Annotated in this window: 41 protein-coding genes (1 of these 41 running past the window's edge); 15 read left to right on the forward strand and 26 right to left on the reverse strand. The window is 71.0% G+C overall.

Annotated elements, in window-relative coordinates:
• Positions 1-104 precede the first annotated feature (104 nt).
• The 3 genes from ACFVWW_RS32900 to ACFVWW_RS32910 all read right to left on the reverse strand — a co-directional run bounded on the left by ACFVWW_RS32900 (position 105) and on the right by ACFVWW_RS32910 (position 14,812).
• Positions 105-7,346 (reverse strand): amino acid adenylation domain-containing protein, encoded by a 7,242-nt coding sequence (locus tag ACFVWW_RS32900; RefSeq protein ID WP_386879471.1) that lies wholly within the window; start codon positions 7,344-7,346, stop codon positions 105-107.
• Positions 7,343-13,786, reverse strand: a complete 6,444-nt coding sequence (locus ACFVWW_RS32905) for an amino acid adenylation domain-containing protein (RefSeq protein WP_386879470.1) — start codon at positions 13,784-13,786, stop codon at positions 7,343-7,345. Before ACFVWW_RS32905 ends, ACFVWW_RS32900 begins: the two co-directional genes overlap by 4 nt.
• Before the next feature lie 99 nt (positions 13,787-13,885).
• Positions 13,886-14,812, reverse strand: a complete 927-nt coding sequence (locus ACFVWW_RS32910) for a TauD/TfdA family dioxygenase (RefSeq protein ID WP_384193395.1) — start codon at positions 14,810-14,812, stop codon at positions 13,886-13,888.
• 301 nt (positions 14,813-15,113) lie between these two features.
• On the opposite strand from ACFVWW_RS32910, the gene ACFVWW_RS32915 reads away from it, so the two are divergent.
• The 5 genes from ACFVWW_RS32915 to ACFVWW_RS32935 all read left to right on the forward strand — a co-directional run bounded on the left by ACFVWW_RS32915 (position 15,114) and on the right by ACFVWW_RS32935 (position 19,894).
• On the forward strand, positions 15,114-15,332 hold the full coding sequence (locus ACFVWW_RS32915) for an MbtH family protein (RefSeq protein ID WP_384193381.1): 219 nt from the start codon (positions 15,114-15,116) through the stop codon (positions 15,330-15,332).
• Between the two features lie 331 nt (positions 15,333-15,663).
• Complete coding sequence (locus ACFVWW_RS32920; RefSeq protein WP_386879469.1) at positions 15,664-16,917, forward strand: MFS transporter; 1,254 nt, start codon at positions 15,664-15,666, stop codon at positions 16,915-16,917.
• Between the two features lie 89 nt (positions 16,918-17,006).
• Positions 17,007-18,026 carry a 2,3-diaminopropionate biosynthesis protein SbnA gene (gene sbnA, locus ACFVWW_RS32925; RefSeq protein ID WP_384193386.1) on the forward strand — a complete coding sequence of 340 codons (1,020 nt, stop codon included), beginning with the start codon at positions 17,007-17,009 and terminating at the stop codon, positions 18,024-18,026.
• On the forward strand, positions 18,020-19,018 hold the full coding sequence (gene sbnB / locus ACFVWW_RS32930; protein ID WP_386879468.1) for a 2,3-diaminopropionate biosynthesis protein SbnB: 999 nt from the start codon (positions 18,020-18,022) through the stop codon (positions 19,016-19,018). Before sbnA ends, sbnB begins: the two co-directional genes overlap by 7 nt.
• Before the next feature lie 99 nt (positions 19,019-19,117).
• Positions 19,118-19,894, forward strand: coding sequence for a hypothetical protein (locus ACFVWW_RS32935; RefSeq protein ID WP_384193392.1), 777 nt, complete (start codon positions 19,118-19,120; stop codon positions 19,892-19,894).
• A gap of 108 nt (positions 19,895-20,002) precedes the next feature.
• Here the strand turns inward: ACFVWW_RS32935 and ACFVWW_RS32940 are convergent, their stop codons facing one another.
• Positions 20,003-22,222 carry an NADP-dependent isocitrate dehydrogenase gene (locus tag ACFVWW_RS32940; RefSeq protein WP_386879467.1) on the reverse strand — a complete coding sequence of 740 codons (2,220 nt, stop codon included), beginning with the start codon at positions 22,220-22,222 and terminating at the stop codon, positions 20,003-20,005.
• A gap of 676 nt (positions 22,223-22,898) precedes the next feature.
• Between ACFVWW_RS32940 and ACFVWW_RS32945 the strand changes: the two genes are divergently transcribed.
• From ACFVWW_RS32945 to ACFVWW_RS32960, 4 genes are all read left to right on the forward strand, one after another.
• On the forward strand, positions 22,899-23,108 hold the full coding sequence (locus ACFVWW_RS32945) for a type A2 lantipeptide (RefSeq protein WP_384190946.1): 210 nt from the start codon (positions 22,899-22,901) through the stop codon (positions 23,106-23,108).
• Between the two features lie 145 nt (positions 23,109-23,253).
• On the forward strand, positions 23,254-24,060 hold the full coding sequence (locus ACFVWW_RS32950) for an HlyD family efflux transporter periplasmic adaptor subunit (protein ID WP_384190943.1): 807 nt from the start codon (positions 23,254-23,256) through the stop codon (positions 24,058-24,060).
• Positions 24,057-26,330, forward strand: coding sequence for an NHLP family bacteriocin export ABC transporter peptidase/permease/ATPase subunit (locus ACFVWW_RS32955; protein WP_386879466.1), 2,274 nt, complete (start codon positions 24,057-24,059; stop codon positions 26,328-26,330). The genes ACFVWW_RS32950 and ACFVWW_RS32955 overlap by 4 nt, the downstream gene beginning before the upstream one ends.
• 1 nt (position 26,331) lies before the next feature.
• Positions 26,332-29,241, forward strand: coding sequence for an NHLP bacteriocin export ABC transporter permease/ATPase subunit (locus ACFVWW_RS32960; protein ID WP_386879465.1), 2,910 nt, complete (start codon positions 26,332-26,334; stop codon positions 29,239-29,241).
• A 15-nt stretch (positions 29,242-29,256) separates the two neighbouring features.
• Here the strand turns inward: ACFVWW_RS32960 and ACFVWW_RS32965 are convergent, their stop codons facing one another.
• From ACFVWW_RS32965 to ACFVWW_RS32975, 3 genes are all read right to left on the reverse strand, one after another.
• Positions 29,257-29,973, reverse strand: a complete 717-nt coding sequence (locus ACFVWW_RS32965) for an HAD family hydrolase (RefSeq protein WP_386879464.1) — start codon at positions 29,971-29,973, stop codon at positions 29,257-29,259.
• Between the two features lie 25 nt (positions 29,974-29,998).
• Complete coding sequence (locus ACFVWW_RS32970; protein WP_384337054.1) at positions 29,999-30,367, reverse strand: winged helix-turn-helix transcriptional regulator; 369 nt, start codon at positions 30,365-30,367, stop codon at positions 29,999-30,001.
• Positions 30,368-30,606: 239 nt separating this feature from the next.
• A complete protein-coding gene (locus ACFVWW_RS32975; RefSeq protein ID WP_386877985.1) occupies positions 30,607-31,374 on the reverse strand; it encodes an SDR family NAD(P)-dependent oxidoreductase in 768 nt (255 codons plus the stop codon).
• A 323-nt stretch (positions 31,375-31,697) separates the two neighbouring features.
• On the opposite strand from ACFVWW_RS32975, the gene ACFVWW_RS32980 reads away from it, so the two are divergent.
• The 3 genes from ACFVWW_RS32980 (at position 31,698) to ACFVWW_RS32990 (ending at position 34,885) form a co-directional block, all read left to right on the forward strand.
• A complete protein-coding gene (locus tag ACFVWW_RS32980) occupies positions 31,698-32,537 on the forward strand; it encodes a S1 family peptidase (RefSeq protein ID WP_384337074.1) in 840 nt (279 codons plus the stop codon).
• Between the two features lie 250 nt (positions 32,538-32,787).
• Positions 32,788-33,633 (forward strand): S1 family peptidase, encoded by an 846-nt coding sequence (locus ACFVWW_RS32985; RefSeq protein ID WP_386878149.1) that lies wholly within the window; start codon positions 32,788-32,790, stop codon positions 33,631-33,633.
• 193 nt (positions 33,634-33,826) lie between these two features.
• On the forward strand, positions 33,827-34,885 hold the full coding sequence (locus ACFVWW_RS32990) for a lactonase family protein (protein WP_386877986.1): 1,059 nt from the start codon (positions 33,827-33,829) through the stop codon (positions 34,883-34,885).
• A gap of 145 nt (positions 34,886-35,030) precedes the next feature.
• Here the strand turns inward: ACFVWW_RS32990 and ACFVWW_RS32995 are convergent, their stop codons facing one another.
• The 9 genes from ACFVWW_RS32995 to ACFVWW_RS33035 form a co-directional block, all read right to left on the reverse strand.
• Positions 35,031-35,951, reverse strand: coding sequence for a sirohydrochlorin chelatase (locus tag ACFVWW_RS32995; protein ID WP_384190924.1), 921 nt, complete (start codon positions 35,949-35,951; stop codon positions 35,031-35,033).
• A gap of 95 nt (positions 35,952-36,046) precedes the next feature.
• Complete coding sequence (locus ACFVWW_RS33000) at positions 36,047-37,033, reverse strand: N-acetylglucosamine kinase (RefSeq protein ID WP_386877987.1); 987 nt, start codon at positions 37,031-37,033, stop codon at positions 36,047-36,049.
• Positions 37,030-37,707, reverse strand: a complete 678-nt coding sequence (locus tag ACFVWW_RS33005; RefSeq protein WP_384337047.1) for a uracil-DNA glycosylase — start codon at positions 37,705-37,707, stop codon at positions 37,030-37,032. Before ACFVWW_RS33005 ends, ACFVWW_RS33000 begins: the two co-directional genes overlap by 4 nt.
• 130 nt (positions 37,708-37,837) lie before the next feature.
• Positions 37,838-38,752: a carbohydrate ABC transporter permease gene (locus tag ACFVWW_RS33010; protein WP_386877988.1), complete on the reverse strand. Its 915-nt coding sequence runs from the start codon at positions 38,750-38,752 to the stop codon at positions 37,838-37,840.
• Complete coding sequence (locus ACFVWW_RS33015) at positions 38,749-39,681, reverse strand: carbohydrate ABC transporter permease (RefSeq protein ID WP_384190914.1); 933 nt, start codon at positions 39,679-39,681, stop codon at positions 38,749-38,751. The genes ACFVWW_RS33010 and ACFVWW_RS33015 overlap by 4 nt, the downstream gene beginning before the upstream one ends.
• The gene (locus tag ACFVWW_RS33020; protein WP_386877989.1) at positions 39,678-41,063 is read right to left on the reverse strand and encodes an ABC transporter substrate-binding protein; all 1,386 of its coding nucleotides are present in this window, start codon (positions 41,061-41,063) and stop codon (positions 39,678-39,680) included. Before ACFVWW_RS33020 ends, ACFVWW_RS33015 begins: the two co-directional genes overlap by 4 nt.
• A 100-nt stretch (positions 41,064-41,163) precedes the next feature.
• Positions 41,164-42,261, reverse strand: a complete 1,098-nt coding sequence (locus tag ACFVWW_RS33025) for an enolase C-terminal domain-like protein (protein WP_384190909.1) — start codon at positions 42,259-42,261, stop codon at positions 41,164-41,166.
• A 55-nt stretch (positions 42,262-42,316) separates the two neighbouring features.
• The gene (locus ACFVWW_RS33030) at positions 42,317-45,580 is read right to left on the reverse strand and encodes a discoidin domain-containing protein (RefSeq protein ID WP_386877990.1); all 3,264 of its coding nucleotides are present in this window, start codon (positions 45,578-45,580) and stop codon (positions 42,317-42,319) included.
• A gap of 142 nt (positions 45,581-45,722) precedes the next feature.
• Entirely contained in the window at positions 45,723-46,571 is an 849-nt protein-coding gene (locus ACFVWW_RS33035; RefSeq protein WP_384190903.1) for a FadR/GntR family transcriptional regulator, read from the reverse strand.
• A 368-nt stretch (positions 46,572-46,939) separates the two neighbouring features.
• Between ACFVWW_RS33035 and ACFVWW_RS33040 the strand changes: the two genes are divergently transcribed.
• The 3 genes from ACFVWW_RS33040 to ACFVWW_RS33050 all read left to right on the forward strand — a co-directional run bounded on the left by ACFVWW_RS33040 (position 46,940) and on the right by ACFVWW_RS33050 (position 49,181).
• Positions 46,940-47,263, forward strand: a complete 324-nt coding sequence (locus ACFVWW_RS33040) for an L-rhamnose mutarotase (protein WP_384190899.1) — start codon at positions 46,940-46,942, stop codon at positions 47,261-47,263.
• A 113-nt stretch (positions 47,264-47,376) separates the two neighbouring features.
• Positions 47,377-48,210: an amidohydrolase family protein gene (locus ACFVWW_RS33045; RefSeq protein WP_386877991.1), complete on the forward strand. Its 834-nt coding sequence runs from the start codon at positions 47,377-47,379 to the stop codon at positions 48,208-48,210.
• Positions 48,207-49,181: an aldo/keto reductase gene (locus ACFVWW_RS33050; protein ID WP_384337038.1), complete on the forward strand. Its 975-nt coding sequence runs from the start codon at positions 48,207-48,209 to the stop codon at positions 49,179-49,181. Before ACFVWW_RS33045 ends, ACFVWW_RS33050 begins: the two co-directional genes overlap by 4 nt.
• Before the next feature lie 75 nt (positions 49,182-49,256).
• On the opposite strand, the gene ACFVWW_RS33055 is transcribed toward ACFVWW_RS33050, so the two are convergent.
• From ACFVWW_RS33055 to ACFVWW_RS33100, 10 genes are all read right to left on the reverse strand, one after another.
• Positions 49,257-50,345: a WD40/YVTN/BNR-like repeat-containing protein gene (locus ACFVWW_RS33055; protein WP_384190892.1), complete on the reverse strand. Its 1,089-nt coding sequence runs from the start codon at positions 50,343-50,345 to the stop codon at positions 49,257-49,259.
• A gap of 189 nt (positions 50,346-50,534) precedes the next feature.
• Entirely contained in the window at positions 50,535-51,665 is a 1,131-nt protein-coding gene (locus tag ACFVWW_RS33060; RefSeq protein WP_386877992.1) for an LLM class flavin-dependent oxidoreductase, read from the reverse strand.
• A 14-nt stretch (positions 51,666-51,679) separates the two neighbouring features.
• Entirely contained in the window at positions 51,680-52,750 is a 1,071-nt protein-coding gene (locus ACFVWW_RS33065) for an LLM class flavin-dependent oxidoreductase (RefSeq protein ID WP_386877993.1), read from the reverse strand.
• On the reverse strand, positions 52,747-54,132 hold the full coding sequence (locus ACFVWW_RS33070; RefSeq protein WP_386877994.1) for an NtaA/DmoA family FMN-dependent monooxygenase: 1,386 nt from the start codon (positions 54,130-54,132) through the stop codon (positions 52,747-52,749). Before ACFVWW_RS33070 ends, ACFVWW_RS33065 begins: the two co-directional genes overlap by 4 nt.
• Positions 54,133-54,152: 20 nt before the next feature.
• Positions 54,153-55,361 carry an LLM class flavin-dependent oxidoreductase gene (locus ACFVWW_RS33075; RefSeq protein WP_386877995.1) on the reverse strand — a complete coding sequence of 403 codons (1,209 nt, stop codon included), beginning with the start codon at positions 55,359-55,361 and terminating at the stop codon, positions 54,153-54,155.
• Positions 55,362-55,496: 135 nt separating this feature from the next.
• The gene (locus tag ACFVWW_RS33080) at positions 55,497-55,628 is read right to left on the reverse strand and encodes a putative leader peptide (RefSeq protein WP_384190880.1); all 132 of its coding nucleotides are present in this window, start codon (positions 55,626-55,628) and stop codon (positions 55,497-55,499) included.
• A gap of 55 nt (positions 55,629-55,683) precedes the next feature.
• Positions 55,684-56,460 carry a glutathione S-transferase C-terminal domain-containing protein gene (locus tag ACFVWW_RS33085; RefSeq protein ID WP_386877996.1) on the reverse strand — a complete coding sequence of 259 codons (777 nt, stop codon included), beginning with the start codon at positions 56,458-56,460 and terminating at the stop codon, positions 55,684-55,686.
• Positions 56,461-56,592: 132 nt separating this feature from the next.
• Positions 56,593-56,730, reverse strand: a complete 138-nt coding sequence (locus ACFVWW_RS33090) for a hypothetical protein (protein WP_384190874.1) — start codon at positions 56,728-56,730, stop codon at positions 56,593-56,595.
• Between the two features lie 147 nt (positions 56,731-56,877).
• Positions 56,878-57,441: a rhodanese-like domain-containing protein gene (locus ACFVWW_RS33095; protein WP_384190872.1), complete on the reverse strand. Its 564-nt coding sequence runs from the start codon at positions 57,439-57,441 to the stop codon at positions 56,878-56,880.
• Between the two features lie 171 nt (positions 57,442-57,612).
• Positions 57,613-57,671: the 3' end of an FAD-dependent oxidoreductase gene (locus tag ACFVWW_RS33100; protein WP_386877997.1), read on the reverse strand. 1,315 nt of this gene lie beyond the right edge of the window; 59 of the gene's 1,374 nt are visible here — the last part of the coding sequence; its start codon lies beyond the right edge, outside the window — the gene reads right to left on this strand; it ends in the stop codon at positions 57,613-57,615.

The raw sequence follows: 57,671 nt of genomic DNA on the forward strand, positions 1-57,671 counted from the left end.
GCCCCGCGGGGGGGGGGGGGGGGGGGCCGCCGGCCCCCTCCGGGGGGGGGCCCCCGCCGGGCGCCCCCCCGCCCCACCGCTCTGTCCTGCCGCGCCCCGCAGGGTCAGCCGGCCGCCCCCTCATGGCCGGGGATCAGCCCGTTGACGACCTCCGCCAGGCGCGACACATGGGGAGGCTTCATGACGCCGAAGTGGTCGCCCGGTACCCGGTGGACCTCCACGCCCTCGGTGAGCAGCTCGCGCCAGCGGCTCACATAGTCGGCGAACGTCTGGCCGAACGCCACCTCGTGCTCCCCCTGGGCGAGTTCGTCGCTGACGATCAGATGGAGCCGGCCGGGGAACGGCCGGTGCCGGTAGGCGAGGTCCATCTCCATCACCTCGCGCCAGATCCGGGCGGCGCGCGGCCACGCGTCGCCGACGCCGTCCTCGGGCAGGGTGATGCCGGTCTCCTCGTCGACATCGTCGACCAGGTGGTCCAGCAGATCGAGGATCTCCTGCCGGCGCTCCGGGGTGTTCGCCGCCGTGCCGCCCTGGTCCACCTCGTTGACCAGCCGTTCCAGTCGGCGGATGAGCGCCAGCTCCCGCCAGCCCTCGGCCCGCTCATGGGCGTCGAGGCCGGGGTCGAGGAGCATGAAGGTGACCTCCTCGCCCTCGCTCACCAGCTGTCGTGCCATCTCCGAGGCGATGCCGCTGCCACCGCACCAGCTGAACAGCACGTACGGCCCGCGGGCCTGGGCGCCGCGCAGCTCGGTGAGATAGCGCTCGGCCATCTCCTCGGCGGTCGGCGGGGCCGCCGACGCGTGCGGGCCCGGCCACTCGAACGCGGCCACCGGCCGGTCGGCCGGCAGATGCGGGGCGAGCCGCAGATACCAGTGCGCGCTGCCGCCGCCCGGGTGCACGAAGAACAGCGGTGTACGGCTGCCCTCCTTGCGGATCCACAGCATCGCGCCGGTCGCCCGCTCGGCCTCCGCGCGCCGCTCGCCCCGGGCCGCCTCGATGCTCGACGCCAGCCCGGCGACCGTACGGTGCTCGATGAAGGACCGGAACCGCAGCTCCAGATCGTGCCGGGAGCGCAGCGTCGCCACGATCCGCATCAGCGCCAGCGAGTGCCCGCCGAGTTCGAAGAAGTCGTCGTGCGCCCCGACCCGTTCGATCTCCAGCGCTTCTCTCCACGCGGTGGCGATGGCCACTTCCAGCTCGCCGGAGGGCGCCACGTACTCCGACGTGAGCGCGGGCCTGGCGCCGTCCGGAACGGGCAGCGCCGCGCGGTCGATCTTCCCCGCGGGCGTGAGCGGGAAGCCGTCGAGGGCGAAGTAGTGCGTCGGCAGCAGCCCCCGCGGGACCTTGCCCCGCAGGTGCTCGCGCAGCTCGGCAGGCTCCACGCTGTGCCCTTCCACGGTCTCGGAGTACGCCACCAGGGTCGCGTCCGGGGTACCGGCGCGATGCACGGTGACCACGGCGGCGGCCACCGCGGGATGGCTGAGCAGCAGGTTCTCGATCTCGCCGGGCTCGGCGCGCAGGCCGCGCACCTTCACCTGGTGGTCCCGGCGGCCGCGGTACTGCAAGGTGCCGTCGGCGTTCCGGGAGACGAGGTCCCCGGTGCGGTAGAGCCGCGCCCCCGGCTGCTCGCCGTACGGGTCGGGGACGAAGTGTCCCGCCGTGAGACCCGGGCGGTTGAGATACCCCCGGGCCAGTCCGGCGCCGCCGACGTACAGCTCTCCCTCGACTCCGTCCGGCACCGGGCGCAGGTCCGCGTCGAGGACGTACGTCTGGAAGTTGGCGATCGGCCGGCCCATCGACGGCTGCCGTCCGGTCGCCGCGGCCGGTACCGGAGCGAGGGTGGCGCAGACCGAGGTCTCCGTCGGCCCGTAGGCGTTGATGAAGGTCACCCGGCCGGACCAGCGGGCCGCCTGCTCGGCGGAGCAGGCCTCGCCGGCCGACACCAGGACGCGCAGCTCCGGGAAGTCCGTGGGGGACAGCCGGTCGAGCAGCGACGGCGGCAGCGTCATGTGCGTGACCAGAGCGGACTGCTGCCGCAGATCCCCCACGTCCGTGTCCGGTGGCGGAAGCACCAGCTCGGCGCCGTTGGTGAGCGCCATGAGCACTTCCCAGACGAAGGCGTCGAAGCTCGGTGAGGCGAATTGCAGCACCCGGTCGCCGGGCCGCAGGTCCAGGTGCTCGCGCTGCGCGTACCGCAAGTTGAGGGCGCCCCGGTGCGGTACCCCGACGCCCTTGGGCAGCCCGGTGGAACCGGAGGTGTAGATGACATAGGCGAGAGCGTCAGGACCGGGCCTGACATCGGGCGCCTGCGGCACAAACTCCTCGTCCGGCAGGTCGTCGATGGTCTCCACCGCGCACGTCAGGCCGGACGGCAGCGTGGATCGCAGCGCGCGGGTGCTGAGGGTGACCGTGACCTCGGCGTCGGTCAGCATGTGCCGCAGCCGATCGGCCGGATACTCCGGGTCGAGCGGCAGGAACGCGCCGCCGGCCTTGAGGGTCGCCAGCAGCGCGACGATCAGGTCAGGGGTACGGGGAAGATGCAGGCCGACGATGGTGTCGGGCCCGACGCCCAGGGCGCGCAGCCGGTGCGCGAGCCGGTCGGCGCGCTCGTCGAGCGCGCCGTAGCCGACGGTCTCGTCCCCGTACCGCAGGGCCACCGCGCCGGGCGCCGACCGGGCGTGCTCGGCGGTCAGCTCGTGCATGAGCAGATCGCGGGGCACCGGCCGCGCGGTGTCGTTCCCGGTCCGCAGCGCCCGCGCGTGATCGGCGGGCGGCAGCGTCAGCCCGTACGCGTCACCGTCGGGATCGGCGGCCATCGCCTCCAGCACATGGCGGTAGACGCGGCCCAGCAGTTCGAGCTGCGCGACCCCCACCAGGCTCGGCCGGCCGCCGATGCGCAGCACCCCGGGGAAGGTCCATACCTCCAGGGCGAGTTCGCTCGGGCTGAAGTCGTCGACCATGCCGACGTCGCTGGACTGCCAGTCGAGCACATGGAAGTCCAGATAGCCGAAGGCCACATCGATGAGCGTCGGGGAAGTGCCCCACTCCCGCTGCATGGCCGGCATCGGGAAGCGGCGGTGCGGCCACAGCGCGGCCTCGCCCGCGAAGACCTCACGGACCAGCTCACGCCAGGTCGGGGCCGACAGGTCGGCGGCGAACGGCACCGTGTTGAGATACAGCCCGCGCACCTCGTCGCCGCGCGCCAGCTCCGGCCTGCCGTTGCAGACCAGCCCGGTGAAGAAGCGACGGCGGCCGCTGACGATGCCCAGCGCCCTCAGATGGGCGGCGTGCAGCACGCTCTTCATGGAGCCGCCAGCCGCCGCCGCCAGCCGCTTCAGACCCGGCGTCAGATCCCGGTACGGCACATCGATGATGGTGGCCTTCTCGTCGTGGTCCGCGCCGCCCCAGGCCGCGGGGAGCTCGAACTTCTCGCTGCCCCGGATCCGGCCGGCCCAGAAGGCGCGGTCCTCGTCCGAGGCGAGCGCCGCGCGCTCCTGGGCGATGAAGTCGGCGAACCGTACGTCCGGCGGTGGCGGCAGATCCGGCGTGCGCCCCTGCCGTACGGTCCGGTAGAGGGAGATCAGCTCGGCGACCACCGAGGTGTGGCTCCAGCCGTCCAGAATGGCGTGGCACTCGATGTGGGTCAGCCACCACTCCTCGTCGGAGACCTGATGGACGTGGTAGCGCAGCAGCGGGGGACGGCCGAGGTCGAAGGGCTTGCGCCGCTCGCCCACCAGGAAGCCGTCCACGATGGCCCGCTGGTCGGCCGACGGGATCGAACGCAAGTCATCGAATCCCAGGGGGAGTTCGGCCTCGCGGTGCACGAGCTGCATGGCCTCGGAGTAACCGGACAGGTCGAACGAGGTCCGCAGGATCTCGTTGCGGCCGACGAGCAGCCGGGCCGCCTCGGTCAGCGCCGTCAGGTCGAACGGCAGAGCGTCGCTGACCCGGTAGCAGGAGACGTTCTGGTAGACCGCCCGGTCGGTGGCGGCCAGCATCTCGTAGACCATCCCGGCCTGCGTCTGCGCCATGGGGTAGGCGTCGTCCAGACCGTCGGGCAGCCGGGCCCGGTCCTCGTCGGCCACCAGCGCGAAGCGCTCCACGAAGGAGTCGGCGGCCAGCGCGCCGGCCGTCTCGCCGGCGGTCTTCGAGCGCAGCAGCGCGGCCAGTTCGGCCACCCGCTGGTGGGTGAACATGTCGTGCACGGACAGCCCGAAGCCCTGCTCGCGAAGTCGGCCGACCACCCGGATGGCGCGCAGTGAGTCGCCGCCGAGCTGGAAGAAGCTGTCGTGCACGCCCACCTTGTCGACGGCCAGGGCCGCGGCGAACGCGTCCGCGAGCGTCTGCTCCAGCGTGTCGCGCGGCGCGGTGTACTCCCCGGCCAGCAGCGACCTGCCCGCGTCGGGCGTGGGCAGCGCCTTACGGTCGACCTTGCCGCTGGGCGTCAGCGGCAGGGAGTCCAGCAGCATCCACTGCGCCGGGCACATGTGCTCGGGCAGCCGCCCGCGCAGCTCCTGGCGCACCGCGGCGACGTCCGCCGTGGCGGGTGCCAGATGGGCGACGAGCCGCTCGTCGTGGAGGGTGACCGCGGCCGCGTCCACGCCGGCGCACTCGGCCAGCACCGCCTCGATCTCACCGAGTTCGACGCGCTGACCGCGGATCTTGACCTGGTGGTCGATCCGGCCGAGGTACTCGATGGCGCCGTCGGCCCGGTGACGGGCGAGGTCGCCGGTGCGGTACAGCCGCTCGCCGGGACCGGTGCCGAACGGGCTGGGGACGAACCGGTCCGCGGTCAGTCCCGGCCGGTTCAGATAGCCGCGGGCCAGCTGTACGCCGCCCAGCAGCAGTTCTCCCGGCACCCCGACGGGGACCGGCCGCAGCTCGTCGTCGACGATGTACGTACGTGTGTTGGCGATGGGCCGGCCGATGGTGACGGGCAGGCCGGGCACGCACCGTACGGCGGTGACATCGACCGCGGCCTCGGTGGGCCCGTACAGGTTGTGCAGCTCGCAGCCGATCCGCTCGTGCACGGCCGTGACCAGGTCCGCGGGCAGCGCCTCGCCGCTGCAGATCATCCGCCGCAGCGAAGGCAGCGCGGGCAGCGGCCCGGCCAGGAACGCGCGCAGCATCGACGGCACGAAGTGCAGGGTGGTGATCTCCTCCGCGGCGACGACCTCGGCCAGATAGGAGGGATCGCGGTGACCGCCGGGCCGGGCGAGGACCAGCGTGGCGCCGGTCGTCAGCGGCCAGAAGAACTCCCACACCGATACGTCGAAGCTGTACGGGGTCTTCTGCAGCACCCGGTCGGCCGCGGTGAGCCCGTACGCCTCCTGCATCCAGTGCAGGCGGTTGACGATGGCGCGGTGCTCGACCACCACCCCCTTCGGGCGGCCCGTCGACCCCGAGGTGTAGATGACGTACGCGGGGTGTTCCGGGGCGGGGCCCGGCAGGGGGGCGGGTGCGGGGCGTGCGGACCGGTCGGCGTCGATGTCCACGACCTGCCGGGCGCTGCCGGACACCAGCGACCCCAGGCCGGCGTCGCTGACGACGACCCGGGCGCCCGAGTCGTCCAGCATGAAGTGGAGGCGCTCCGGCGGGTACTCCGGATCCAGCGGCAGATACGCGCCCCCGGCCTTGACGACCGCCAGCAGCGCGACGACCAGTCCGGTGCCCCGGGGAAGACACACTCCGACGACGGACTCCGGGCCCACCCCGTGGGACCGCAGCTCCTCCGCGAGCCGGTCGGCTTCGGCGCCGAGCCGGGCGTAGGACACCGTGGCGCCCTCGGAACGCAGAGCGGGGGCGTCAGGAGTCAGGGCGGCCTGCGCCTCGAACAGCGCGGGCAGCGTCCCGGACGGGTAGGGCCTGGCGGTGTCGTTCCACTCCTCCAGCAGCAGGCTCCGTTCGGCGGCGGGAAGGATCTCCAGCTCGTCGACCGGCAGCCCGGGGGCGGCCGTGGCACTGTCCAGGAGCCGGGCGAAGTGCGCGGCGAACCGTTCGACGGTGTCCCGGTCGAACAGCGCCGACGCGTAGTTCACGGCGCCGGCCAGCGAACTGTCGGCCCGCTCGGACACCCCGAGCGTCAGATCGAACTTGGCGGTGCTCTCACCGACCGGCAGCCGGCCGAGCGTCAGTCCGCCCATCGTCCTCGGACCCGCCGCCGCGGCCGATTCGTCCTCCCACAGCAGCATCGCGGAGAACAGCGGGGTGCGTGACGGGTCGCGCTCCGGCGCCAGTTCGTCCACCAGCTGCTCGAACGGCACCTCCTGATGGGCGTACGCGTCCAGCGCCGTTTCCCGTACCCGTCGCAGCACGTCCACGAAGGACGGCGACCCGGACAGATCGGTCCGCAGGACCAGGGTGTTGAGGAACAGCCCGGCCATGCCCTGGACTTCGGGCCGGTCGCGTCCGGCCACGGGGGTGCCGACGGCCACGTCCCGCCGTCCGCTCCAGCGGCCGAGCAGGACCGCGTACGCGGCGAGCAGCGCCATGAACGGCGTGGCGCCGTGCTCGCGGGCCAGCGCGGTCAGCCGCCGGGCCACATCCGCCGGGACGGCCAGCGGCACCTGGGCGCCGGCGCTGTCGCGCACCGCGGGGCGCGGCCGGTCCGTGGGCAGCTCCAGCGGCGCCAGCCCGGTCAGACGCTCCCGCCAGTGGCCCAACTGCCGCTCCAGCAGCTCCCCGGACAACCGCTCACGCTGCCAGACCGCGAAGTCGGCGTACTGCAAGGGCTGTTGCGAGTCGGCCGTCGGGCGGCCCGCCACGGCGTCGGAGTAGCGGGTCGCCAGCTCACGTACCAGCAGATCCTCGGACCAGCCGTCCGAGGCGATGTGATGCACGGTCAGCAGCAGTGCGTGCTCGGCGTCCGCGAGCCGGGCCAGCGTCGCCGAGAACACCGGACCGCGGGCCAGGTCGACGGGGCGCCGCTCGGAGGTGACGAGCGCGGCGAGCCGGGCGTCCGCCCGCTCGCGGTCCAGGGCGCCGAGGTCCAGCTCGGTCAGCGGCACCCGGCCCGGCTCGTCGATCACCTGCACCGGATCGTCGTCCACCACCGGATACCGGGTCCGTAGCACCTCGTGCCGCGCCAGGAGCCCGTCCAGGGCGGTGCGCAGCGCCGCCCGGTCCAGCTCGCCCCGTACCCGCAGGGCGGCGGTCATCAGATACTCCGTGCCACCGGGCGCCAACTGGTCGAGGATCCACAGCCGGCGCTGCGCGAAGGACAGCGGCAGCGGGCCGCCGCGCGGCGCCCTGCCGATGGCGTCGTTCCGCCGGGGCGTCACCCCGCCGCGCAGGCGCTGCCGCAGCAGCTCCTGCCGCAACGCCACTCGGTCGCTGATCTCGGTCATCGCACACCTTCCCGGGACAGCAGCCCCGCCACTTCGTCGTCCGACAACTGGGCGATATCGGCCTCGACGGCCTCGGACACCGCTTCGGCGAGTCCGGCCACCGTGGTGGCCTCGAACAGCCGGCGCAGCGGCAGCTCGATCGCGAACTCCTCCCTGAGCCGGGCGAGGACCCGGGTGGCCAGCAGGGAGTGACCGCCCGACGCGAAGAAGTCGTCCATGGCACCGATCCGCGCCAGACCCAGCACGTCGCACCAGATCCGGGCGACGGCCTCCTCCGCGGGATCGCGCGGCGCGACATACTCCCGCCCGCCGTCCGTGCGCAGGAGCACCGGATCGGGCAGCGCCTTGCGGTCGACCTTCTTGCTCGCGGTCAGCGGCAGGGCGTCCAGCGTCACCCACAGGGACGGGATCATGTACTCCGGCAGCAACTCACCCAGATGGGAGCGGAGTTCGCTCACCGCGGGGACGGCGCTGTCCGGCTGAGCCACCAGATAGGCGGCCAGCCGCTTGTCGCCCGGCGCCACGTCCACCGCCACGACGACGGCCTCCTGGACCGCGGGGTGCCGCACGAGGGCCGCCTCGATCTCGCCCAGCTCGATCCGCAGCCCGCGGATCTTGACCTGGTGGTCGATCCGGCCGAGGAACTCGATGGTGCCGTCGGGCCGGTGGCGTACGAGATCTCCCGTCCGGTACAGCCGTTGCCCCGGCTCGGTGGCCAGCGGATCGGGTACGAACCGGTCGGCGGTCAGCTCCGGGCGGCCGTGGTAGCCACGGGCCAGCCGCACCCCGCCGAGGCAGAGCTCGCCCGGCACGCCGACCGGGACCGGCCGCAGATCGGAGTCCAGCACATAGGCCCTCGTTCCGGAGACCGGCCGCCCGATGGGCAGCGCGGAGGCTCCCTGCTCCTCGGCGGGTTCCGTACCCACCGGGTGGAGCAGACAGGTGACGGTCGCCTCGGTCGGCCCGTAGTTGCACAGGAAGCGCCCGGGCAGCCCGGCCGCCGCCCAGCGCCGCGCGTCGGCCACGGTGACCACGTCACTGCCGACGTTCATCAGCTTCAGACCGGTCAGCCGGCCCAGGGAGCCGGACTCCGTCATGGCCCGGTAGTAGGCCGGGGTGATCTCCACGATCGTCACGTCGTGCTCGGCGAGGCGGTCCGGCAGCTCGGCGGGCGTCCAGAAGACCGGATCCCCCACCACGATCGTGGCGCCGGCCGTCAGGGTGGCCGCGATCTGGTCCATCGCCACGTCGAAGGTGAGCGCGGACAGCAGCACCACCCGTTCGCCGGGCCCGACGCCGTACGCGTCGGCGATCACCCGGCAGTGCTGGGCGTACGACCGGTGCTCGATCATCACCCCCTTGGGGCGGCCCGTGGAGCCGGAGGTGTAGATGATGTACGCCAGGTTGCCCGGCGCCACCGTCACCGGCGGGTTCGCCGTCCGCGCCGGTCCGCCGGCGTCCTCCCACTCCCCGTCGACCGTCACCACCCGGTACGGTCCGGCGCCGAGCCGTTCCGCGAACTCCGCGGTGGTCACCACGGTCTTCGCCCCGACGTCGGCCAGCATGAAGTCCAGCCGCTCCGCCGGATGCCGGGGGTCGAACGGGGCGTACACCCCGCCGGACTTGAGCACGCCGAGCAGCACCACGACGGCGTCGGCGCTGCGCTCCAGGCAGGAGGCGACGACCGTCTCGGGTCCGACGCCGAGCGACCGCAGATGGTGGGCGAACCGGTTCGCCCGGGTGTTCAGCTCCGCGTAGCTGATCCGCTGTTCGCCGCTCACCACCGCGACCGCGTCCGGTGTCCGCTCGGCCTGCCGCTCGAACAGCTCGGGTACGCACAGCGCGTGCTCCGCCACGGGGTCGAGCACACCGAGCCGGTCCCCGTCCGGGTCCGGCCAGCTGGAGAGAATGCTGTGGCGCTCGGCGTCGGTGAGCATGTCGAGGTCGGCGATCCGCGCCGCGGGATCGGCGGCGATGCTGCTCAGCAAGGACAGATAGTGATCCGCCATCCGCTCGATCGTGCCCCGCTCGAACAGCCCCGTGGCGTACTCGAACCAGCAGTTCAGCCGCCCGTCGGCGCGCTGCTTCACCGTCATCGTGAGGTCGAACTTGGCCACGGCGGGGCCGGTACGGAGCGGCTCGATGACCGACTCGCCCAGCGTCGCGGGAACCCCTTCCATGTGCTGGAGCTCGAACATCACCTGGAACAGCGGGTTGCGGGAGAGGTCGCGGTCCGGCCGCAGCGCGTCCACCAGATGCTCGAACGGCACATCCTGGTGGGCGAGCGCCTCCAGGGACACCGTGCGCACCTGGTCCAGGAAGTCCGTGAAGACGGGATTGCCGGCCAGGTCGTTACGGATCACCAGATTGTTGGTGAAGAAGCCGACCAGCTCCTCCGTCTCCTGCCGGGTCCTTCCGGCGACCGGGGTGCCGACCGCGACATCGGTCCGCCCGGTGTAGCGGCCCAGCATCAGCTGGAACGCCGCCAGCAGCATCATGAACGGGGTCACGCCCCGCTGCGCCGCGAGACCCGTGACGGCCCGGCCGGTCTCCGCCGGCACCTCCACGATCACCGTGTCGCCGCGGGCGTCGCGCACCGCGGACCGGAGCCGGTCGGCGGGCAGCTCGACGGGGCTGAGACCGTCCAGCCGGTCGCGCCAGTAGGCGAGTTGCCCGGCGGACTCCTCCGACGACTCCTGCTCCCGCTGCCACACCGCGAAGTCCGCGTACTGCACCGGCTGCGGGCGCAGCGGCGAGTCCTCACCGGCCTCGAACGCCCGGTACGCGCTGTCCAGATCGCGCAGGAAGAACCCCATCGACCAGGCGTCGAAAGCGATGTGATGCAGCGTCAGTGCGACCAGATGGTCGTCGGGCGCCGTGCGGATCACCGTGACCCGCAGCGGGGTCTCCGTCTCCAGGTCGAACGGCCGGCCGGAGGCCCGGTCCAGCAGCTCCCTGGCTCCGGTGTCCGCGTCCGGGACACCGGTCAGATCGTGCAGCGTGAACGGGACAGCGGCCGGAGGGTCGATGACCTGCACCGGATCGCCGCCGCGCGAGAGATAGCGGGTACGCAGCACCTCGTGCTGGGCGGCGGTCGCGTCCACCGCCCGCCGGAACGCCTCGACGTCCAGCGGGCCGCGCAGCCGCAGCGCCAGCGGGACGACGTACTCGTCGCTGCCCGGTTCCAGCTGGTCCAGGAACCACATGCGCTGCTGGCCGAACGAGAGCGGAAGCTCCCCGCCGCGCGGTACGGGGCGGATGACGGCCTCGTCGGTGTCCGCCGCGACCGAATCGATCCGGGCGGCCAGCGCCGCGACCGTCGGGGCGTGGAACAGCTCGCCGACCGTCAGCTCGATTGAGAAGGCACGCCGCAGCCGCAGCACCAGACGGATCGCCAGCAGTGAGTGACCGCCGAGGGCGAAGAAGCCGTCGTCGGCGCCCACCCGCTCCACCCCGAGGACCTCGCCCATCAGCTCGGCGACGGACCGCTCGGTGGCGGTGCGCGGAGCCACCCAGCGCACCCCGCCCGGCCGGTCCCGGCCCTCGGGCGACGGCAGCCGCTTGCGGTCCACCTTGCCATTCGGGGTCAGCGGCAGCGCGTCGAGGCCGACCGTGACCGACGGGATCATGGATTCCGGCAGCCGGGCCGCGAGAAGCTCACGCAGTTCCTCGGCGTCCGGGAGGGACGCGCCGTCCGCCGGCACGAGATAGGCGACCAGCTCGGTGTCCCCGGACTCCGGCCGGTGCGCGGTGACCACCGCGGCGGCGACCGACGGATGCCCGGTGAGGGCCGCCTCGATCTCGCCCGGCTCGATCCGCACACCGCGTACCTTCACCTGCTCGTCGATCCGCCCGACGAAGTCCAGGGCGCCGTCCTCGCGGCGGCGCACCAGGTCCCCGGTGCGGTACCAGCGCTCACCGGGCACGGCCGGGAACGGATGCGGCGTGAAGCGGTCCGCCGTCAGGTCCGCCCGGCCGGCGTACCCGCGGGCGACGCCGACCCCGCTGACGCACAGCTCGCCGGGGACACCCACCGGCACCAACTGGTCCTCGGTGTCCACCACGAACGTACGGACATGAGGCAGCGGGCGTCCGATCGGGACGATCTCGGCGCGCTCGGTCCCGTCGTAGCGCCACGCGGTGGAGTCGATCGCGCACTCGGTCGGGCCATAGGTGTTGAACACCTCGACGTCGACGCTCTCCCGCAGGCGCGCGCACAGCTCGGCGGGCAGCGGCTCGCCCGCCGAGCACACCAGGCGCAGCGCGGCGCAGTCGCCCAGGCCGGTCTCGGCCAGCAGCAGCCGCAGCACCGACGGGACGAGCTGAAGCACCGTCACCCCGTGTTCCGCCATCGCCCGGATCATCACGGACGGGTCGCGGTGGGCGTCCTCGGGCGCCATGACCACCGTGCCCCCCGACACCAGCGGCGAGAGGAACTCCCACACCGCGGCGTCGAAGCCGATCGTGGTCTTCTGGAGCACCCGGTCGCCCGGACCGATCCCGTACCGGTCGACCGACCACAGCACCCGGTTGCGGATGCCGGCATGGGTGACCACCACGCCCTTGGGCCGACCGGTCGAACCGGACGTGTACATGATGTACGCGGCGTCCGTGTCCCCGACGGAGGGCGGCGCGGGAGAGCCGGCGGCCGGCCGGGCGATCTCCTGCCAGGCGCTGTCGACCGCCACCACACACGGGTGCGCGGGCAGCCGGTCACGCAGTGACTCCTGGGTGAGCAGCACCTCCGCCCCGGCGTCGGTGACCATGAACGCCAGCCGCTCGGCCGGATGGTCGGGTGCCAGCGGTACGTACACGGCGTCCGCGGCCAGCACCGCGAGGAGCGCCGTGACGAGATCGGTGCCGCGGTGCATCGCGACCCCGACGGGGGTGCCGCGGACGACTCCGAGGGCGCGCAGGTGCCCGGCGAGCGCGGTCACCCGCTCCGCGAGCTCCGCGTAGGGCGTTTCCTGGCCCCCGGACACCACGGCCACCGCGTCGGGAGTGGCCCGCGCCCGGTCGAGGAACAGCTCGGGCAGGGACCGGTCGGGGGTCACGGCGTCCGTGCGGTTCCACTCGGCCAGCCGCCGCTGCTCGGACTCGGTGACGATCTCCAGCCGGTGTACGGGCACGCCGGGCCGGTCGGCGATGTCGGTGAGCAGCCGCAGCAGGCCGGCCGCCATCCGCTCGATCCGCGCACGGTCGAACAGGGCGGTCGGGTAGAGGAACTTCGCCTCGAACGAGCCGTCGGCCAGCTCGGCCAGGTGCAGCGACAGGTCGAACGCGGAACTCGCCGTGGCCGAGTCGTACCTGCTGACCTCCAGGCCGGGCAGCCGCAGCGGCCGCCGCCGGGCGTTGTGCAGCGCGAAGCCCACCTGGAACACCGGGTTGCGGGACAGGTCCCGGTCCGGGGCCAGATCGGTGACCACCCGCTCGAACGGCACCTCCTGGCATCCGAAGTCGTCCAGGTTCGCTTCACGGACCCGCGTCAGCAGCTCCGTGAAGGAGGGATCCCCGGACAGATCGGTGCGCAGCACGACGGTGTTGAGGAACATGCCGATCATCGGTTCCAGCTCGGCCTGCTCGCGGCCCGCGATGGACACGCCGACCGCCACATCACGCTGCCCCGTGTAGCGGGAGAGCAGCAGCTGGAACGCCGCGAGATGCACCATGAACGGGGTCGCGCCGGCGTGCTGCCCGATCTCCGTCACCCGCGCCGCCAGTTCGGCCGGCACGTGGAAGTAGTGGCTGTCGCCGGCGGACTCCCACTGCGCAGGGCGCGGCCGGTCGGTGGGCAGCTCCAGCGGACCGAGATCCGCCAGCCGCTCACGCCAGTAGGCGCGCTGGCGGTCCATCGACTCGGCGGACGCCTCCCAGCTCTCGCGCTGCCACTGGGCGTAGTCCAGGTACTGGACCTCCAGCGGCTCCAGCGGCGAAGGCTCACCCCGGCCGAACGCGCCGTACAGCGCGCCGAGTTCCTCCGCGAGCACCCCCCACGACCAGCCGTCGAAGGCGATGTGGTGCACCGTGATCAGCAGCGCCGCGTCATCCGGCCCGAGGCGCACCAGCGTCACGCGCCACGGCGGACGCTCCCGCAGATCGATCGGCGTCCGCAGCTCCGCGGCGCTGAGTTCACGCAGCCGCGCCTCCCGTTCGGCGTCGGGCAGCCCGCCGAGGTCCACCCGGGCGGGCTCCACCGGCTCCGGGTCGTCCACGATCTGCACGCCCGCGTCGTCCACGGCGTCGTACCGCGTCCGCAGCACCTCGTGCCGTACCGCGATCTCGGACAGCGCGGCCGTCAGCGCTCCCACGTCCAGCGGTCCCCGCAGCCGGAACGCCTCATGCAGCAGATACTCGGTCGCGGCTCCGGACCGGAGCTGATCGAGAAACCACAGCTGTTCCTGTGCGAATGACAGCGGGTATGCGCCATCACCGGTTGCCATCGGTCGCCTCCCAGAGCGAGATGTAGGGGTTCACGGGGCCGGAATGAGGACACCCGGCGGCGCGGAGCAGGACACTCCGCGGTAGGGGGTTCGCGGCGCTCACGCCGGACCGGCCACCGTGGCGTCCGACGGCTCGGCCATGGCCACGGCGATCTTCCGCGGTCCGGTGAACGGCTCACGGCCGTGCGAGGCCAGCATGTTGTCCACCAGCAGCACATCGTCGAGCTGCCAGTCGAAGCGCCGCTGCTCCGCGCGGTAGCAGCCGCGCAGATGTGCCACCACGTCGTCGGGGATGCGCTCACCGTCGCCGTAGAAGGTGTTGGTCGGCAGTTCGTCCTCGCCGAACATCTCCCTCAGACCCGTGCAGACCTCCTCGGCCAGCGTGGTCACATGGAAGAACGAGAGGTGGTTGAACCAGACCTGTTCGCCGGTGACGGGATGCCGGTGCACGGCCTCGCGACGGGCGCGGGTGCGCAGCCCGTTCGCACCGGTCCACTCGGCCTCGACGCCGTTGCGCGCGCAGTACCGCGCCACCTCGTCACGGTCGTCGGTGTTGAACGCCTGCTGCCAGGGCACCCCGAAGCCGTCGATGAAGTTGCGCACCACCATCCAGCCACGGGCCGCGAACTCCTCCCGTACCGCCGGATCGATCGCGCGCAGGACCCGCCGCGTGTCGGCGAGCGGGGTGGACCCCAGGGTCTCCGGGGGCCGCACGCAGTAGAAGAACAGCGTCAGCGGCCAGGTGGCCTGGTAGGAGTTCTCGTTGTGCAGGAAGATCTCCTCGCTCGGCGGGTAGTCCGTCGAGGTGTAGACCTGTCCCTGGATGGTGCTGCGGGGCGACGAACGCTCCGCGTAGGCGAGGGGTGCGCCGGAGACCGCGCGCACCACGTCCTCGAATCCGCCCACACCACCGACGTCGAATCCGCGCAGCAGGACCGCGCCGTGCTCGCGCAGGCGGCGGCGGATGACCGAGCGGGCGTCCGGCAGGAAGTCGGCCACCGGAGAGCCGGGCGTGTCCGCCGACATGACATACGGCAGTGTGGATGGCGTGCTGGACTCCACGGCCGGCTCCGGGGTGGACTGCCGCTCGGCGCCCGCTCGGTCGGACGGGGCGGGCGGGGCGGATGAGTTCGCAGTCATGCGCCTCAGCTTCTGCGGCGGGCCCCGCCCGAACGAGAGAACAACCAGCAGCGCTGTCGGCAGCACCCGTGCCCGCCTCTCTGCGCTTTCTTCTCTGCAACCGGGTTGAGCCACCGGGCAGGCTCGCTCTCGCCACCACCCATCACGTGACGTTCGTGATGCGGCAGCGAAGCCGAGGAGGGCCGCCATGGCCGAGGAACACACCGACGAACGCGTCCACCAGGTCGTTGTGAACGACGAGGAGCAGTACTCCGTCTGGCCCGTCGACCGGGCCCTGCCGCTCGGCTGGCACGCCGAGGGCACCCGGGGCAGCCGTACGGACTGCCTGGACCACATCGGCACCGTCTGGACCGACATGCGGCCCCGCAGCCTGCGCCGGCAGATGGAGCAGGCATCCCACGGCTAGGGCGTGTCCGGCGGATCTTTGCGGGCTCCCGACGCCCGGCACCGCACCTCGCCGCGTTGTCGGGCCCGCCCGAATACGCCCAGTATGAGGGCGACCCTCCGCCTTGCGATGCACGGCACCGGACGCCGCTCGCTGATCCGCAAAGATCCGCCGGACACGCCCTGGCCCGCCGAACTGGACCCGCTGGCCGAGGTGCGTGACTGATGAAGACGCCGAGGACCCCTGAACGGGATCTGCCGGACCGGTACACCCAGGGGCGGGTACCGGCCGCCGTGGCAATGACGACGCCCCACCTCACCCACCGGGCACGGACCCGGGGAAGGAATGCGCGATGACCACCGTCGCGAAGTCCCCGCCCGGCGGACCTCCGGTGACCCCGCTCCACCGCAACCGCGACTTCATGCTGCTGTGGAGCGGCTCGGCCGTCTCCATCGTCGGCTCGACGGCTTCCACCGTCGCCTACCCCCTGCTGGTGCTGGCCCTGACCGGCTCGGCGTCCGCCGCCGGGGTCGCCGGGTTCTTCACCCTGCTGCCCACCCTGCTGTTCCAGCTGCCGGCCGGTGCGCTGGTCGACCGCTGGAACCGCAGGCGGCTGATGATCTGGTGCGACGCGCTGCGCTGCCTCGGAGCCGCGAGCATCGTGGCGGCGGTCGTGCTCGGCGAACTGCGCCTGGTACACATCCTGATCGTCGGATTCGCCGAAGGCACCCTGTCCGTGTTCTACGGACTGGCCGCGCACGCCGCGGTACCGAACGTCGTCGAGGCCGGCCAACTGCGCCTGGCACTGTCGCGCAACGAAGCCCGCGGACGGGCGGCGACGATGCTCGGCACCCCGCTCGGCGGCATCCTCTTCGGTATCGGCCGGTCGATCCCGTTCCTGCTCGACGCCGTGTCCTACCTGGTGGCGCTGGTCAGCCTGCTGTTCATCCGCAAGGACTTCCAGGCCGCGCGGCCCCGCGAGCGCGTCGGCGGCATGGCCGCCCAGGTCTGGGAGGGACTGGTCTGGCTCAAGGACCAGCCGTTCGTGCGCGCCGCCACCCTGCTCGTCGCGGGCAGCAATCTGCTCTTCCGCGCGCTGTTCCTGATCGTCATCGTGATGGCCACCGACGCGGGCGCCTCGTCCGCCGGGATCGGCATCATGATCGGCGCCGCCGGAGCCGGCGGCGTACTCGGCTCGCTCACCGCCACCTGGTTCGGCCGCAGGCTTGCGCTGGCCACCCTCGTGATCGGGGCGAACTGGGTGTGGGCCGTGCTGATGGGCGTGATCGTCTTCGCCGACGATCTCGTCGTGCTCGCGCTCGCCTACGCGGCGATGTGGTTCGTCGGGCCCATCTGGAATGTGGCGGTGGGCAGTTATCAGCTCAGCATCACCCCGGACCGGCTGCAGGGACGCGTACTCGCGGCCACCAGCATGCTGTCCGCCGGGGCACTTCCCATCGGCGCGCTCGTCGGCGGCCTGCTGCTGGACGCGGTGGGACCGCAGCAGGCGGCAGGGGCCCTCGCGGTGTGGATGGTCCTGCTGGCCGGCGCCGCGACACTCTCCCGCTCGGTACGGCGGAGCACCACGTCATCGGCGGATTCCTGACCCCACCGGTGCACCGGTGCACAACCAAGGAGGAACAACCGTGTTTCGCACGATGCTCGGACCGCGACTCCCCGGGACGGGGACGAGCCATGCGGCTGTCTGACGCCGGACCCGCCGGGGTGCTCGGGACCATCGGAGCGACGCCACTCGTCGAACTGGCCAGGCTCGACCCGTCCCGACACTTCAGGACGTACGCGAAGCTGGAGGCACACAACCCCGGCGGCAGCATGAAGGACCGGTCCGCGCTGGAGATGCTGCGCGAACACATCCTCGACGGCCGGATCGTCCCCGGACGGTCGGTCGTCGTCGAATCCAGCTCCGGGAACCTGGGCATCGGCCTCGCCCAGGTGTGCGCGTACTACGGGATCCGGTTCATCTGCGTGGTCGATCCGCGGACCAACCAGCAGAACGTCGCGATCATGCGGGCGCTGGGCGCCGAAGTGGAAGTCGTCCAGGAAACCGACCCGGTGACCGGGGAGTACCTGCCGGTCCGCATCCGCCGGATCCAGGAACTCACCACCCGGATCAAGCACGCCTACTGGCCCGACCAGTACTCCAACCCGCTCAACCCGCGGGCCCACCAGAGCACCATGAGCGAAATAGTCGAGAGCCTGCCCGGCGGACTCGACTACCTCTTCTGCGCCACCAGTTCCTGCGGCACCCTGCGCGGCTGCGCGGAGTACGTACGGGCTCACCGGCTGCCGGTGACCGTCGTCGCGGTGGACGCCGAGGGAAGCGCCATCTTCGGCAATCCGCCGGCCCCGCGGCTGATCCCCGGCCACGGCGCCGCGGTCCGGCCGGGCCTGTACCGCGAGGGCCTCGCCGACCAGGTCGTCCATGTCAGCGATCTGGACTGCGTGGTCGGCTGCCGCAGGCTCGCCGCCCGCGAGGCGATCCTGGCCGGCGGTTCGACCGGCGCCCTGATCGCGGCGCTCGGCTTCATGGGGGAGCGCATCCCGGCGGGCGCCAGGGTCGCGCTGATCCTGCCCGACCGGGGAGAGCGCTACCTCGACACGATCTACAACGACGACTGGGTCACCCGCCACTTCGGCGACGTGTCCCACCTGTGGAAGGAGAAGAAGGCGGACATGAGGGTGGCACCATGCTGATCCTGGGAGCCGAGGACATCCACCAGATCCTCGACGGCGCCGAGAAGAACGTCCTGGAGACGGTCCGCCGGGCCTACGTACTGCATGACCGGGGCCATACGGCCCTGCCGCACTCGGTGTTCCTGCGCTTCCCGCACGACCAGCGCAACCGGATCATCGGGCTGCCCGCCTACCTCGGCGACGAGACCCCGGTGGCCGGCGTCAAATGGATCGCCTCGTTCCCCGGCAACCTCGCGGCCGGCCTGCCGCGTGCCTCCGCGGCGATCATCATGAACTCCATGGCCACGGGCGCGCCCGAGGCCTTCCTGGAGGGCTCGGTGATCTCCGCGCGGCGCACCGCGGCCAGTGCCGCGCTGGCCGCCGCCACCCTCACCGCGCGGAAACCCGACACCGGGGTCTCGCTGGTCGGCTGTGGCGTGATCAACTTCGAGGTGCTCAGCTACCTCCGCGCGGCCCTGCCGGAGCTGGCCACGGTCACCCTGTTCGACCTGGACCGCGACCGGGCCCGCGCCTTCGCCGACCGCTGCACCGCCCGCTGGCCCGATCTGACGGTGGCTCTGGCGGACACGGCCGAGGAGGCCCTCGCCGCGCAGCGCCTGGTCAGCCTCGCCACCACGGCCTCGGCCCCGCACCTGACCACCGACGCCTGCCGGCCGGGCACTCTGGTCCTGCACCTGTCGCTGCGCGACCTCACGGTGGACTCCATCCTGGCCGGGGTCAACGTGGTCGACGACGCGGACCATGTCTGCCGTGAATCGACCTCGCTCCATCTGACCGAGCAGCGGACCGGCGACCGCGCCTTCATCCAGGCGTCGATCGGTTCCGTCCTCGCCGACCCCGCTCCCTACCGGCGCGCGGAGGACCGCGTCACCGTCTTCTCCCCGTTCGGCCTGGGCGTCCTCGACCTCGCCGTCGCCGAGTTCGTCCGCCGCACGGCGGACACCCTCACGCTGGGCACCCGCGTCCCCGGCTTCCTTCCGGTCTCCGGCTGACCCGGGGCACGCCCGGGTGAGACCCGCCCGGCCGGGCCGGTCTCACCCGGGCGTGCCGGCCGGTGGCACTTCCGGCGATCGGCCGCGATCATGAGCTGCGTGTCCCGGATCCCGCCCCCTCACGAGTCCGACGACGCCGTGCCCGCACGGCTCGCCCGGATCGAAGCACTGCTCACGCATGCCCGCTCAGGGATGGGAGAGGCGGACCGTCAGCTGCTGCCGGCCTGGCGCCGTGTCACCCGTGGCGAGCTCCGCTGGTCGTCGGCCGTCGCCGTGCTGGCGGCCATCGCTCTGCAGTGGGCACTGCCGGAGGGGCTCTCGCTGCGCCCGGAGTGGCTGCTGCCCGCCCTGGAAACAGCGTTGCTGATCGCGCTGGTCGCGGCCAATCCGCACCGGATCGACCGTGTCTCCCGGCTGTACCGTGCGGCGGGCCTGGCCCTGATCGCCCTCATCAGCGCGGCGAACGCCTTCTCGGCGGTGCTCCTGGTCGCCGGCCTGATTCGCGGCACCGGAGGTGCTGAGGATCCCGGAGCGCTGCTGTCGAGCGGTGGCAGCATCTGGCTGACCAACGTCATCGCCTTCGCGCTGTGGTACTGGGAATGGGACCGGGGCGGCCCCGTCGCCCGCAGCAACGCGACCCATGCCTACCCCGACTTCCTCTTCCCCCAGATGCAGACCCCCGACCTCGCCACCCCGCACTGGGAACCCGCCTTCCCCGACTACCTGTATGTGTCCTTCACCAACGCCACCGCCTTCAGCCCCACCGACGTGATGCCCCTGACCCGCTGGGCGAAGATGCTCATGCTCCTGCAGGCGGTCGTCTCCCTGCTGATCGTCATCCTCGTCGTCGCCCGCGCGGTCAACATCCTCACGTGACTCCCCGCGAAGAAGCGGCTCCCCGCGAAGACGGGACCGCCCCGGCCGGCGGAGTGCCGGCCGGGGCGGTCCCGGTGCGAACGGAGCGCGGTCGCCCCGGCTGTCGCGTCAGCCCAGAATCGTGAGGGCCTGGTTGAAGGTCTTCGACGGACGCATGACGGCCGACGCCTTCGACACGTCGGGCTGGTAGTAGCCGCCGATGTCGGCCGGCGAGCCCTGTACCGCGACCAGCTCGTCCAGAATCGTCTGCTCCTGCTCCGCCAGCGTCTTGGCGAGCGCGGCGAACGCCTCCGCGAGCTGCGCGTCATCGGTCTGCTTCGCCAGCTCGCGCGCCCAGTAGAACGCCAGGTAGAAGTGGCTGCCGCGGTTGTCGATGCCACCGACCCGGCGGCTGGGCGACCGGTCCTCGTTGAGGAAGACGCCGGTCGCGCGGTCGAGCGTGTCGGCGAGCACCTGGGCGCGCGCGTTGCCCGTCGTCTGCGCGAGGTGCTCGAAGCTGACCGCGAGCGCGAGGAACTCGCCCAGGCTGTCCCACCGCAGGTAGTTCTGCTTGACGAGCTGCTGGACGTGCTTGGGCGCGGAGCCGCCGGCACCCGTCTCGAACAGACCGCCGCCATTGATGAGCGGGACGACGGAGAGCATCTTGGCGCTCGTGCCGAGCTCAAGGATCGGGAACAGGTCGGTCAGGTAGTCACGCAGCACGTTGCCGGTGACCGAGATCGTGTCCTCGCCCCGGCGGATACGGTCGAGGGAGAACGCGATGGCGTCGACCGGCGCCATGATCTCGATCCGCAGCCCGTCGGTGTCGTGCTCGGGCAGGTACGCCTTGACCTTCGCGATGAGGTTCGCGTCGTGCGCGCGGCCCTCGTCGAGCCAGAACACCGCCGGGTCGCCGGTGGCGCGGGCGCGGGAGACGGCGAGCTTGACCCAGTCCCGGGTCGGTACGTCCTTCGTCTGGCACATGCGCCACACGTCACCGGCGCTCACCACGTGCTCGAGTACGACCTCGCCGGCGGCGTCGAGGACACGCACCGTGCCGGTGGTGGGGATCTCGAAGGTCTTGTCGTGGCTGCCGTACTCCTCGGCCGCCTGCGCCATCAGGCCGACGTTGGACACCGAGCCCATGGTCGCGGGGTCGAAGGCGCCGTTCGCGCGGCAGTCGTCGATGACGACCTGGTAGATGCCGGCGTAGCTGCTGTCGGGGATGACGGCGAGGGTGTCGGCCTCCTGGCCGTCCGGGCCCCACATGTGACCGGAGGTGCGGATCATGGCCGGCATGGAGGCGTCGACGATGACATCGCTCGGTACGTGCAGATTCGTGATGCCGCGGTCGGAGTCGACCATCGCCAGCGCGGGTCCTTCGGCGAGCTCGGCCGCGAAGGACGCCTTGATCGCGGCGCCGTCGGCCAGCGAGTCCAGCCCGCCCAGGATGCCGCCGAGTCCGTCGTTGGGGCTCAGGCCGGCCGCGGCGAGCGCCTCGCCGTGCTCGGCGAACGTCTTCGGGAAGAACGCGCGCACGGCGTGACCGAAGATGATCGGGTCGGAGACCTTCATCATCGTGGCCTTCAGGTGCACCGAGAACAGCACGTCCTCGGCCTTGGCGCGGGCGACCTGCGCCATGAGGAACTCACGCAGCGCCGCCACCCGCATCACCGACGCGTCCACGATCTCGCCCGCCAGCACGGGCACCGACTCGCGCAGGACCGTGGTGCTCCCGTCGTCCCCCGCCAGCTCGATGCGCAGCGAGCCCGCGTCGGCGATGACCGCGGACTTCTCGCTGGAGCGGAAGTCGTCGGCGTCCATGTGCGCGACGTTCGTCTTCGAGGCGGCGTCCCACGCGCCCATCGAGTGCGGGTGGGCCTTGGCGTAGTTCTTCACCGACGCCGGCGCACGGCGGTCGGAGTTGCCCTCGCGCAGCACCGGGTTGACGGCGCTGCCCTTGACCTTGTCGTACCGCGCGCGGACGTCCCGGTCCTCGTCGGTCTTCGGGTCGTCGGGGTAGTCCGGCAGCGCGTAGCCCTGCTGCTGCAGCTCGGTGATCGCCGCCTTCAGCTGCGGGATCGAAGCCGAGATGTTCGGCAGCTTGATGATGTTCGCCCCGGGAGTCTTGGCCAGCTCACCGAGCTCGGCGAGCGCGTCATCGATACGCTGGCTCTCCTCGAGTCGCTCGGGGAAGCTCGCGATGATCCGCCCCGCCAGAGAGATGTCACGGCTCTCGACGGTCACCCCGGCCGTCGAGGCATACGCCTCGACCACAGGCAAGAACGAATACGTCGCCAGGGCCGGGGCCTCGTCGGTGTGCGTATAGATGATGGTCGAGTCTGTCACCGGGTGCTCCGTTCCAGGTCTGCAACATTGCTCGACATCAAGATATCCCCTGACCGCCCCCCTCTGGACAGGGCCCTGCCCGCCCTGAGCGATCCCGGGCACCGGCAGCCCGGACCGCCTCGTCGAGAACGCGGCCACCGTCGAGCCCGTGCGCTCCGGTCCGAATTGAACGCGTTCGAGTTATCGGCGCGAAATCTCGCATCCCCTTTTGCCGACGGCCTTCCCTTAACGCCATAGGGCGATGCGGAAATCACTCACCGCGCATAGCCGGATGCGAGGGGGTGCCACCCGGCGGAAAGGTGCGGCCTCTCGCGAATCTGCACACCGGTTACCCGGACGGCACACCATCTCCCAGAGGTCTTCGTGAATCGGCCGAGGTGTCGGACTTTTGGTGCGGAATGTCGTGTTCGCAGTCGAGAGGGGGCCCTGCCTGCGGTAATTCACTCGTGCGAATGTGTGAAGATGCTGTCATCGCTTCGTGGACGTATGTGCACGCCCGGCCATTTCGAAAGCGCGAAAGGTCGCGCCGAGGGCGCCTCCCGATTGGCTGCGCAATGCGCCCGCATGCTTTGATCCTTCGCACTGCGGCGGTCCCACGAAGGTCTTCCGGTTTCGGATGCCCGCATGGGGTCACCGCAGCAATTCCGAAATATCAGCGCGAAGGGAAGCCCACATCATGTCCTTCACCCCGCAGGTTGAGACCCAGGAAATCTCCGACAGCGACCTGGACAACGTGTCCGGCGGTCTCGTCGACGGTCTGGTCGGCACGGTCGTGGCCACCGCCGACTCCGTCGCCCCCGTCTCGGGTGTCGTGGGCACCGCCACGGGCCTCGTCGGTACCGCCACCGGCCTCGTCTCGGGCACGGGCCTCGTCTCCGGTCTCTGAGCCGGTCAGGTGCCGCTGAGCGGCACTGCCACGCATAGGTGACGACGGCGCGTCGGCTCCCCGGCCGGCAGTCCGCGCCATGTGCCCCGGATCCGCTCCAGGTTCCGGGGCACGCGGCCGCCCAGGCCCGGAAGGGAAGAGTGTCGTGCAATTCCGCCAACAGGCCCTTTCCAAGCTGCAGTCGCCCGAGGAGATCGACCTGCCGGTGCGCTTCGCCCGGCCCCAGGGCTGTCTGGTCCTGGCCGTCACGGTCGTCGTCATGGCCGCCGCGGCCGTCTGGGCGGTGACCGGCTCCCTGTCGTCCACCGTCAGCGCCGCCGGAATCCTCAACCACGCGCAGGGCAGCTACGTCCTGCAGAGCCCGGTCGCCGGCCAGGTCACCGACGTACTCGTCAAGGAAGGCCAGCGCCTTCCCGCAGACAGCCCTCTTCTGAAGGTCAGGACCGCGGAGGGATCCACCGTCGTCCGCACGATCGCCGCGGGCCGGGTGACGACCCTGGTCGCCACGATCGGTTCCGTGGTCACCACCGGTGCGGACGTCGCTGCCGTGGAGCGCGTCGACAGCGCGGACGATCCCCTGATGGCGGTGTTGTACCTGCCGGCCGACAGCGGATCAGCGGTCCCCGTGGGGGCCTCGGTGGAGCTCACGGTCCAGTCGGTGCCCGCCCAGCGGTACGGGGTGCTGCGCGGCCGGGTGAAGTCGGTCGGCCGGACCGGCCGGACGGCCCAGCAGATCGCCGGCTTCCTGGGCAACAGCCAGCTGGGCGAGCAGTTCTCCACCGACGGTCAGCCCGTCCCGGTCCTGGTGCGACTGGACCCCTCGTCGCGTACCGCGTCCGGCTACACCTGGTCGTCCTCGGCAGGACCGCCGTACGCGGTCGACTCCATGACACTCACCACCGGCACCATCCACCTGGCCGACCAGCGTCCGATCGATTGGCTGCTTCCGTGACCGTACCGCAGGCATCCGCGACGCCGCGGGAGCAGCTCGCACCACCGGGCCACGGCCGCCATCGCCCCGGTTCCCCGCGGGCCGGGAGGTCCCGGAAGGCCCCCAAGGCCACGAAGCGGAAGGCGGTGCGTACCCCCTCCATCCTCCAGATGGAGGCCGTGGAGTGCGGGGCCGCCTCGCTCGCCATGGTGCTCGCCCATTACGGGCGGCATGTCCCGCTCGAAGAGCTGCGCATCGCGTGCGGCGTATCGCGGGACGGCTCCCGGGCCAGCAATCTGCTGAAGGCCGCGCGCAGTTACGGTCTGCAGGCCAAGGGCATGCAGATGGAGCCGGCGGCCCTCGCCGAGGTCCAGGCGCCGGCCATCCTGTTCTGGGAGTTCAACCACTACGTCGTCTACGACGGCATGGGACGCAAGCTGGGCCGCCGGGGCGTACACATCAACGACCCCGGCAAAGGCCGCCGCTTCGTGACGACGGAGGACTTCGACACCAGTTTCACCGGGGTCGCGCTCGTCTTCGAGCCGTCGGCCGGCTTCCGCGGCGGCGGCCGCAGACGGGGCGTCCTGGGCGCCGTGCCGGCGAGGCTGCGCGGCACGACGGGCACGCTGCTGGCCGCGCTGCTCGCCAGTCTCCTCCTGGTCGCCGTCGGCGCGGTCGTACCCGCGCTGAGCCGTACGTACATCGACATGTTCCTGATCGGCAAGCAGACCTCGCTGCTCGGCCCCCTGTTCGCGGCCATGGCCGCGATGGTGGCGCTCACAGCGGTGCTGACCGGTCTGCAGCAGGCGAACCTGCTGCGCGGACGCATCATCTCGTCCACATTGAGCAGCGCCCGGTTCCTGCGCCACCTGCTGCGGCTGCCCGTCACCTTCTTCGCCCAGCGCAGCCCGGCCGATCTGGTCCAGCGGCTGCAGTCGAACGACGCGGTGGCCGAGACTCTGGCACGGGACCTCGCCGCCGCCGGGGTGGACGGGGTCGTGGTGATCCTCTACGCCCTCCTGCTGTGGACGTACGACCCTCAGCTGACGGTCGTCGGCGTGCTGATCGCCCTGCTCAACGTGGTCGCGATGCGGATCGTCATCCGGCTGCGGGCGACCCGTACCCAGAAGCTGCGCGCGGACACCGCCCGGCTGACGAACACCTCGTACACCGGCCTCCAGCTGATCGAGACCATGAAGGCCACCGGCGGCGAGAACGGGTACTTCCGCCGCTGGGCGGGCCAGCACGCGACGACGCTGGAGGAGCAGCAGCGCCTCGGCGTACCGACCGCGGCCCTCGCCGTGGTCGCGCCGGCCCTCGCGACGCTCAACAGCGCGCTGATCCTCTGGATCGGCGGCCTGCGGGCGGTCGAAGGCCACCTCTCGATCGGTCTGCTCGTCGCCTTCCAGGCGCTCGTGACGCGCTTCACCGCGCCGATCACCCGGTTGAACGGGGTGGCGGGCCGGGTCCAGGACTTCGCGGCCGATGTGGCCCGGCTGAAGGACGTCGAGAGCTTCCCGGCCGACGCGCTGTACACACGCCGCGCGCCGGAGACGAGCACGCGCAGGCTTACGGGCCATGTGCGGCTGGAGAACATCACCTTCGGCTACAGCCCGCTGGACCCACCGCTGCTCTCCGGCTTCTCGCTGACCGTGGGGCCCGGCCGGCAGGTCGCACTCGTCGGCGGCTCCGGCAGTGGCAAGTCCACGGTCTCCAGGCTGATCTCCGGCCTCTACGGGCCGTGGGAGGGGACGATCCGCATCGACGGGCAGCGCCTGGAGGACATCTCCCGTGGCGCGCTCGCCGCCTCGGTCTCCTTCGTCGACCAGGACGTCTTCCTCTTCGAGGGGACGGTCCGCGACAACGTGGCCCTGTGGGATCCCTCCATACCGGACGACGCCGTCGTCACCGCCCTCAAGGACGCCGCCCTCTACGACGACGTGATCGTCCGGCGTCCCGACGGCATTTACAGCCGGGTGGAGCAGGACGGCCGCAACTTCTCCGGCGGGCAGCGGCAGCGGCTGGAGATCGCCAGGGCACTCGTCCGACGGCCGAGCATCCTGGTCCTCGACGAGGTGACCAGCGCCCTGGACGCGCAGACCGAACGGCTCGTCATCGACAATCTGCGGCGGCGCGGCTGTGCCTGCGTCGTGATCGCCCACCGGCTCAGCACGGTGCGCGACAGCGACGAGATCGTGGTGCTCGACCACGGTTCGATCGTGGAACGGGGCCGGCACGAGGACCTGGTCGCGGCCGGCGGGCCGTACTCCGAGCTGGTCAAGGAGCACTGAGGTGTCATCCGTTACTCCGTCAGCGGAGCCGCCCGTCTATCCCTCCGGGACCGACGCGGTGATCCATTCCCTGGGCGGACTCGGCAGACCGGTCGACCCCAGCGGTCTGGGCAGCGTGCCGCTGGAGGGACCGCAGGTGCTGTGGCTCGTCGTGGGCGGGGCGCTGGACCTGTTTGCGGTCGACGCCGCCCAGCAGGGGCACTGGCACTTCCTCGGGCGCCTCGAAGCGGGCACGCTGCTGCTCGGCCCGGTCGAGGGCCCGCAGCACACCCTGCTCGGCAAGCCCTCGCAGGACTGCCTGCTGCGCCGGATCCCGCTGCGGGAGCTGCACCCCTCCGCGTACGACCCGTCCTCCGCGGACGCCTACGCGTACCCGGACGCCCACGCTCCCGTGGATGTCTACACGGACGCCGGCACCTACGCGGACCCGACCTGGGCGCCGACGCCGCTGGAGCACGCGTTCGCGCTCGGCACCGCGCGCGGCCTGGGCGTCCTGTTCGAAGCGCCGCTGGACGGCCGCCCCGGCGGCGACGAGGCCATGGCGGACGACGACATCCTGTGGATGCCGGTCGCCCCGGGCAGCGTGCGGTACGGCGCCACGTTCGGCGCGGACGCCGCGGGTGACCTGCTGGTCGACGGCGCGATGTGGCAGCGGATGGTCAATCAGCAGTACCGGCTGCTGTCCGCCGTGGACCGTTGGATCGAACAGCTGGAGCGCGCGCACGCCGACAGGACCGCGGCGGGCATCAGAGCGGGCGAAACGGTCCGCGCACGGGCGGACCAGGCACTGATCGCCTCCATCGGCAGACCCGCCAAGGCCGGGCGGAGCCCGTCCGGCACCCGGGAGACCGGCGACGACGCGGCCTTCGCCATCTGCCGGGTGGTCGCCAGGGCCGGTGGGATCACGCTCTCCGAGCCGCCGAAGAGCGGTCCGGTCAACGACCGCGTCGGCCCGGTCGAGCGCATCGCCGTCGGCGCCCGGATCCGTACCCGCTCGGTCAGGCTCGACGGGCCCTGGTGGCGGACGGACGCCGGCCCCCTGGTGGGCCATTGGGCCAAGTCGGGGGCGCCGATCGCGCTGCTGTGGCGCCGTGGCAGATACGAGGCGGTGAACCCGGCCTCGGGGCTGCGGATGCGTATCGGCGAGGGCAACGCCGAGGAACTCGAGCCCCGCGCGGTCATGTTCTACCGGCCGCTGCCCGACCGGCCCATGACCCTGGGACGGCTGATGCGTTTCAGCCTGCGCGGTACCGGCGTGGACGCGCGCAATCTGGTGCTCAGCGGGCTGGTGACGGTCGGTCTCGGCGCGCTGGTGCCGATCGCGACCGGGCAGGTCCTCGGGGTCTATGTGCCGAACGCCGAGAAGAGCCTCATCGTCCAGGTCTCACTGGCCGTCATGATCACCAGCATCGTCACCGCGGCCTTCACGCTGATGCAGAACCTCACCCTGCTGCGGATGGAGGGCCGGATCGAGAGCGTGCTGCAGCCGGCCGTCTGGGACCGGCTGCTGCGGCTGCCCACGAAGTTCTTCACCGAGCGCTCCACCGGAGAGCTGGCCAGTGCGGCGATGGGGATCAGCTCGATCCGCCGGGTGCTGTCCGGGATCGGCCCGGTGGCCGTACAGGCGAGCACGGTCGGTGTGATGAACCTCGCTCTGCTGCTCTGGTTCAGCGTGCCGCTCGCGCTGGCGGCCATCGCCATGCTGGTCGTCATCGCAGCCGTGTTCCTCGGGATGGGACTGTGGCAGGTGCGCTGGCAGCGACGGCTGGTGGAGCTCGGCAACAAGCTCAACAACCAGGCGTTCCAGACCCTGCGAGGGCTGCCCAAGCTCCGCGTCGCGGCGGCGGAGAGCTTCGCGTACGCGGCCTGGGCCGGCGAGTTCGCCCGCTCCCGTGAACTGCAGCAGCGGGCGGGCCGGATCAGGAATCTGACCACCGTCCTCGACGCGGTCTATCTGCCGCTCTGCTCGCTCATCATGTTCATGCTGCTGGCAGGACCGGCTCGCGGCAGTATGTCGGCCGGCGCGTTCCTCACCTTCAACACGGCCGTGACGATGCTGCTGACCTCCGTCACCCAGCTGACCGGCGCGTTCGTCTCGGCGGTCGCGGCGCTGCCGATGTTCGAGCAGATCAAACCGGTCCTGGACGAGGCACCGGAGGTCCGCGCCACCAGCGCCCAGCCCGGCGTGCTGTCCGGCGGGATCGAGGCCAGGAAGCTTTCCTTCCGCTACTCCGACGACGGCCCGCTGATCCTGGACGACGTCTCCCTCGAAGTACGGCCTGGCGAGTTCGTGGCGATCGTCGGTCCCAGCGGCTGCGGCAAGTCGACGCTGCTCCGGCTCCTCATCGGATTCGACAAGCCGGTCTCGGGCAGCGTGCTGTACGACGGACAGGACCTGGCCGCTCTCGATCAGGCGGCCGTGCGCCGGCAGTGCGGGGTCGTCCTGCAGAACGCCCAGCCGCTCACCGGGTCGATCCTGGACTGTATCCGCGGCGCCGAGCCGTTCTCCCAGGAGGAGGCGTGGGAGGCCGCCGAGATGGCCGGTCTCGCGGAGGACATCAAGCGCATGCCGATGGGCCTGCACACGATGATCTCCGGCGGCAGCGCGATCTCCGGCGGGCAGCGGCAGCGTCTGATGATCGCTCAGGCGTTGATCCGCCGTCCGCGCGTCCTGTTCTTCGACGAGGCCACCAGCGCGCTGGACAACGCGACCCAGCGCGTCGTGACCGAGAGCACGCGCAGCCTGCGGGCCAGCCGGCTGGTGATCGCCCACCGGCTCTCCACGGTCATGGACGCCGACCGCGTGATCGTCATGTCGGAAGGACGCGTCGTGGAGCAGGGCCCGCCCGGCGCGCTGCTCGCCGATACGGGCGGACACCTGCACGAACTGGTACGGCGGCAGCTGAGGTGACCCGGCCGGGTGCTGTCACGGGTTGCTGGCACGCCTGACCGGGCCGTGGCCGGCGCCGAGGAGCCATTCGTACGCGACCTCGCTGGTGAACTCGCCCTGGCCGCCGGGGAAGAGCAGACCCGCCGTGCCGTAGACCGGATCGGACGCCGTGCCAGGGACATAGGGAATCGCGACGCAGCGCATCCCGGCGGCGTGCGCCGCCGCCACTCCCGGCGCGGCGTCCTCCACCACGACACAGTCGGCCGGCCCGGCGCCCAGCCGACGCGCGGCCTCCAGAAAAATATCCGGCTCCGGCTTGCCGCGGGGGACCTCCTCGGCGGAGACGGTCGTGGTGAAGTACGCGTTCAGTCCGGTGACGCCCAGCGCCACGTCGATCGCCGCGCGGGACGAACCGGAGGCCACGGCCGTTCGGACGCCCTCGGCACGCAGCCGCTCCACGAACGTCCGCATCTGCGGGAACACCTCCGTCGAGGCACGCACCCGCTCCAGATAGAGCCGGTCCTGCTCGGCCAGCAGCTTGTCGAGCGGTGCGGTGATCCCGTACTCCTCGCGCAGCGCCTCCAGCGTCTCCCGGGTGCTGATGCCGATGAAACGGCTGTGGTGCTCCCAGCTGAAGTCGGCCACGCCGTACTGGGCGAGGAGCCGGCGCCCGGCTTCGTAATAGTTCGGCTCGCTGTCGACGAGTGTTCCGTCGAGATCGAAGATGACCGCCGGGATGCGCGAAGTGCTCATGCGTCCCAGCATGCCAAGCCCACTGTCAGCGCCCTTCGCCGGCCGTCCCGCCCGCCGGCCCGATCTTGTCGAGGTGCCGCTCGACCCAGTCCCGCAGCTGCGCGAGCGGTTCGCCCACGCTCCGGCCGAGGTCGGTCAGCGCGTACTCCACGTGCAGCGGCACGGACGGATAGACGGTCCTGTCGACGAAGCCCATGCCTTCGAGGCGGCGCAGCGTATTGGTCAGTACCTTCGGGCTGATGCCGTCCAGCCGTCGCTGAAGCATCCCGAAGCGCTGCGGCCCCTGCGCCATGGCACCGATCGCCAGCGCCGACCACTTGTTGGCCAACAGGTCGAGCACCTCACGGCACGGGCACTGGGCCGCGTAGACATCGTGGTGGTCGTGCTCGTCCATCGTGCAGCTCATGACCATGGCGGCGGATCCCCTCTGTCACCTCACTGCTTCCCTTGGGATAGTAACGACCTGGTGCACGATAGCCAGTGGATCAGCGAGCGGCGTCATGCGGCTTCGCATCCAAGGCGGAGGAGGGAGGCGACGCGGAGCGTCGTCGACTGACGACAACGCCGGAGGCGGAGTCGCAGGGCGTCGGGAGCCCGCTGGCTATCGTGCACCAGGTCGTAAAGGCCTACGGGTCACATCCGGCAGCCGTCGACGGCCAGGGTCGATCCCGTGATGTAGGAGGCGTCCGGCGAGACGAGGAAGGCGACGGCGGCGGCGATCTCCTCGGGCTCGGCGAACCGGCCCCAGGCGCTGGAGATCCGGGACAGTGTCTCCGGGGGCAGGTCACGCAACGCCGGGTGGATGTAGTGCCCGCCGTTCTCGGCGGACATGTCCGAGCGGGTGCCGCCCGGCGCGATGACGTTGACGGCGATGCCCCGGGCGGCGAGCTCGGGCGCGAGGTTGAGTGCCAGCGCGGACACGGCCGCCTTGCTCGCGGCGTAGAGGCTGTGCTCGAACACGGCGATGCGGGCGCTGACCGACGAGGTCAGCACGATGCGGCCGCCCTCTCCCATCACCGCCGCCGCGGCCTGCGTCGCGAACAGCTGTCCTGCGACATTGACGTCGAACACCCGCTGGTAGTCCGCGAACGTGAGGGATGCGAGGGGACCGAAGTGTTCGATGCCGGCGTTGCTCACCAGGATGTCGAGGCCGCCCATCTCCTCGGCCGCCCGGTGCACCAGCGCCCGCGCGGCGTCGGGATCGCCGACGTCGGCCTGCGCCGTACGCACGCGGTGCCCGTCCCCGTCCAGTTCGGCGGCCAGCGCCTCCGCGGCTTCCGCGCTGGTCCGATAGTTGATCACCACGGACGCGCCGTCGGCGGCCAGCCGGCGCACGATCGCCGCCCCGATCCCGCGGCTGCCACCCGTCACCAGCGCTTTCCTGCCGGTCAGTCCAGCCATGAGGTCCTCCTGCCCGAACGGATGATGTCCTCATTTCATACGATAGATGCCCGCCGCCGACCGTGAGCGCCCGGTGGGGCCACTGGTGGTGGGCCGGTGGGCGCCAGGTGGGCGGCAGATGGCTGGGAAAGCCCGCCGCTCGCGGCTCAATCCGCGTCTTGTCGTGAAAACGCGCAGCGTGGACCATGCGCTCACGTAATTGATGTGGGCATGACGAATTGGTGGCTCGCCCACGGGCCGTTCGTCTTGCGGCCGTTCATCCTGCCCCTTGCACACGATCATCGGAGGATGCTGTGAACCCTGAATTCGCCCGGCGCGTACGCATGATGGCTGTGGCGTCCGGTCTTCTGGCCGTCGCCACCCTGGTCACACCGACCGCCACGGCCGACGAGGGCAGATCCAGAGCGACCGCCTCGCAGCTCGCGGTGGCCGACGCCGCGATCCTGGAGGCCGACATCGCGGGTACGGCCTGGTACACCGATGCCACGACCGGCAAGGTCGTCGTCACGGTGGACAGCAGGGTCGGCGCGGCCGAGGTCGCCACGCTCAAGAGGGCCGTGCGGACGCCGGCCGGCGCGCTGGAGATCAACCGCACGTCCGGCACGTTCACCAAGCTCATAGCCGGCGGCGAGGCCATCACCGCTTCCGGCGTCCGCTGCTCGCTGGGCTTCAATGTGCAGAGCAGCGGCGGCACCAAGTACGCCCTGACCGCGGGCCACTGCACCAACCTCGGCAGGAACTGGAATATCGGCACGACGGTCGCGACCAGCTTCCCGAACAACGACTACGGCCTCATCCAGCACTCCAACCCGGCCGCCGCGGACGGCAGGGTCTCCCTGCACAACGGCACCTACCAGGACATCACCACCGCCGGCAGCGTCGTCGTCGGCCAGCCCGTCTGCCAGAGCGGCAGCACCACCGGCGTGCACTGCGGCACCGTCACCGCTCTGAACGTGACCATTAACTACGGGGCCGACACCGTCAGCGGCCTGGGCAGGACCAACAGCTGTTCCGAGCCCGGCGACAGCGGTGGATCGGTCTTCCAGGGCAGCACCGCCGTCGGCATCATCTCCGGCGGCAGCGGCAACTGCACCTCCGGTGGCATCACGTTCTATCAGCCAATCCTCGAGGCGCTCAACGCCTACGGCCTGAGCGTGTTCTGACCACTTCGTACCAGGGCCCGGTGCCCCAGCGGAACCGGCGGGCTGCCCGGCAGGGCGGCCCGCCGCCGTCGCACGGCTCATTCCGCGCCTTGTCGTGACAACGCACGGCGGGGAGCATGCGCTCACGTCATTGATATGGGCATGACCATTCAGTCGCGGGTCGTTCGTCTCCCGGCCGTGCGTCCCCTGCCCCCTGGAACGTTCATCGGAGGATGTTGTGAACCCTGAATTCACCCGGCGCGCAGGCCTGATGGCTGTGGCGTCCGGTCTTCTGGCCGTCGCCACCGTGGTCACACCGACCGCCACGGCCGACGACGCCGGCAGATCCACCGCGACCGCCTCGCAGCTCGCGGTGGCCGACGCCGCCGTCCTGGAGGCGGACATCGCCGGCACGGCGTGGTACACCGACGTCACGACCGGCAAGGTCGTCGTCACGGTGGACAGCACGGTCGGCGCGGCCGAGGTCACCGCGCTCAAGAACGCCGTGAAGGCGCCGGCCGGCGCCCTGAAGATCAACCGTACGCCCGGTACGTTCACCCCGTTCGTCAGGGGCGGTGACACGATCTACGGCCCCGGGGGTGTCCGTTGCACGGTGGGCTTCAACGTGCAGGACAGCGCCGGCGTCAAGTACGCCCTGACCGCGGGCCACTGCACCAACGCCGGCAGCGCCTGGTCCATCGGCACCAGAATCGGGTCCAGCTTCCCGGTCAATGACTACGGCCTCATCAAGTACGGCGACCAGAGCCAGGCGGAGGGCGGGGTCAACACCTTCGGCGGGGCCTTCCAGGACATCACCACCGCCCGTAACCCCACCGTCGGCCAGTCCGTCGTACGCAGCGGGAGCACCACCGGCGTGCACACCGGCACCGTCACCGGTCTGAACGCGACCGTCAACTACGGGGGCGGCGACGTCGTCTACGGCCTGATCCAGACCAACGTCTGCGCCGAGCCCGGCGACAGCGGCGGTCCGCTGTGGTCGGGCACCATCGCTCACGGCCTGACCTCCGGCGGCAACGGCAACTGCTCCTCCGGCGGCACCACCTTCTACCAGCCGGTCGTCGAGGCGCTCGCCGCCTACGGCGTGAACGTCTTCTGACCGTCTTCCGGCCGAGGCACTCCCCGCCCCTTGTGCGCGGTTCCCCGCCGTGCCCAAGGGGCGGCACATGTCGCTCCGGTCCCCGCTCGACAGCGGCCTCCGGACCGGTTGATTGGTCCAGACCGCCTGCTACCGTTCGGCCGGACGTCAGCGGACGGGCCGTTGAGGATCAGCCGAAGAGGGGACACACACTGTGAGCGGCAGGAACGACGGGCGGGCCTTCATCGGGTCCTTCACCTCGGCAGGGGGCCGCGGCATCATCGCCGCGGCCGTGGACGCGGAGACCGGAGCCCTGACGGAGCGTGGAGCGACCGACGCCGTCGCGGACCCGTCCTTCCTCGCACTCGCGCCGGACGGCGCCGTGCTCTACGCGGTCTCCGAGAAGGAGGAGGGCGCGGCAGCGGCCTTCCGCGTACCGGAAGCCGACGCCCGGGACGGGGCGCCCCGGCTGATGGGGGAGCCCGTACCGGTGCGCGGCGCGGCCCCCACTCATCTCACGCTCGCCGCCGGACATCTGGTGACCGCCAACTACGGCTCGGGCAGTGTCACCGTGCTGCCCGTCCGCGCGGACGGCACGCTGGGGGCCGCGAGCGCGGTGCTCCAGCACGAGGGCGACGGACCGCACCCGGACCGGCAGCGCGGTCCGCACGCGCATCAGGTGGTGGCCGATCCGAGCGGGCGCTGGGTCCTCGGTACCGACCTCGGCACCGACTCCGTACGGATCTGTGCCCTGGACGCCGGCTCGGGGGAGCTGACGTCGCACGGTGAGACGGCGCTGCGCCCGGGGACGGGACCGCGCCATCTCGCCTTCCATCCGGCCGGCGGCCACGCGTACGTGGTCAACGAGCTGGAACCGACGCTCACCGTCTGCCGCTGGGACGCGGCGGCCGGCCTGCTCGAACCGGTCGGTGAGACACCCCTGCTGCCCGACGGCGCGCAGGTCGAGAGCTTCGCCTCCGAGGTCGTCGTGGCGCGGGACGGCCGGTTCGTCTGGGTGGCCAATCGCGGGCACGACAGCATCGCCGTCCTCGCGCTCGACGCGACGCACGAGAAGGCGGAGCTGGTCACCACGGTGCCCTGCGGCGGCCGCTGGCCGCGTGACCTGGCACTGGACCCGACGGGCCGCCGGCTCTACGCCGCGAATGAGCACTCCGGCGATGTGACCTGGTTCGACATCGACACGGCCACCGGCATCCCGGTCCGCGCGGGTTCCATCGAGGCCCCCGCGGCCTCCTGCGTGATCTTCGGCTGACCCGGGGCCGGGTAGCCAGTGCCAGGCCCATCCGTACGGCCCTCCAGCGGCCCGCCACGGTCGCGGAAGGGCCCGCCCCGAAGCGGTCCGGTGCGGGCTCTTTCCATACGTACGGGCCTGCCGTCTCCCCGTACGAACGGGCGTGTCAGTGGGTCGGTGTCCCCTGCGGCTGCGGCGCGATGCCCAGCGCCGTCGCGTACTTGGACAGGACCAGCTTGCCGATCGCCGGGTAGGCGCCGAGCGGCTCGGCTGCGGCGCAGTCGGCCTCCTTGAGGGCCGCGTCGAGCAGTCCCCCGGACAGCTCGGGGCCGACCAGATACGGGGCGAGCGCGAGCTGGGTCGCACCGGCGTCGCGCAGCTGCGCGGCGATGGCGGAGACCGAGCCCTCCACGTCGAGCGCGGCGGCCATGACCGGCACGGCGAGGCGCGCGGCCAGCAGCATCCCGGTGATCCCCGCGGTCTGGACGGCCTCCTCGCCGCCCACCGTGACCAGCACGATCCCGTCGGCCGCCGTGGCGACCGTGAACAGCCTGGCGCGGTCGGCGCGAGCCAGACCGGCCTCCGACAGGCGCACGTGCAGACCCTCGGCGAGCAGCGGGTGCGGACCGAGGACATCGGTCAGCTCCGCGGTCGCGCCGCTGTCCGCGACAGCCTGATGTATCCGCCCGACCAGCCCACGGTCGGGACCGGCGAGCAGCGGTACGACGACGGCCGCGGGGCCCTCGGGCTCGGCGGCCTCGCGGCCCGCGGCCTTCGCCAGCTCATAGCGTTCGGTACGCTGCGTGGCGGCCCCGGTCAGGACGCTCTGCAGCGTGGGGTATTCGGCGTCGTCGCTGTCCAGGTAGCCGATGACGGCGTTCAGCCCCGGCAGCTCGGAGCGGGCGATGCTGATGACTTCTTCGGCCAGTCCGCGGACGGCGGGCGAAGGGGTGCCGGGAACGGCGAGAACAAGCGCGGGCGCACCTTCGGGAGCCGCCACGGGTTCGGGGCGGCGGTGGCGCCCCGACTGACGGGGTCGCGGCATTCGTACAGGCAGGCCGGATGCGGGCCCAGTGGGGGTGCTCATGGCGCCGAATGTTACTGGTTTTGTGGGTGCGGCTGTTCGGGGAGGGGGCGGTCGTGCGCCATCTGTCCTTATTTATCCGTTAGGTATTTTTCTGCTCATCTATCCCGTTGTGTCAGGGCGTTCAGCAGCCGCGGATCGTGCGGCAGCCGCAGTGAGCCGGTGGCGAGCGCCGCCGCGATGAGCAGTGCCCCGGCGAGCGGGTCACCGACCGGGGACACCGTCGTGGCATGCGGAAGCTGATCGGCCAGCTCGGCCCGCAGGGGTACGAGCAGCGGATCACCGAGCTTGAACAGGCCGCCGGTGAGGGCGACTTCGGACTCGTCCGAGGGTGGACAGACCGCGGCGGCGGCCTCCGCGATCTGACGTGCCGCCGCCGAAAGGATGGATTCCGCGACCGGATCGGCGGCCGCGCAGCGGGCCACCTCCGGTGCGAACGAGGCAAGCACGGCGGGCCGGTCGGCGCGCGGGTAGAGCAGTCCCGGCAGCTCCGGGGCGGGCCCGAAAAACGCTTCCATTCTGGACAGCAGCGCGGGTGAACCGCCGCGCCGTCCGTCGTACGCGCGCAGGGCCGCTTCCAGTCCTGCCCGGCCGATCCAGGCGCCGCCACCGCAGTCGCCGAGCAGATGGCCCCAGCCGTCCGCGCGGTGCCAGCCCGTCAGATCCGTACCGAGCGCGATCATGCCCGTGCCCGCCGCGACGACCGCCCCGGGGCGCTGTCCCAGCGCTCCGGCGTAGGCGGTGACCGCGTCCGCGGCGAGCGCCAGCCGGCCGACCCCCAGGGAACGTTCCAGCGCGGCGGGCAGTTCGGCGCGGAGACCGTCGCCGAGCGTCGCCATCCCGGCCGCGCCGATCGTGATCGCGGACAGCGAGTCCGCGCCCGCTTGCGCCAGCAGTGTGTCCACCGCGGGCAGCAGTTGACCGAGCAGATGGCCGGCATCGATGCCGGCGGGCCCGGTGCGCACCGGCTCGGCGGAGCTGGTGGTGGCGACCGTCGTGACCCCGGCCGGTTCGGCGGAATCCGTGGAGCCGAGCGCGATCCGCAGGCCGGAGCCGCCGGAGTCCACGCCCAGCACCCAACTCACGGCAGCCGCCAGTCCACGGGCTGCGCCCCCTGGCGGATCAGAAAGTCATTGGCGCGGCTGAACGGACGCGAGCCGAAGAAACCGCGGTCCGCCGACATGGGGGAGGGGTGGGCCGATTCGATCGCCGGGAAGTCGCCGAGGAGCGGTCGCAGATTGCGGGCGTCACGCCCCCACAGGACGGACACCAGCGGCTTGCCGCGGGCGACCAGGGCGCGGATGGCCTGCTCGGTCACCTCCTCCCAGCCCTTGCCGCGATGCGCGGCGGGCTTGCGGGGCGCCGTGGTGAGTGCCCTGTTGAGCAACAGGACCCCCTGGCGCGTCCAGGGCGTCAGATCGCCGTTGGAGGGGCGGGGCAGCTCCAGATCCGTGTGCAGCTCCCGGAAGATGTTCTCCAGGCTGCCGGGCACGGGCCGCACCTCGGGTGCGACCGAGAAGCTCAGCCCCACCGCGTGTCCGGGTGTCGGGTAGGGATCCTGGCCGACGATCAGGACCCGCACCTCGTCGAAGGGCTGCTGGAAGGCGCGCAGCACATTCGATCCGGCCGGTAGGTAGGTGCGTCCCGCGGCGATTTCCGTACGCAGGAAGTCGCCCATCTCGGCGATGCGTCCGGCCACGGGGCCCAGCGCATCCGCCCATCCGGGCTCGACGATTTCTTTCAACGGTCGTGCTGCCACGGGGTGTCACTCTACTGGTGCACGCGGCCCCCCACCGCACGCACCCGACGGACCCCCTCGCCCGCCCCACCGGAACAGGCGTGGACGGCGTCGTTGACGCAGGCGGGGAACAGTGCGACGCGCATGGCGCTCATTCCTTGGTCGCTCCGGCGAGCATCCCGGACACCAGCGTGCGCTGCGAGAACAGGAAGAGCACCAGAACGGGCAGGATGGCGACGAGAATCGCCAGGGACAGTTCCGGGACGGTGATGTTCAGGCCGGCGCCAGCCACCGGGTTGAACGACGGAGTGGAGGTGAGCAGTTGGTTCAGGCCCACCTGGACGGGGAACTGGTCGCTGTTCGGCAGGACGAGGTACGGCAGGAAGAAGTTGTTCCAGTTGCCCACGAAGCTGAAGAACGCGACCAGCCCGACCACCGGCTTCGCCAGCGGCAGCGCGATGCGGGAGAAGAGCTGCCATTCCGTACAGCCGTCGATCCGCGCGGCCGACAGCAGATCCCTGGGCAGGCTGCTGCCGAAGTAGATGTACACCAGGTACACGCCGAACGGATAGAAGGAGAAGGGCAGGATCACGGACCAGACGGTGCCGATCAGATGGAAGCGGTTGAGCTCCAGGAAAATCGGCAGCACCAGGGTGGCCTGCGGCATGATCATTGTGACCAGGGTGATGGTCAGCAGCGTCTTGCGTCCCCGGAACTTCGTCAGGGCCAGCGCGTAGCCGGCCGGCACGCTGACGGCCAGCGTCAGTACGAGCGATCCAACGGAGTAGATCGCCGAGTTGCGCAGCCATGTGGTCATGGCGCCGTCCTGGAAGGCGAACAGGTGCTGCCAGGCGGTGCCGATCTGCTGGAACGAGCCGAAGGACAGCGGGTTGTCGTGCACCACTTGGCCGGCGGTCTTCGACGGCGCGAGCAGCAGCCAGATCACCGGCAGCACGAAGAACACCAGCAGCACGGCCAGGAGGAGGCCCACGACCAGGAAGGAGGCGGCCCGGGAAGGCCGGACGCGGCGGCCCGCGGCTGGCGAAGGGAGAGCGGTTTGTGTCATTTCTCGTCCAACTTGAACAGGTTCGATCGGGCGACCAGCAGACCGGCGGCCATGAGTCCCAGCGCGAGCAGAAAGACGGAGATGGCGGCGGCGCCGTTGAAGTCGCCCTGCTGGAAGGCGTAGACGTAGGCGAGCTGGTTGGGCGACCAGGAGGGGCTCACCCGGCCGAGGCTGGCGGTCTGGAGCAGTTGGGGCTCGACAAAGAGCTGGGTGCCGGTGGCGAAGGCCATGATCGTCATGTACACGATCCACTGCCGGATCATCGGGATCTGGATGTGCCAGGCGGTACGCCAGGGCCCCGCGCCGTCCATCCGGGCGGCTTCCAGTACCTCGTCAGGGATGTTGTTCAGCGCCCCGTACATGACGACCATCCAGCCGCCGGCGCCGGTCCAGAAGGCGATCAGCATAAGGATCAGCGGCAGATTGCCGGGCGCGAGCACGGCCGCGAAGCTCTGCATTCCCATGCTCGTGAGGAGCCAGGACACCGGGCTGACGTCCGGGTCCAGCATGAACAGCCAGACCAGGACGCTGGCGACCCCGGCGAGGGCGCCGGGAATGTAGTACAGGAAGCGGAAGAGCGCCGATGTGCCCGGCCGCACCCGGCTGCGCAGGATCACCGCGACCAGGACGACGAGGACCACGAGGACCACCAGCCACATGACCAGGTAGATCAGCATGTTCGTGAAGGCCGGGACGAAGCGGTAGTCCTGGGCGACTTTCAGGAACTGGTTGATTCCGGTGAACCGGCCCTGGTCGTTGGTGAGCGCCAGGTAGAACGAGTAGCAGGTGGGGAACACACCGAACGCGAACAGCAGCAGCGCGTAGCCGGCGACGAAGAAGTAGCCCGCGAGGCCGCGGCCCCCCCGCCGCGGCGTGATGCCGCGGCGGAGGGGGGAGACGGCGACACGCTCGGTCTCCAGCAGTGTCATTCGTTGACCACCTGGTATCCCTGGGCCTTTGCCTGGTTGCTGATCTCCTGCTGCCAGGCCGGCAGGGTCGAGGTCAGGCTCTTGCCGGAGGTCAGGGCCGGCAGTACGACGCTGGACCAGGCGGTGGCGTCCGAGAACTTGGTGTTCGACCAGCCGGTCCACACCTCGTCGGCGGCCTCCTGGAAGGGCTTGCTCACGTCGTTGGCGAAGTAGTCGCTGTTGGCCGGGTTGGCCAGCCACGCATCGGCGGCCTTGGTGTAGGCGGGGTAGGTGGGCGCGGACGCCTGGTTCTCGTTGGAGGTGGTCAGCCAGGTGGCCAGGTCCGTGGACGCCTTGAGGTTGGCGCTGTGCGAGGACACCATCCACACACCGCCGCCGACGTTGCCGGTGGAGGGCGTGGTCTCGCCCTGCCAGGTCAGCGGAGACGCCACGGCGATCTGCTTGGCCGGAGTCTTGAAGGCGGCCTTGAACAGGTACTGGCCGTACCAGGACGGGCCGTACGCCATCATCACCTTGCTGCCGCTGTCCTTGGCGAAGCCCTGGCTGAAGAAACCCTTGGTGGTGACGGCCTTGGCCGAGATCAGATCGTCCAGCAGCGTCGCCATGCGGACACACTTCGGGTCCTGAAGGGCGGTGCGCAGGACGTCCGGCTTCACCAGGTTGAACGCCGGGCACTGGCCGGCCCAGAAGTACGACTCGTGGGAGTTGGTGTCGCCGACCGAGCCGACGAGATAGCCCGGGTGATCCTTGGCGACCTGCTTGCCCAGGGCCGCGTACTGCTCCCAGGTGGTGGGGACCTGATAGCCCCACTTGTCCATGAGGGACTTGTTGTACCAGAGCACCACCTGCGCGATGTCGTTGCGCACGCAGTAGGTGTGACCGTTGAACTGGCAGGGCGCGAGGGAGCCCTTGGCGAAGCCGTCCAGCGTGCTCTGCGGTACGAGCTTGTCGTCCAGGGGCGCGGCGAACGGCTGCGCGCCGGGCTTTGTGGGCTCGGACGCCCAGGTCACGTCGGTGGGTGAGCCGAATACCACGTCCGGCCAGCCACTGCCGGTCCGGTCGAACAGCTGCACCTTCGACTGGAGGTACGTGGAGCCGTCGGCGCCGCCGTCGTACGTGACGATCTTCATCTTCACGTCCGGGTGCGACTTCTGGTACGCCTGCACCGACGGGAGCCGGGTGGAGTCGGCCCACACCGTGATCTGCGAGCCGTCCTTCTGCGTGACCGGCTTGAACGCCGACCCCGAGGAGGAGGACCCGCTGGAGGTGTCGGCGCTGGCACAGCCGGCCAGTACAGCCGCTGTGGCCAGGGAGAGCGCGACTGCGGCGGTGCGCAGTGCCATGCCGCGTCGGCGGGCTCTCGGAGATCCGGAAGACCTCATCGTCTTGCCTTTCTTGTTCTTGCGTGGGACAGGTAACGCGCCGGATGGGGGCCCCGGATGCGGTGGCGGGGCGGACTACTGCCGACCGGCCACCGCCCGGTCAGCGCGGCTGCTCGACGAAGCTCTGCAGTTCGCTGCCGTAGCCGAGGTCGAGCGGGAGGGCTATGCCCGGCCCCGTGGGGGCGTGCACCAGGCCCTGAGCGTCCACATGGCGCTCGCGGACGACCTTCGCCGCGGTCACCAGGGACTCGTAATAGGTGGTGTTGGAGATGGCCATGCACAGGTGGTGGTTCGGGATGTCCGAACCGTGCACCTCGGCACGGAGCCGGTAGGCGTCGGCGAGGTGTGCGGTGCGCATGGCGCCGGTGATCCCGCCCCGGAGGGTGGTGCCGGCCCGCACACCGAAGGTGGCGGCACCGGCCCTGATGAAGTCCGCGGAGTTCATGTGTGCTCCGTCGGAGGTCTCGGCCACCAGCAGCGGTACGTCCACGGCGGCCGCCAGCCTCTGGTACGCGGAGATGCTGAACTCGCGCATCGGCTCCTCGTACCAGAGGTAGTCCGCCTCGGACAGTGCCCGCCCCAGGCGGATCGCGTCGGGCAGGTCGAAGCCGGCCGACCCGTCGTACATGAGAGGGACCGAGGGACCGACGTGGTCGCGCAGCGCCAGGCACAGCTCGGCATCGCGGCGGGCGTCGCCCCAGGCGTGCAGTTTGATACCGCGGTAGCCCAGTTCCAGGCACTGGTCCGCCACGTCGAGGAATTCCGCGACGCTGGAGAACGTCGAGGTGGAGGCGTAGGCGGGGATCGCCTCCCGGAAGCCGCCGAGCAGGCGCCAGACCGGCTGGCCGTAACACCGGCCGGCCAGGTCCCACAGGGCGGTGTCGATGAGGCCCAGGGTGGGGAGCGGGAGTTCGTGGATACGGTCCAGCTCCCACACCCGGTGCCACAGCCATTCCCGCTGGAACGGGTCGGCTCCGACCAGTTCGTCACGGAAGACCAGATCGACCAGGTCCCGCAAGGTGGTGAAGGCTCCCGGCCGGGCGAACAGAGCCACCCCCTCGGCTCCCTCGTCGGTGCCGATGCGCAGGACCGCGCCGTCGCCCAGCGGAGCGCTTCCGCTCAGTCCGTCCCGCCATTTGAAGGGAGGGCTGGCCGCCGGGACGTCGATCCGGTGTACTTCGACATGGGTGATCTTCATCGTGGCTTTCGTTTTCTGTGGGAACGTGCCGGCCCGGTGAGGGGGACGCGTACGGTCAGAACTCGCCGTACGCCTGGATCTCGTAGATGGAGCCGCCGTTACCGCTGGATCCGGTGACGGTCAGCCGCAGGTAGCGGGCGGTGACGGGCTCGTCGGGGAGCGAGTAGCCGGCCGACGAGACGGTGTTCGTGGAGGTGTGGTCGTCGAGCGTTGACCAGGTCGTGCCGTCGGTCGAGTACTCCAGGCGGTACTTGTAGCCGCTGGACTTCTCGAACGTGGTCACCACGCCGGAGACGCTGGTGTCCTTGCCCAGGTCCACCTGGATCCAGGACGGATCGGGCAGGCCGAGTCCCTGCGCCCAGCGGGTGGTCAAGTCACCGTCCACCGCCTTCTCGGGGAAGTTCTGCTCCGAGTCCGACGACGCGGTGACCGCCTTGTTCAGTGCCAGGTCGTTGTCGGCCGGAGTGGTGAAGACGGCCGCCTCACTCGGCTCCGAGGTGTTCAGCACGGCGTCACGGGCCACGACGGTGAAGGAGTACTCCTTCTCCGGGGTCAGGCCGGAGACCCGCAGGGTGGTGCCACCGGTGACGGCGATCCGCCGGCCGTCCTGGTGGACGACATAGCTGGTCACGCCGGTGTCATCGGTCGCGGCCGGCCAGCTGAGGTCCACCACGCTGGGCAGCAGCGGCGTGACGTCGGGCTGTGCGGGGGCGGCGGGGGCCGTGTGGTCCGAACTGGGGGCGGCGGCCTCGCCGTACACCTGGAAGTCGAAGATGCTTCCGCCGTTGCCGCTGGAGCCGGTGACGGTCAGCCGTACGAAGCGGCCGGTGATCGGCTCGTCGGTGTGCGAGTAGTCGGTCATCGCCGTGGTGTTCGCGGACGTGTGGTCCGCCAGCGTCTTCCAGTTGACCTCGTCCGGCGAGACCTCGATGCGGTACGTGTAGCCGCTGCTCTTCTCGAAGGTGGTGATCGCGCCGTTCACGTCGTACTGGGCGCCGAGGTCCACCTGGATCCAGGACGGGTCGGGCAGGCCGAGCCCCTGGGCCCAGCGGGTGGACAGGTCGCCGTCCACCGCCCTCTCGGGGACGTTCTGCTCCGAGTCCGACGAAGCCGTGACCGGCTGTTTCAGCGCCAGGTCGCTGCCGGAGGGCAGGGTGACCTTCAGTTCCGTGCTCGGCGCGGACTCGTTGCCGGCCGCGTCACGGGCGGTGATCCGGACGGTGTAGGTCTGGCCGGCGGTCAGGCCGGAGAGCCGCACCGAGGTCTTGCCGGTGGCGCTGACGAGCTTGCCGTCGCGGTAGACGGAGTAGCCCGTGACGCCCGTGTTGTCGGTGGACGCCGTCCAGCTGAGGTCCGCCACCGTCGGGAAGTCGGTGGTCGCGGCCGGGGTGCCGGGGGCGGTGGGCGCTTTGGTGTCGGTGACGGCCGGGCCCGGGTCGAGGTGACGGTAGGCCGGCTGGAGACCGGCGTTGTTCACGATCGAGGCCGGGAGCTGGGCGCAGGAGTCGACGGTGACATTGCCGCTGATGTTGCTGTTCGTGCTGTTGAACTGGGTGCTGAAAGCGGGCTGGGTGGTGAAGTTGCCGGTGGCGTTGATGTCCATGCCGTGGTTCAACAACAGCCACTGGTACGCCACGTCACAGAAGGCGTTGCCCGTGTTCTGCCAGTAGCGGCTGCCCTCGTCGTGGTAGACGGCACCGTAGGCGTGCGTCGGAACGCCGTGGATGTAGTTGCCGGACACCGTGCCGCCGGGGTTGGCGCTGAGGGTGTAGACAGCGCCACCGTCGGCCTGCGACTTCATGATGTCGTAGATCTCGTTGCCGGTGACGATGTTGTCCCGGCTGGTCGTGGGGGTGTCCCAGACCGGTACGCCCAGGTTGTCGTCCGGGTAGTTGGTGTCGCCGCCCGCGTCGGTCAGGCCCCAGCCCCAGCCCACGGAGATACCGCTGTAGGGCAGGTCGTAGACCTTGTTGTGGGTGATCACCGTGTGGTCGGTGTAGCCGGCCAGGATGCCCAGCGAGCCGTTGTACTGGTCGGCGACCTTGGTGACGACGTTGTTGTCCACCATGGTGTCCTTGGTGATGTCCCGTGGGTTGTCGGGATGGGCGTCGATCACCTCGACGCCGCCGATCTGGATGCCGGTGGCGGCGATCTGACGGAAGACGTTGCCCGTGACGTCGGTGCCCTGGGTGCCGGTGTTCAGGTTCAGGCCGACCGCGCCGAGGTGGGTGAAGGTGTTGCCCTCGAAGCTGACGTCGTGGCCGTAGCTCACGTTGACGGCTCCGGGCGTCTTCTGCCACTCCAGCCGGGTGGAGTTGAAGTCGGGGTTGTCCTCGCCGACCATCCGGAAGCCCGCCTGGCCCTCGATGAGGCCGTCGGACGAACTCGGGGCGAGCCAGGTCGAGTAGGAGAAGGTGATGCCCTCGAAGGACACGTGGGTGACGGGCTTGGCCCTGGTGCCGTTCAGGTCGACCAGGTCCTGTACGACCGGCACCGTGACGGTCGCCGTCGACAGGTTCTGACCGTCCTTGGGCAGGTAGTACACCTCGCCCGCGCCCTTGTCCACGTACCACTCACCGGGGGTGTCCAGCAGTTCGCGGGCGTTCTCCAGCCAGGTGGGGTTCTGGATCTCCTGGCCCTGCTGGAGGTTGGCGTTGTGCCAACAGGGCTGTTCCATCGTCATCGTGTTGCCGGAGATCGACTCCACTCCGCAGCGCTGCAGCTTCCAGCCCCAGCTGCTGACGACCTCCAGGTCCTTGGGACTCTTGTAGGCGCTGATGCTGCTGTCGGTGAACGTGTAGCCGGTGGACGTCTTGCTGAAGCCGGACGGGTTTTTCGTGCTCCGCGCCCGGGTCTCCAGTTCGCCGTTCACGTACAGCTGGCGGGTGTCGAGGTCGCCCACCTCGGCCTTGTAGACCTTGCCCGTCGAGTCGGCCGGGGTCCAGCCGGTGATCCGCTTGCCTCCGCTGATCACGGGGTCCGCGCCGGGAGCGGCCTCGTAGATGACACGGGAGCCGTCCTTGCCCGAGTCCTGAGCGGTGAGGCTGAAGGTGCGGCTCAGCTGATACGTGCCGGACTTCAGCAGCACATGGACATCGCCGCTGACCTTCTTCTTGGCCTCACGCACATAGTCCCGCGCGTGTTCCAGCGTCTTGAACGGATGTGCGGCGGTGCCGGTTCCGGAGTCCTTGCCGGTCGGCGAGACATAGACGTTCAGGCCCGATGCCTTCGACGAGGAGGCCTGGGCCGGCCCGGCGGCCAGGGGCGCCGCCGCCGCGGCCAGGGACAGGGCGGCGACGAATACTCTTCGGAGCGGCACGGGTATGTGTGTGCGAGCAGACGGTTCAGACACGGAAATCCAATCGCCTTGATGAAGTGACGTCGGGAACCCGGTCGTCCTCCGGGTTCCTCTGGCGTTGGGCGGCTCGCTCCGCGAGCCGTGGCGCCGGCGTGATGCCGGTTTACGAGGCGGACGTCTCCGGGGACAGTGGCTCGTCCGCGGCACCGGTGCCTCTCGACTGCCGCACTGGTGCCCTGGAGGCGCCGCGGTGGTCAAGGTTGAACAGCCGGTCGCGGATCTTTCGTTCGAACTGGCTCTGAGTGGTGGCGATGTGCGCGACCATCAGCTCCCCGGCGAGATCGGCCTCCCCCGCGGCGACCGCCTCAGCTATGGCGAGGTGCTGTCCCGCCGCCACTTCCAGCGACCCGGGCGCGTCGCCGTGGAAGAGCAGCACATCGGACTGTGACGCCAGGCGCCGCACGCTGGCGACGCTCGACCTCAGAAACACATTGTGTGCGGCGACACCCACCGCGTCATGGAACGCGGTGTCGGCCTTGGCGAAGCCGTACCCGTCGGCCGCCCTGGCCGCCACCAGTGATGTCTCGGCGCACTCCCGGATGGTCCTGACCTCGATCGGCGTGGCGAGGGAGGCGGCGCGGCGCGCTGTCTCCGACTCGATCACCGTCCGGTACTCCAGGAGCATCAGGACGTCTTCCATGCTCGTCGGCCGGAAGTGCGAGAGGTGGTCGTCCACCAGCCCGCCGGCCGAGTCGGCGACGAAGATTCCCGCGCCACGCCGCACACTCAGCCGGCCGATGGCGGCCAGGACCTTCACCGCCTCGCGGGTGACGTTGCGGGAGGCGCCCAGGATCTGAGCCAGGCCTTGTTCAGTGGGCAGCCGGTCCCCGGACCGCAGGTTCTGCTCGGCGATGTAGTTCAGCAGCTGCTCGGCGACCAGTTCGTAACCCGGCCGGTAGCGACCCGACGCTTCGTCATCTCCGTCGCCAGGGACCTGTGATGGAGCTGCCATGGCATAACCCCCCTCTTGTAAGTACTGATTAATCTGGTTCATCGGTGGGGGAAACTATGACATCCACGTTACGTATTGAGAAGAGTCTGACGGAAACTTCGCCCACTCACCCTTGCGTACCCCTATTTAAGGCATCAAAAGGGATATCCGATACGGAACCATTGTGCGCAAGGGATCCGATCCTTAAGGTCCTACCTGACGGATGAAGCAGATCCTTTTGGATGGAGCGCGCGGCCGAGCCGGGAGAGACCGCCAAGAGACCGGCACGGCACGACCGGCCCTACCTACGAGCAGGAGACATCGTGTCCGCAAAGTTTCGCCCGGCCGACGCACCGTGGGTGCGCCGACTGCGGGGGGAGGGCTGAGCCGTGCAGCGTTTTGCCGCAGTGATCCGGTTGCGGCCCGAGAAGGAGTCGGAGTACCGCGCACTGCACGCCGCCGCATGGCCGGGCGTGCTCGCGACCCTCAAGCGGGCCAACATCGGCAACTACTCCATCTTTCTGCGGGACGGCCTGCTGTTCAGCTACCTGGAGTACACCGGGACCGATTACACCGCCGACACCGCGGCGATTGCCGCCGACCCGGTCTCCGGCGAGTGGTGGGCGTTGACCGACCCGTGCCAGCAGCCGCTGGACAGCGTGGCCGAGGGGCAGTGGTGGGCCTCCGCCGAGGAGATCTTCCACCTCGACTGAGGATGCGTGCCCTGCCCGCGTCCGCCGCCCACGGAGATGCGGGCCCGCGCCGCACGCCGCGACGGGCGGGGGCTCGCGTCCGAGAATCCGTCCACCGACCCGAAGGACCAAACGTGCGCATCGACGCTCATCACCATCTGTGGGACCTCGGAGTACGCGACCAGCCGTGGACGCGCGACCTCCCTTCCCTGCGCCGGAGCTTCACCGCCGCCGAACTGCGGCCGGCGCTCGACCGGAACACCATCGACGCGACCGTCGTCGTACAGACCATCGCCGTGCCGGAGGAGACACCGGAACTGCTCGCCTTGGCGTCCGAGGACTCGCGCGTCCGAGCGGTCGTCGGCTGGACGAGCCTGATCGAACCGGCTGTCGCCGACCGTCTCGCGGAACTGCGCGAGCGGCCCGGGGGCTCCGCGCTCGTCGGCATCCGGCACGGCGTCCAGGACGAGGCCGATCCGGACTGGACGGCGCGTCCCGAGGTCCGCAGGGGCATCGAGGCGGTCGGCGCCGCGGGTCTCGTATACGACCTGCTCGTCCGGCCCGACCAACTGCCCGCCGCCGTCCGGACCGTACGCGACCTGCCGGATGTTCGCTTTGTCCTGAACCATGCCGGCAACCCCGTCGTCGGCACGGACAGCATGAAGCCGTGGACCTCGCTGCTGACCGATCTGGCCGACTGCCCCAACGTCGCCGTAAAACTCTCCGGCCTCGTCACCAGGACCGGGGCAGCTCCCGCCCGTACTCTGCGCCCCTACGTGGACGTACTGCTCGCGACGGTGGGCCCGGACCGCCTCATGTACGGCTCGGACTGGCCGGTCTGCCTGCTCGCGGCCGGCTACGACGACGTCCTGGCCGTCGCCGAGACGCTCACCGGCCATCTGAGCGCCGATGAGCGTGAGGCGGTCTTCGGCACGACGGCGGCGCGCTGGTACGGGATCGCCGCGTGACGGCCCGCAGGCTCGGTCGTACGAGTGTCCGCGTCAGTTCCCTGGGGTTCGGCGGCGCCCCCATCGGCAATCTCTACGCCCCGATCGACGACGACCGGGCGCGGGCCACGGTCGAGGCCGCCTGGGATGTCGGTGTGCGGTACTACGACACCGCCCCGCACTACGGGCTCGGACTGTCCGAACGACGGCTCGGCGCGGCGCTCGCCCACCGGCCACGGGCGGACTTCACCGTCTCGACCAAGGTCGGCCGTCTGCTGGAACCCCACCCCGCTCCCACCGGATCCGACCTGGCCGCAGGGGGCTTCGCCGTACCGGACACACTGATCCGCCGCCCCGACTACTCGCGTGACGGCGTCCTGCGCAGCCTTCAGGGCAGCCTGACCCGCCTGGGCCTGGACCGGGTGGACATCGTCTACGTCCATGACCCCGACGACCATCTGGACGCTGCCCTCGACCAGGCACTGCCTGCCCTGACAGACCTGCGCGACCAAGGCGTCATCGGCGCTGTGGGCGTCGGTATGAACACCGTCGCCCCGCTGCTGCGGGTCGTCGCCGAAGCGGACGTGGACACCGTGATGGTGGCCGGCCGCTGGACTTTGATCGACCGCACCGCTCGCCCCCTGCTGGAGGAGTGCGCGAAGCGAGGTGTCTCGGTGGTCGCCGCAGCGCCTTTCAACTCCGGTCTGCTCAGCCGGCCCCGCCCACCCGATGACGCTTCCTTCGACTACGGTCCCGCCTCCGACGCGTTGCTGCGCCGTGCCCGGCGCCTTGCCGACGTCTGCGCCCGGCACGGCACCGTCCTTCCCCACGCCGCCGTCCGCTTCCCACTGCGCGACCCCACCGTGGCCGGCGTGGTCGCGGGCTTCCGTTCGGCGCACGAGGTCATGTCCGCCGCCCGCTGGGCCGGCAGCGACCTGACCGACGCCACATGGTCGGACCTCGACGCGGCAGCCGAGGACGGGCCCCGGTAGTACGGGGCGGCACCGTCACTCTGCGGATCGTGTTGCCGGCCCCCCACCGGTCAACCGGCCGCCGCCGCACGGTGTTTACGCGCCGAGGGTGGCCGCCCGGACGCAGAGCACATCCGGCAGATGAGAGGCGAGCTGCTGCCAGCTGTCCCCGTCGTCCGCGCTCGCGAACACCTCGCCGTTGCGATTTCCGAAGTACACCCCCGCCGGGTCGGCGTCGTCCGTGCACATCGCGTCGCGCAGCACCGTGCCGAAGTGATCACCCTCGGGCAGCCCGGCCGACAACGGCTCCCAGCTGCCGCCCGCGTCCTGGGTGCGGTAGACCCGGCACCGCCGCCCGGCGGGGACACGGTCCGCGTCGGCGTTGATCGGGAAGACATAGGCCACATCGGCGCGGTGCGGATGCGCGGCGACCGTGAAGCCGAAGTCGGACGGCAGCCCGGCGCCGATGTCGGTCCACCGGCCGCCCGCGTCGTCGCTGCGGAACACGCCCCAGTGGTTCTGCAGATACAGCCGGTCCAGATCGCCCGCGTCCTGCGCGATCTTGTGGACGCACTGGCCGAACTCCGGATGCGGGTCGGGCAGGAAGACCGCCGACACGCCTTGGTTGGACGGCGCCCAGCTCTCGCCGCCGTCCCGGGAGCGGAACACCCCCGCCGTGGAGACCGCGACGGTCACCGCCTTCGGATCCCGGTGGTCCGTCACCACCGTGTGCACGGCCTCACCACCGCCGCCCGGTACCCACCGCGAGCGGGTGGGGTGTTCCCACAGCGGCCGGACCAGCTGGAAGGTCTCGCCGCCGTCGTCGGAGCGGAACAGAGCGGCCGGCTCGGTGCCCGCGTACACCGTGTCGGGCGTCGCGGGGCCGGCCGGATGCAGCTGCCAGACCCGCTCCAGGGACGCGCCCGTGTCCTTGGGGAATTTCACCGCGGGTGCGCTCGGCTCGGTCCAGCTCACCCCGAGATCGTCGGAGTGGAACACGGACGGGCCCCAGTGCGCGCTGTCACCGCCGACCAGCAGCCGCGGGACGGCCCTGCGCGTGTCGATCCCGATCGAGTAGACCGCCTGCGCGTTGAAATGCGGGCCGTCGAACTCCCATCGGCCGCTGTGCCTGCGGCCGATGAAGAGCCCTTTGCGAGTACCTACGGTGAGCAATACGTCGGTCATGGCCGACACCTCCAGGACGCCGTTGTCGCAGATACGGGTCAGTCTGCACCCGCCCACTGACAGCGGCCCCTGACGTGAACGTCCGCACAGGTCAGACGGCATTTCTCCGGGCGTGGCCGGCCCACCGCCGCAGCGGCCGGACCTGCCTCAGCGGCCCCCGGAGCGCTCGTCCGGCCGCCCGGCTCGCGGTCACCGCCGGCTCCACTCGTCGCTGAGCAGCTCGTAGGAGCGGACCCGGTCGGCGTGGTCGTGGGTGATGGTGGTGATGATCAGCTCGTCGGCGCCGGTGGCGTCGCGCAGCGTCTCCAGCTGATCGGCGACCTGCCGGGGCGAGCCCACGAACTGCGTGTCGAGGCGGTCCTCGACCAGCGCGCGGTCCTCCTCCGTCCAGGCGTGGGCGCGGGCCTCGTCGGGGGAGGGGAACGGGATGGCGCCGTCGCCGCTGCGGATGCTGCGTACCCACAGGCCGTAGCCGGTGGCCAATTCGCGGGCGGTGGACTCGTCCTCGGCGACGACGACGTCGGCGGAGACGCTGACGTACGGCCGCGCCAGCTCGGCGGAGGGTGTGAACGCCGCGCGGTAGGCCTCGGCGGCCTCCAGTACGGTGGCCGGGCTGACGTGGTAATTGGCGGCGAACCGCAGTCCGCGGGCGCCGGCGACGTCCGCGCTGATCCCGGCGCTGCTGCCCAGGATCCAGACCTCCAGCTCGGCTCCTTCGCCGGGTACGACGTGTGCCTCGACCCCGTCGGCGGTGGCGTAGGTGCCGGCCAGCAGCGCGAGGACATCGGCGATCTGCTCGTCGTAGGGCTGGGATTCGGCGCCCGGCTGCTGGAGCAGCTTCTTGTGCAGGACGAAACGCGGGTGGCGCAGCAGGTGCTCGAAGGAGAACCGGGCCGGGATCCTCAGCCCGCCCGGCGTCCGCCCGTCCACGACGGCCGCCGCACCGACCAGTGCCGGCTGCCGGCCGGACGGCGCGGGCCGGCCCCCGGAGCGGCCCAGACCGAGGTCGAACCGGCCGGGGTGGAGCGCGTCGAGCAGCCCGAACTCCTCGACCGTGGCCAGGGCGGTGCGGTGGCCGAGCTGCACCGCGCCGGCGCCGAGCCGGATGGTGGAGGTCGCGGCGGCGGTGAGGGCGAGGACGACCGCCGGGGAGGTGCCCGCGACGCCGGGGTTGAGGTGGTGCTCGGCGAACCAGTAGCGGGCGTAACCGAGGCGCTCGGCCTGCTGGGCCAGGTCGATGCTGTTGCGCAGCGCCTGGCTCGCGGTGGACCCGGACGAGATCGGCACGAGGTCCAGAACAGCGAGGGGAGTGTTGGCCATGATGCTGCTCCTTGTCAGAGGGCCGTGGCGGGCGCGACCGGGCCCCAGGCGAACGGCGGGTCGGGGATCTCACGGCGCAGGGTCGGGGCGATGTCGGACTGGAACAGCTCAAGGCTGTCCCGGTGCCGGCCGTCGGTGAGGCCGTCGCCGTCCGCGTGCAGGTGCAGCACGCTGTGGCCGAACTGCTCGTGGTAGCGGTGCACCTTCTCGATCACCTGCTGCGGGCTGCCGATGAGGGCGGAGCTGCGCTCGACGAAGTCGTCCAGGGTGCGGAAGACCGGTTCGAGGCCGAGCTGCTTCTGAAAGGCCAGACGGCCCTCGAAGACCGGCCGGTAGGCGGCCAGAGCCTCCTGCGAGGTGCGGGCGGTGTAGAAACCGGCCGTTCCCGCGCCGACCGTGGCCAGGGCGGGGTCGTGGCCGTAGTGCTCCCACTGCTGCCGGTAGTAGCGGATGAGCTCGGCGTAGGGCTCGATCGGGTTGGTGACATTGGCGGAGAACAGCGGATCCCCGTAGCGGGCGGCGAGATCCACCGATTCCCGGCTGGTCGCGCTGCCGTGCCAGACCCGGATCGGCTGCTGGAACGGCCGGGGCCAGACCTCGGCCTCCTTCAGCTCCGGGCGGAAGCGGCTCGCGTACGTCACCTTGTCCTGCCGCCAGATCCGGCGGAACAGCTCGTACGACTCGGCGTTGCGGTCCCACTGGTCCTCGGCGGTGACGTGGAACAGCTCGCGCTGGGCCGTGCCGTTGCCCTTGCCGATGATCAGATCGAGCCGGCCGTTGGAGAGGTGGTCGAGGGTCGCGTAGTCCTCGTACGCCCGCACCGGATCGAGCAGGCTCAGCGTCGTCACGGCGGTGAACAGCCGGATCCGCCGGGTGAGGGCGGCGAGGTGGCTGAGCACCACCGTCGGCGAGGACGAGATGAACGGCCGCTCGTGGCGCTCGCCGACGCCGAAGCCGTCGAAGCCCAGCTCCTCGGCGAGCAGGGCGTTGTCGATCACCTCACGGAAGCGGTCCTGGGTGGACTTCCGCACGCCGGTCACCGGGTCCGGGGCGTGCACGATCAGGGTGATGGCCAGGAACTTCACGACGCGGCCCGCTCGGCCGCCGCGTCGGCGTCGGGATGGGCCAGGCCGAGGTGGTCGCGCAGGGTGGCGCCCTCGTACTCCGTACGGAACACGCCGCGCTCCTGGAGCAGCGGGACGACGGTGTCCGCGAAGACGTCGAGCCCGCCGGGGGTGATGTGGGGGACGAGGATGAAGCCGTCGCCGGCATCGGCCTGCACGAAGGAGTTGATGGTCTCGGCGACGGTGGCCGGGGAGCCGACGAATGCCTGACGGCTGCCGGTCTCGATGACCAGATCCCGGATCGACCACTTGTTGGCGGCCGCGAGCTCCCGCCACTCGCGGGCGGTGGCCAGCGGGTCGCGGTACATCCGCACCTGGGCGCGGCCGCGGGCGATGGTGTGCTCGCCGAGGTCGGGGTCGATGTCGGGGAGCGGTCCTTCCGGGTCGTAGCCGGACAGGTCGCGGTTCCAGACGAATTCCAGGTGCTTGATGGCGGTGGCGCCGCTGACCTGCTGGCGGCGCACCTCGCGGGCCAGCTCCTGCGCCTCGGTGTCCGTGTCGCCGAGGACGAAGGTCGCGGCGGGCAGGATCAGCAGCTGGTCGTGGGTGCGTCCATGATGGGCGAGGCGGCCCTTGACGTCCGTGTAGAACGCCTGGCCCTCCTTGAGGGTACTGTAGCGGCTGAAGATCGCGTCCGCGCTCGACGCCGCGAACTCGCGTCCTTCCTCGGAGTCGCCGGCCTGGAAGATCACCGGGCGGCCCTGGGGGCTGCGCGGGACGTTGAACTGTCCGGCGATGTCGAAGTGCCGGCCCTGGTGCACGAAGGCCCCGGCCCGCGCGTCCCGCAGGAAGGTGCCCGACTCCTTGTCGGCGGCTATCTCGTCGCCCTGCCAGGAGTCGAACAACTCGGTGGTGGTGCTCAGGAACTCCTTCGCCCGCGAGTAGCGCTCGTTCTGCGGCAGGAAGCCGCCGCGGCGGAAGTTCTCGCCGGTGAAGGCGTCCCACGAGGTGACGACGTTCCAGGCGGCGCGGCCGTCCGACAGATGGTCGAGGCTGGCGAACTGGCGGGCCACCTCGTAGGGCTCGTTGAAGGTCGAGTTGATCGTGCCGGTCAGGCCGAGGCGTTCGGTGACGGCGGCGAGCGCGGTCAGGACGGTGAAGGTGTCGGGCCGCCCGACGACGTCCAAGTCGTAGATCCGGCCGCCCTGTTCCCGCAGCCGCAGGCCCTCGGCGAGAAAGAGGAAGTCGAACTTGGCGCGCTCGGCGGTCTGCGCGAAGTGTACGAACGAGCTGAACTCGACGTGGCTGCCCGCCTTCGGGTCGCTCCATACGGTGGTGTTGTTGACGCCGGGGAAATGCGCGGCGAGGTGGATCTGCTTCAGTGGCGTGGCGGACTTGCTCATACTCGTACGGTCCTTCCGGCTCAGGCGGCGGCGTAGCGGTTGGCGGGGTGGGTCAGTCCGAGCAGCCCGCGCAGGGTGCTCGCCTCGTACGCGGTACGGAACGCGCCACGGCGCTGGAGTTCGGGCACGAGGTGGCGGGTGATCTGCTCCAGGTCGTACGGAAGGGCGGCGGGCCGCAGCCGGAAGCCGGTCAATCCGGCGTCCCGCAATTCCTCGAGCAGGTCCGCGAGTTGCCCGGGAGTCCCGGTGAAGACGCGGGCATCGCCGCTGTACTCGGCGCCGGCGCGTTCGTCCAGGCGGGCCTTGCGGTCCGCGGCGGCGCCGGGGTCGTCGTCGAGGAAGACCACCAGGTCGCCGAAGACGTGCACGGTCTCGTCGGCGCGGCCGGCGGCGGCCTGCGCCGCGCGGATCTCGGCCAGGACGGCCCGGGCGTCATCGGCGCCGTCCGGGGTGACGAATCCGAGGTCGGCCGAGCGGGCGACCAGTTCGTACGGGACGGACGCGTGCGCCAGCGCGGCGACGAGCGGCTGTCCCTGGGGCGGGCGCGGGGTGATCGAGGGGCCCTTCACACTGAAGTGCGCGCCCTCGAAGTCGATGTAGTGCAGCTTGTCGCGGTCGATGAACCGGCCGGTGGCGACATCGCGGATCTCCGCGTCGTCCTCCCAGCTGTCCCAGAGCCGGCGCAGCACCTCGACGTAGTCCGCGGCTTCGTCGAACAGCTCCTTCACCCAGGGCTGTCCCGCCGCCGTGGCCAGGTCCTCGATGCGCAGGCCCGGCACCGTACGGCGGCCGAAGTGCGTGGCCTCGTCGGCGCGTCCGGACACCCTGACCTGGATTCCGGCCCGTCCGGTGCTCACGTAGTCGAGGGTGGCGATTGCCTTCGAGAGGTGGAAGGGCTCGGTGTGGGTGACCACGGCGGTCGGGATCACCCCGATGTTCCGGGTCAGCGGCGCCACCCGGGCGGCGATCAGTACCGCGTCCAGCCGGCCCCGTACCTGGTCGGTGCGCTCGTCCGGCTCGACGTACCGGGAGGTCTGGAGGCTCAGCGAGTCATCGATGGTCACGAAGTCCAGCAGACCCCGCTCGGCCTCGGTGACCAGGCCGGTCCAGTACCGCGCGGTGAACAGTTCGCCGGGCCGGGCGTCCGGCTCCCGCCAGGCCGCGGGATGCCAGCCGGCGCCATCGAGGGCGACGGCCAGGTGGAGGGCTGCGTGTGATGCTCGGGGCATGGGTGCACTGCTTCCTATGAGCATGCCGAAAGACGTCCGCGCCCGTGCTCAGTCGGGGTGGAGACGTCCGCGAAAAGGGAAAAGGGCCGGCGAAAGGGAGGGCCGGGCGAAGGCAGGGCCAGGTGCGGAAACGGCCTAAGCGGCCGGGTGTCGCGCGGCGACGGACTCGTACGCCGGACACAGGGCGGCGGCGACGCGCTGGAGATCGATGTGCCGCCGCGAGTACGTGACGACGGTGACCATGGGCCGCTGAGGGGCTCCCCGCACTGCCGTCACCTCCATCCCGACCGGCTCACGCCGTCTCGGCCTCGCGCTTGCGGACTCAGCAAGCCAGGGCTTCCCGCTGACACCGGGATGAACACAGATCCTGACCGCTCTGTTCCCGCTTTCCCTCCAAAGGCGGAATTTTATGGAAAGCCGGATGAGCACCCAGCCGCCGTACGTACGACCAGAGGCGGTCACCAGCGGCGACGCGGCGCACGGCGTCGACGTCCAGGTGGACCAGGGCCACCCACAGATCCACGTCCGCGGCCGTCAGCGTCTCGCCCAGCACATAAGGGTGCGACGCCAGTTGACGCTCCAGGAGATCCAGCGCCGGGCCCTGGACGAGGCCCTCGCCGAGGAGTTCGCGTACGGCGTCGATGTCGGCGGCCAGGGAGGCGGGCCGCAGACGGGGCAGATCGGCGTTGTCCCGGTCGGTGAAGTGGCGGGCGAGGTCGTCGAGGATGTCGGGGGTGTGATTGCTGACAACCCGTCCGCTCCACCGGTCGCACAGCGCGGGCACGGTCAGCGGACCGGCGTAGTGGTGCCGGGTGGTCTCGTAGGCCGTACGCAGCGGAGCGAGCGCGTCGCAGCCGTCGGCCGGGAACGGCAGGAGCGTGGTGCCGACCGTCTCGTCGAGTCCGAGCAGGCCGAGGGTGATCGAGACGCGCAGCGAGCGCGGACAGCCGCGCGAGAGATACAGGTGGTAGCGGTGCGGCGCCGGGTAGAAACCACCGCCCGGATCGGCGCCGATCCGGGCGCGGAAGTGCGTGGACATGACGGCGTGGGGATCGTGAAGCGTTGCCGGAAGCGACGTGTGCGCAAAGGTCTGGGACATGGCTGTCTCCATGGGTGCGGTGGAGCCACGGTGACTTCTTCGGCGCCGGTGGCCGTGCGGGGAGGATGGCCCGGCGGCGCGCCGCGGCGCGCAACGCCCGGACCCAGGACTGCGATTGCGGACCGGTTCGGCTCAGCCGGTCGGAGCGCAGCCGCGCCGGAGCCGCAGCAGATCGATGTGGCGGCGCTTGGTCAGCACGTGCGGACGCGGCAGCGGCGCCTGCCGGAGGGGCCGACAGGCGCTCTCGCTCTTCTCGGATGTCCTGGGCATGCGCGCCGGTCCCGTCATCGGGCCTCGCCGGAGCACGAGACCGCACGTGCCCCACCGCACCGGTGGGGACCTGGTCGACCGTCGCCCATCAGTGTGGGTGCGGCCCGGTGGACCGTCAAGAAGGCGACGGAGCGGCCTGACGCTGCGTCAGCCGACGAGGGCGGCGAGGGTGGCGTCGAGGTCGGTGGCGCGGGGCTGGTTGTGGGGGAGCTTGGCCAGGACGCGGGCCATGCCACACGTGTCGGTGAGGGCGGAGAAGACCAGGCCGCCGGCGACGCCCGCGGACAGCCAGCGGGCCGCGGGCCGGCGCTGTCCGGCGATGAGTCCGGTCAGGACGAGGGCTCCGGCGGTGAGCCGGACCTGCCGTTCCATGGCCCAGGCCGCGCGGGCGCCGGCGGGGCGGTGGATGTCGTGGCCGAGCTGGATCCAGTTGTCGGTGCCGCCGGTGAGGCCGGCGGCGGGTATCCCGTGCTCGGCGAGGCGCCGGCAGGCTTGGGCGGAGCGGACGCCGGAGGCGCAGACGAGAAGGAGATCGCCGCGGCCGGCTGCGATCTTTATGGCGTCGAGTGCCCGGTCGAGGTGGTCCAGGGGGATGTTGTGGGCACCGGGCAGGTGGCCGGAGGCGTATTCGCCGGGGGTGCGCACGTCGATGACGGTCAGCTCGGCAAGGCGGGCGTGAGCCTGCTCGGGGGCGAGGGCGATGGTGGTCATGGGGGCCTTCCTGTAGGGGCGGTACTGGTCAGGCGAAAGCGTCAATCACTTGCTCCGTTGGGGTATTCCGTGCGTGGCGTCGAGCACGCCGCGCTGCCGGAGCGCGAGTGGCGCGAACTCGCCCCCGTTCTCGCCGCCCCCGCAGGATGCCCGAGCCGGTATCGGTGGGTCTCAGCGGTCCGACTCCGGTCTGCCGGGCCCGCGCAGTGCCGCCTCCAGCAGTCCCGGCC

It is taken from the genome of Streptomyces sp. NPDC058198, from assembly GCF_042882605.1.
Classification (GTDB): domain Bacteria; phylum Actinomycetota; class Actinomycetes; order Streptomycetales; family Streptomycetaceae; genus Streptomyces.

Bases quoted from the DNA above. Each gene is read 5' to 3' on its own strand.
- ACFVWW_RS32900 (WP_386879471.1), bottom strand. From the start codon at position 7,346: ATGACCGAGATCAGCGACCGAGTGGCGTTGCGGCAGGAGCTGCTGCGG.
- ACFVWW_RS32905 (WP_386879470.1), bottom strand. From the start codon at position 13,786: ATGGCAACCGGTGATGGCGCATACCCGCTGTCATTCGCACAGGAACAG.
- ACFVWW_RS32910 (WP_384193395.1), bottom strand. From the start codon at position 14,812: ATGTCGGCGGACACGCCCGGCTCTCCGGTGGCCGACTTCCTGCCGGAC.
- ACFVWW_RS32915 (WP_384193381.1), top strand. From the start codon at position 15,114: ATGGCCGAGGAACACACCGACGAACGCGTCCACCAGGTCGTTGTGAAC.
- ACFVWW_RS32920 (WP_386879469.1), top strand. From the start codon at position 15,664: ATGACCACCGTCGCGAAGTCCCCGCCCGGCGGACCTCCGGTGACCCCG.
- sbnA (WP_384193386.1), top strand. From the start codon at position 17,007: ATGCGGCTGTCTGACGCCGGACCCGCCGGGGTGCTCGGGACCATCGGA.
- sbnB (WP_386879468.1), top strand. From the start codon at position 18,020: ATGCTGATCCTGGGAGCCGAGGACATCCACCAGATCCTCGACGGCGCC.
- ACFVWW_RS32945 (WP_384190946.1), top strand. From the start codon at position 22,899: ATGTCCTTCACCCCGCAGGTTGAGACCCAGGAAATCTCCGACAGCGAC.
- ACFVWW_RS32965 (WP_386879464.1), bottom strand. From the start codon at position 29,973: ATGAGCACTTCGCGCATCCCGGCGGTCATCTTCGATCTCGACGGAACA.
- ACFVWW_RS32970 (WP_384337054.1), bottom strand. From the start codon at position 30,367: ATGGACGAGCACGACCACCACGATGTCTACGCGGCCCAGTGCCCGTGC.
- ACFVWW_RS32975 (WP_386877985.1), bottom strand. From the start codon at position 31,374: ATGGCTGGACTGACCGGCAGGAAAGCGCTGGTGACGGGTGGCAGCCGC.
- ACFVWW_RS32980 (WP_384337074.1), top strand. From the start codon at position 31,698: ATGATGGCTGTGGCGTCCGGTCTTCTGGCCGTCGCCACCCTGGTCACA.
- ACFVWW_RS32985 (WP_386878149.1), top strand. From the start codon at position 32,788: ATGGCTGTGGCGTCCGGTCTTCTGGCCGTCGCCACCGTGGTCACACCG.
- ACFVWW_RS32995 (WP_384190924.1), bottom strand. From the start codon at position 35,951: ATGAGCACCCCCACTGGGCCCGCATCCGGCCTGCCTGTACGAATGCCG.
- ACFVWW_RS33010 (WP_386877988.1), bottom strand. From the start codon at position 38,752: ATGACACAAACCGCTCTCCCTTCGCCAGCCGCGGGCCGCCGCGTCCGG.
- ACFVWW_RS33015 (WP_384190914.1), bottom strand. From the start codon at position 39,681: ATGACACTGCTGGAGACCGAGCGTGTCGCCGTCTCCCCCCTCCGCCGC.
- ACFVWW_RS33020 (WP_386877989.1), bottom strand. From the start codon at position 41,063: ATGAGGTCTTCCGGATCTCCGAGAGCCCGCCGACGCGGCATGGCACTG.
- ACFVWW_RS33025 (WP_384190909.1), bottom strand. From the start codon at position 42,261: ATGAAGATCACCCATGTCGAAGTACACCGGATCGACGTCCCGGCGGCC.
- ACFVWW_RS33035 (WP_384190903.1), bottom strand. From the start codon at position 46,571: ATGGCAGCTCCATCACAGGTCCCTGGCGACGGAGATGACGAAGCGTCG.
- ACFVWW_RS33055 (WP_384190892.1), bottom strand. From the start codon at position 50,345: ATGACCGACGTATTGCTCACCGTAGGTACTCGCAAAGGGCTCTTCATC.
- ACFVWW_RS33060 (WP_386877992.1), bottom strand. From the start codon at position 51,665: ATGGCCAACACTCCCCTCGCTGTTCTGGACCTCGTGCCGATCTCGTCC.
- ACFVWW_RS33070 (WP_386877994.1), bottom strand. From the start codon at position 54,132: ATGAGCAAGTCCGCCACGCCACTGAAGCAGATCCACCTCGCCGCGCAT.
- ACFVWW_RS33075 (WP_386877995.1), bottom strand. From the start codon at position 55,361: ATGCCCCGAGCATCACACGCAGCCCTCCACCTGGCCGTCGCCCTCGAT.
- ACFVWW_RS33085 (WP_386877996.1), bottom strand. From the start codon at position 56,460: ATGTCCCAGACCTTTGCGCACACGTCGCTTCCGGCAACGCTTCACGAT.
- ACFVWW_RS33090 (WP_384190874.1), bottom strand. From the start codon at position 56,730: ATGCCCAGGACATCCGAGAAGAGCGAGAGCGCCTGTCGGCCCCTCCGG.
- ACFVWW_RS33095 (WP_384190872.1), bottom strand. From the start codon at position 57,441: ATGACCACCATCGCCCTCGCCCCCGAGCAGGCTCACGCCCGCCTTGCC.